Source organism: Brevibacillus sp. 1238 (assembly GCF_029892995.1).
Classification (GTDB): domain Bacteria; phylum Bacillota; class Bacilli; order Brevibacillales; family Brevibacillaceae; genus Brevibacillus; species Brevibacillus parabrevis.
On record NZ_JARXWC010000011.1, the window covers coordinates 1 to 55,838 of the forward strand.

Here is a 55,838-nt window from a genome sequence, read left to right on the forward strand (position 1 = left end):
CGCTCGACTTGCATGTATTAGGCACGCCGCCAGCGTTCGTCCTGAGCCAGGATCAAACTCTCCAATAAAGTTTGTTACTGGTTCAAAGCTGGCAATCATTTAATGATAGACTCATCAACGCTTTCGCTGTTCAGTTTTCAAAGAGCATTTTTCGTTGTCGCCCAGAGACGACTTTTTTAATTTACCACAGATCCACTTATTAAATCAAGTGTTTTTTTCACTTTTTTCGCTGTCAGCATTTCCTTGCGCAGCAGCGACGTTTGTTAATATAGCATGTAGCAAAACCAGAAGTCAATAGTATTTAAAAACTTTTACCTGAGCAATATTACTCCTGACTCTCTGTCGCCATTTGCCCCCTCTGTGAAAACGACTTCTTGAATCAATTGCCTTTGCAGCATTTTATCAATAAGAAGAGGGACATCAATTTGTGCATCTACAATGGCCGGATGGTTCACAAGCTCCTCCAGGCGCCACGGACCTGCCTTTGATTCCATAACCTCCATCAAGAAAGTGACGGACTCTTTTACTTTGGACGTAATCCAAAACTCGATCGCGAGAACAAGCAGCTCGATGCGCTTTTCCAACGCTTCTCCATTAATGGACAACTCCTCATACAGTTTGAATACCGATGAGTCCATCTGTTTTACCTGGGACCACAGCGCAGCCTGCGGATGTTCCCCCGCTTCGTACACGATCAGCCTCGCCCACGAATGCAGCGATTGGATGAGCGCATGATGGGCATCCAAGATCAGTCCTTGCTGAAGAAACTCTTTTGTCTCGTGGAAAAAACGGAGGAGTTGGGAATACTCCCTACAGATAAACTTTTTTTGCAGCGCAACAGGCAGACGACTCAGCCGAATCTTCATCTGCTTCATATAACCGTCTTTGTCCCAGACAATATCCGCTCTCCAAAGCAACGCAGCCAGACGTTCATCCAGACCGCTAACCGCCCCTTTTTCAAGCTGCCAGGTACTAATCTGTTGCTCCATGACCACTCGTCCCTGAATGTGCAGACGGCGGATTTTTCCCTCTGCTTGCGGCTGGTTGACCACGACAAGATAAAAGGCGCCATCGCGAAACGGAACCAGCAGATCCGAAACAGGCAAAACCAGCACAGCTTGTACATCCGGGCGCTGCCGCAGCTTATTCAGATACGTTTGCTGACTCTCCTCTCGCTTCATTGCCATGTCGGTGTTCCTCCCTGCCCCTGGGTTGAACTTATGGATTCTACACGATTTGTCCGTTTCCTGCTTGTCAACAGACAAATCCTTTGTATGCTATACTGTATAGTAGGAGGAATGATGATGAAAAAAACTGAACGCCTGAGCAAAATCAAACGCATGCGCACATGGGGTAACTGGAGCATGGTGATCGGCATTTTGCTGATGTATACAGGGTACGCTTTTTTCGGAGGATATCTGGACTTTATACCTTTCCTTGGCAACCTGTTAAAAGGCTCTCACATCTTCATGACGCTGCTTTTGATCATCGGCTTTATTTTGACGATGGGCAGCACCGTCTTGTTTATGATCTCCGGCATGGTATCTACCTCTGCTCCTCAAGTAGAATGTCCTTCGTGCCAAAAAGTAACGAAAATGCTTGGGAAAGAAGATGCCTGTATGTTTTGCGGACAGCCTTTGCGTCTGGAAGACGGGCAGCCCCAGCAAAACCAGACATGATCGATTTCTCATTCGTTCGAGATGCAATAAGCCACCTGCACTTTCCCATTCGGGCAGCAGGTGGCTTCTTTTTTACTGAGCGGTTATAGCGTTTTTCAAGCCTTCCTCGATGGTCGGCCAAATCTCCGGCACTTCGAACCCTCGCCGCCACGAGGCGACTCCAGCCAAATCGTATTTCTTCACTAACTCCATCCGCTTTGCCATGGACGAGACGTCCTCCAACCACATCTTGTAGACATTCCCGTCTTTGGGATCGCGGTATTCCACATACTGCTGACCAGATGCTTTATCCAGGACCGGAGTCAGCTTTCGCTCCGCTATCCACTCCTGCGCTCTCGGCATGGACAGCGCCTTGGAGCTTACCTTGACTGTTCCGTCAGCCTGCTTGGCTTCTGTCCACAATCTTGTGTAAAAAGGAACACCCAAAAGCAGCTTTTCGTTCGGCACTTCTTCCAATACTCCTTGCAAGCCTGCTTCGACCCATGGCAATGACGCCACCGAGCCTGCTTTCGGGCTTGCCGCCCAATGCTCATCGTAGGTCATGACAGCCATGTAGTCGACGACTTCGGCCAATGCTTTGCGATCCAGAAACATCGACCACGTCTTGGCGTTGGACTTGATTGTCACATCGATGGAAACGGTTAGTCCTTGCTGATGCAAGTAAGGCGTCAGCTCGCGGACAAACTGGACGAGCCGCTCCTTGTCCTCATAATACACGTTTTCAAAGTCGATGTTGATGCCGTCCAAATCATACAAGTGGGCATAGTGGATCAACTGGACAATCAGCTTGTCTCGCTTGTCGTAGCTGCCGAGAACGGATTGGGTCCAGTCCGGGTTGAAGCCGTTCGTGACCAGCCCCCACACTTGGTAGCCGCGCTTATGCGCCCATTTTACATACGCCGAGTCCGCTCGGTTTATAAGCGTTCCTTCTGCATCTTTCAATTCAAACCAGGTAGGTGCGATCACATTGACGCCAGGCAGCGTCTCGATCTGGGCGACATTCGGATTTTTGCTGACGACGTGCTCCCAAACCATGTTCACCTTTTGCCCATCAGGCTTCCATGCGACTTGCTCGCCAGAAGACCCGGCATGCTGCAAGCTGACCTTTCGCTTTCCGGACATCTCAACGCTTTTCTCCGGAAGAAAGCCTGCAATCCCGGATGCTGTCAACACGCGGTAATAGCCTTCCTGTTCTCCGAGAACATCAACTGTATCCCCGGAGGATAGCTCGCTTACGATCGGTGTCCGGTGAGAGGCTCCAACACGGACGAGCTGCTTTTCCTCTCCATCGATCACATGCGCCTGCTCGATCTCGTACCCTTCCTGCTCTACAAGGAGCACGCCTGTATCGGCTTTTCGCTCGAAGGCAAACGGATACAGCTTGGTGAGCGGATCAAGCGGCACATAGCGCTTTCCTTCCACTTCCTTCACGGGCACCTGCAAATTGACTGGCTGCTTGTTCAGATGAGCTACGACTTCCCCGCTCTCCATCCGCAAAACTTTGTCCTTCGTCGTCACGATTACAGAACGGGTAGGCTCATCCCAAAAGATCGCCGGGTCGATTTTCTCTTTAATGAAATCAAAAGGAAGCAAGATTTGCTCCCCGTCGAGCAAGTAAGTGGCATCCATGCGCTTTCCTTCAAAGACGATGACATCTTTGGCGCCGTCGTACGGCTGCACATGTTCCGTTGACGCCCGCAGCACGAAAAACCAGTAAATGCTCCCAAAGATGGCGAGCAAGAAAAACATCAGCATGAAAAGTCTGCGCAGCGCTCTTCCCCTTCTGCGTCTGGGACGAGGTACTGTATTAAGCTGCATGCTCACGGTTATACCCTCCTCCCAACCAACGGGCTTTCGCCACGGTTCCGATCATCTGTATCATTCCTGCAATATTTCGATCATAGCCTTGGTTCAAACGATTCACAACCTTTTGTATACTGGAAAACGCAGGACGAGCCGTTCTCCCTCCAAAAAAAGACGTTTGAAACAGCCAAAACGTTACACATTTCAACAGAAAAACACCTTCTGCCTCAACTCTTCGACATTCGTTGAGGCAAAAGGTGTTCATCCACATAACTCAATTTAGGGTACTCTTTTGACAGGACTCGCAGACGCCATATACTTCCATCCGATGGCCGGTGACTTTGAACCCGATATCTCTCGCCGCAGCCTCTTCCGCCTCCCGCAAGTACGGGAAATGGAAGTCCCGGATCGCCCCACAGCTAGAGCAGATCGCGTGGTAATGGTCTTCTTCCACATTGGCATCGAAGCGGCTGGAAGCATCCCCGTAGGTCAGCTCAATTACCAAACCCGCATCTTTAAAAACCCTGAGGTTGTTGTAAATCGTCGCGACGCTCATATTGGGGAATTTGCCTTCGAGAGCTTTGTATATTTCGTCAGCCGTCGGGTGAGTCATCGTCTCCAGCAAATAGGTTAAGATTGCATGGCGTTGAGGTGTCATCCGAACCCCGGTGTTTTTGAGGATTTCTACAGCTTTTTCTACACGCTGTGCCATATTGTCACACCCCACAGTCTTCGCAAGACAAAAGATCAATCAACTCTGTTTGTCATTGATTAGAATTACTTTAAATAAGTGTACGTCTATTCGGCGAAAACTGTCAATATCCATTCCGCCGAATTGCGGAGAAAGAAATGGAAATCAAGCTTTTGCTGCCTTTTTCGCTTCGGTCAAAGCGTATTTGCACATGGATTGCAGTTGGCATTGATCGCATTTCGGATTGCGCGCCGTGCACACTCTTCTCCCGTGCCAAATCAGCCAATGATGCGCATCCGACCATTTTTCGCGCGGAATCTTCTTCATCAGCTGACGCTCTACTTCGTCCACATTGTCGCTCTTGGCAAGGCCCAGGCGATTCCCGACACGAAACACATGGGTATCGACCGCAATCGCCGGGACACCGTACGCATTGGAGAGCACGACGTTGGCCGTTTTTCTACCTACTCCCGGCAACGCCTCCAGCTCGGCGTGCGTTCGCGGCACCTCTCCATTGTACTTTTCGTACAAGATTCTACAGGTCTCCAAAATGTTTTTACTCTTATTCTTGTACAAGCCCAGCCCTCTTATATGCTCTTCCATTTCTTCCTGCGTCAGATGCAAATAGTGTTCCGGCTGGTTCAGCTGTTTGAACATCGGTTCTGTAATTTCATTCACCCGCTTATCCGTGCATTGCGCCGAAAGAATCGTAGCGATCAAAAGCTCAAACGGGGTTGTATAATTCAACTCGCAGTGTGCATCCGGGTACATCTGCTGAAGTGTGTCCAGAATGTCTGCAACGGGTACTTTGCGTTGTGCCATAAATATATCCCCCTTTTTCCTACATTATACCGATCTTGAACAGCTCGGCAATCGTCGCAAGCCATGGAAAGCAGTTCGTGACCTGATGTACAATAAGCTTGGAATCATTTAACAGGGGGCGATATGAATGAAAGTTTTCCTGACAGGAGCTACCGGCTTTGTCGGCAAAGGCGTGCTGGATCGTCTGATTGCAGAAGGCTACGATACCGTTTGCTTGTCCCGGCCAGGTCGGGCAGATTCAAAAGGCAAACTGCTCCCTGAGGTGACTGGCCCTGGAAGCGTGACGGAAGTGGCTGGGGATATACTGGACGCTGAATCGCTGAAAACAGCCATGGCAGGCTGCGACGCCGTCATTCACCTGGTCGGAATTATTCGCGAGCAGCCGGGAAAAGGAATCACTTTTTCGCGGATTCACGTCGACGGCACGCGCAACGTACTGGAAGCAGCCAAACTGCATGGCGTAAAACGCTTCGTCCACATGAGCGCACTCGGTTCGCGAGAAAACGCCACGAGCCAGTACCATCTTACGAAATACAAAGCGGAGCAACTTGTCAAAGCAAGCGGCATCCCTTACGTCATTTTTCAGCCATCGGTCATTTTCGGGCCTGGCGACGAGTTTGTAAACATGCTGGCCGATCTTGTTCGCATGCCAGTCACTCCTGTGCTCGGAAACGGCTCTTACCTGTTGCAGCCTGTAGCGCGAAAAACAGTAGCGGACGTCTTTGTCCAAGCCTTGAACCATCGCGAGGCAACCAATCAGACGTACGAAACAGGCGGGCCTGCTCCCGTCTCCTACGAACAAATTCTCGATACGATCGGCGAGGTGCTCGGCAAGCAAAAAGTGCGCAAAATCCACATCCCGCTCGCCTTCATGAAACCAGTCATCAACGCAATGGAGGGCTTCTCCTTTTTTCCGATAACCAACACCCAGCTGACGATGCTGCTCGAAGGCAATGCCTGCCGGGACGCCGAACGGCTGTACGACACCTTTTCCACAGAAAAAATCGCCTTTCGCCCAGGAATCTCCACCTATCTTTCATAACGATCCGCCAAAAAGAAAAAGCCCCTGAAAAATCAGGGACTTTTGTTTATTCATGCAGTGTTTTCTCCACAGAACCCGTCTCTTTGTTCACGTGACGGGCGACGACGAACAGATAGTCAGACAGGCGGTTGAGATATTTGACCACCGACGGATTCACCTGTTCCTGCTGGGCAACGTGGACGGCTTTTCGCTCTGCGCGTCTCACCATCGTGCGGGCGACATGGAAGGCAGCAGCAGCGGGATGTCCTCCCGGCAAAATAAAGTTCGTGAGCGGCGGCAGACTGGCATCCAACTGGTCAATCTGCCCCTCCAGGAACGTAACATCATCCTCTGCAATCGGCCAGCCGACCTTTTTCCCTTCCGGCGTGGCAAGTTCTGCCCCTACGTGGAACAGCTTGGTTTGAATGATGTGGAAAACATCCTGCAGCTCTTGCCACGCATCGGACACAGGCAACAAGGACAAGGCAAGCCCGATCTGGGAGTTGGCCTCGTCGCACGTTCCATACGCCTCGACGCGATCTGCAAACTTGGGCACGCGCACTCCCGCTACCAATGAAGTTTCGCCTTTGTCTCCCGATTTCGTATAAATCTTCATTCCGATCCCCGCCTTCATTGGTTTTTGTCTGGAACAAGTAAGCTACACAGACTCACAAACGACAATCAGCTCCGTACTGCTCGCATCAAAAGGCGCTCTGGCAAACGTTCCGTACCGTTTGGTCACTTTCAGTCCGTTCAACCGCAACAAGTGATGAAATTCGGACGGATAAATGTAGCGCAAGGCAAAACGTCCCTTCAGCCGCTCGGTTACCACTCCGTTTGCATCTGTGCGCTCGTAGATGCGGGTCACTTCGCACAACTGCTGGAAGTGATCGTAGCGGGTGTAGTCCCACATCGACAGTTCTTCTCCCGAAGGCAACATCTGTGTGCCGCGCAGGGACATCTTTTCATTTTCTTCGTAAAAATGATTGATCTTCGGTACAAAGACGTTCATGACGAGCTTGCCGCCTGGCGCCAAATGCTTGCGAATACAGGCAAGCGCCTTCATCTGTTCCTGAACGTGCAAGAGATGTAAAAACGAGCGAAACGGGATCATGATCAGCGAAAAGGTTTCCCCCAGTTCGAAGTTGCGCATATCTCCCTGCAACAGCTTCAATCCGGCGCTGACGCCTTGCGCATCTGCTTTTTCCTGCGCTTTCGCCAGCATCTCTTGCGACAGGTCGATCCCCGTAACCTCGATTCCGGCCTGAGCCAGCGGGATTGCAATCCTTCCCGTCCCACAGGCCAGATCGAGCACTTTTCCGCCAGCTTGCTTCGCTTCTTCCAAATAAAACTCAACATCGCCAGCAAGTCCGCGCTGCATCAGGTCATAGTAATCAGCCCATTGATACATATTGCTCATGCCGCCCTCCTATGCTTGCATGTCCTCGGAAGCCAGGTAAGCCATGACGAGCTTCGCTGTATTGTCGAGCGCTTCTGTATGCGTGCGCTCATGGGAGTGGGAGGCGTCCACGCCAGGACCGATCAAGCCGTGAACAATGTCGTATCCGGCCCTGAGCGCCGCGCTCGCGTCTGATCCGTAGAACGGATAAATGTCTACCGCGTAATTCAGTCCATTTTGCTGCGCCAAACGTGTCAAGTGGCTGCGCAATCCGTAATGGTACGGCCCGGAGGAATCCTTCGCGCAAATCGAGACGCAATATTCATCGGTCGTCTGTCCGTCGCCGATCGCGCCCATGTCAACCGCCAAATACTCGACGACGTTGGCTGGAATGCTGGAATTGCCGCCATAACCGATTTCTTCGTTGTTGCTGATGAAAAAGTGGGTTGTATACGGCAGTTGTTGGCCCGTCTCGCGAAGCGCTTTCAACACGCCCAACAGAACGGCAACGCTTGCCTTGTCGTCGATGTGACGCGATTTGATAAAGCCGCTGTCTGTTACCGTCACGCGCGGATCGAACGAAACAAAATCGCCAACCGAAATGCCCAACGCCTGTACTTGCTCGCGGTTTGTCACTTTCTCGTCCAGACGAACTTCCATGTTGGAGTCGGTTCTTTCTGCCTTGCCTGCTTCACGGCCATAGACGTGAACAGATGCTTTCGTAGACAAAATCGTCCCGGTCACCAGGCGGCCACTCGCTGTTTCCACTGTGCAGTGCTCGCCTTCCACGGCATTGAACTCAAAACCGCCGATCAACGTCAGCTTGAGGCGTCCGTTGCTTTTGATTTCTTTGACCATGGCTCCCAGCGTATCGACGTGCGCCGTCAGCAAACGCGCCTTGTCATCACGCGCCCCCGGCACGGTAGCGACAATCGCTCCCTTGTTCGTCCGTTTGTACTCCACGCCAAGCTGCTCCAGTTCCCCAGCGACCCACGCCATTACTTTTTCTGTGTTGCCAGACGGACTCGGGATATTCGCCAATTGGCAAAAAGCTTGAACGACATACTCGGTAGACACACCCATGAGAAAATCCTCCTTTTATGTACTATGACTATGTATTAAACGCCGATTTTAGCTTTGCAGCTCTTCCTTGATAAACTGGAGCACTTCCTGTACGTGCCCTTTTACTTTCACTTTCGGCCACACCTTGGCGATGTTGCCTTCCTTGTCGATCACAAAAGTGCTCCGCTCAATTCCCATGTACTCGCGGCCGTACATTTTTTTCAGCACCCAAACGCCGTACGCCTCCGCAACTTCATGCTCCGGATCGGCCAAAAGCACAAACGGCAGCTCGTGCTTCGCAATAAACTTGTCGTGCGACTTCACGGAATCCGGGCTGATTCCGAGCACGACAGTGTCCAGCTCCGCGAACATCGGGTGATAGTCTCGAAAATCGCACGCTTCGGTCGTGCAGCCCGGCGTCATGTCTTTTGGATAAAAATAAAGCACGACATTTTTTCCGCGGTATTGCGAAAGCGAAATCGTCTGTTCATTGTTTGCCTGCAAAGTAAATAAAGGCGCGGCTTGTCCGGTTTCGATCATGCTCATCCCCCCGTAAAAATCACTGGTTTCATTTTACCACAAGCTTACAGGTACTTCATCCGCATATACGTTGCGCTTTCTAGCAGAAAACGATAGAATTAATTAAGAAAAATAAAAAAATGGCCTAGTCAGTTGGATGGTGAGAATTGGCATGAAAGAGTTTTTTGAAGTAACGGATCCAGAAGCGCTTAAATCCCTTGCCATAGCAGAACGGGTTAAGATTCTAGAACTCTTCGAGGATTTGGAGCCGCGTACGGCCAAACAAATCGCTACGGAACTAGGCGAAAATGCTGCACGTCTTCACTACCACGTGAAGGAACTTGTGCGTGTTGGTTTGCTCGAACAGGTAGATACCCGCGTCAAAGGTTCCATCGTGGAGAAATACTACGAGCCAGTCGCCAAGGTGATTCAGGTTAAGCTTCAGCTTATGATTGAAGAAAATGCACAGCAATTGAGTGACGTCATGTTCACTCCGTTTCGCACCACAGAAAAGGATCTCATGAGGACACTCAATCGTTTCGTTGCAAGCGATCAGGATGTTCGCAAGGAATACCAGAATACTTTTGCTTTCAACCTGACTGAATTTTATTTGAGCCAGGAAGAACGCAATCAGTTGGTGGACGACATCAGCGACCTGTTGCAAAAGTACAAAGGCTTCAAAAACGAGCAAGGCCGCCGCAAGTTCAAGTTTTTCGATGTCTTGTTTCCGCTGACGCCTGCTGAGCCGACAGACGATTCGGAAGAGCAGTTTGAGGAGCAAGACGACCAGAACAAGCCGCTGTAAAGCTGTAAAAAGGAAATCGACCAACACCAGGAAAACCATCAAGAGAGATGGTTTTTCTTTTTTTATTCCAAAGGAGGGGCAGCCATGCGCACGATTTTGTTTGATTTTGACGGTACAGTCGCCGATACGCTCCCACTCATTTTCACGGCCTTTCGCTCTACTTTTCAGCGCTTTTTGCAAGAGCACTACTCCGATGCGCAAATCGTAGCGATGTTTGGTCCAACCGAAACTGGCATTTTGCAAAACAAGCTGCCCGCCCATGAACACGAAGCCGCTCTCGATCATTTTTTCCATGTGTACACGCTTGAGCACGCTCAGGTGCAAAATCCTCCGCAGCTTGCAAAGATGCTTGAACAGTTGCATTCTGCGGGCATTCAGATGGGAGTCGTGACGGGAAAAGGGCGCAGAAGTGCAGATATATCGCTGCGCGAGTGGGGATTGGAAAAGTATTTTTCTGTCGTGATCACAGGCGATGAGGTGACCGAGCCGAAGCCGCATCCGGAAGGCATTTTCACAGCGCTGAAACAGCTGGGAGCTACAGCCGAGAATGCGATTTTTGTGGGCGACAGCGACGCAGACATTATCGCGGGACGCGCCGCAGGGCTGACTACGGTCGGCGTTGACTGGCTGCTTGTCACCCAGAAGGCCGGGAGCTTCGATCCTGAGCCGGACTATCGCTTTTCTGACGCGCAGGCGTTTGTTGACTGGGTGCTTGGCCGCTGATTGATTCGGGTTGCCTAACCTGCTATTACTTCGTTAATAGACAGTCTTGCATGGCTGAGATTTTTTCATATACGGATTTTGACCGCATAATACGAAGGGGCTGCCTCAAAAGTCGATTGCTCGACGAAGAGACGCCCCCTTGTCATTTTATTGATTTATATTGTTTCGGATTCGTTGCAAAACTTCTTCGGAATCGAGTTGAACGTGAGGAGAAAGCTCCAGAAACTGAGCAGCGCGTTGATCGAGCCACAAGCTTTCCTCCCCTTTGTTATCAGTAGCAACAAAAACAAATCCGCCTGCATAACTAAAGTACATAATGTTGACATTGTCACCAAGATCGTTTTTTATTTTTTCATGAAGGTCAAACAATTCAGGGCCGGTTTTTTCACCACCTGCCATGATTGGCTCCGTATCTGTTGCTATAGCGATACCTTTTACTTCATCACCTTCCATAATAAACGAAAGCTTCTCATCATGCGCAGTCAATAACTCATGAACGTTCGAACCTTTGTATTTGCTGATTTTATCCGCTTCTGACAACAAAGCTCCTGGAATTGAGAAGTCTGACAGCGTAAAATTATTGCTCGATTCGTTCAAAGATTTGTTCTCTTGATTCCGGGCTTGTTCCATTTTCTTGTATGCATTTAGTGCTTCCTTATTCCCTTGATTGGATGCACCAGCCCAAGTAGCCAATGATATTCCAGCAACTATAACTGCACCGAACAATGTCCAAACATATCTCTTCATACAACTGCCCTCCTTAAATTATTCTGACTCAAAACCATACAATGAGCCAATCTATTCTTGTCTTGAGCTATCCAAGAAAGAGTCATAAGTCATAGTAAAATGTTGACCATCCCATGGGTCCATGTACATTACATACTTCGTGGAGTCGTTTCTATAACCATCAATAAAAATACAAAATATTCACTTTTATGTATATACTTTTTACTCGAATGATAAATTACGTTAATGGAAATACTTTACAACTTGCCCGCACACGCTGACTTCTGTGGATACAAAAAGGAGTGCTCCGTTACGTACGGGGAGCACTCCCTTTTTTGTTTTGTTTATTAAATGAAACCTTAGTACGAGCGGCCAAACCAAACTGTATGCTTCGCCTCTTTGCCGCAGCAAATGCAGACCGATTTTTGTGCAGGCGGTTCAAACGGAATGTTGCGGGACGTGAACTTCGTCTCTTCCTTGACCTTGGACTCACACGCATCGTCTCCGCACCAGCCTGCGAGCACCCAGCCGCTTGGCGTGTTTTCGTTCTCACATTTTTCGATGTGCGCGGACAGCTGCGCGAGCGTATCGATTCCGAGATGCGAATGGGCTTCCCGGAAGGCCAGCGCTTTTTGGAACATATTTTGCTGGATGTCTTCGAGCAATTGGGCAATCGTCTGCGCAATGCCTTCCAGTGGCACGGTTATTTTCTCTCCGGTATCGCGGCGGGCGAGAATCGCCTGGCCGTTTTCCACGTCGCGCGGTCCAAGCTCCAGACGCAGCGGCACACCGCGCATCTCCCATTCGTTGAACTTCCAGCCCGGAGTTTCCTCGCGCAAGTCTGCCCGGACGCGAACGCCTGCCGCTTTGATCTCGTCGAATAGCGGATCGAATGCAACCATGACCTGATCGCGCAGCTTCATCGGTCCGACTGGGATCATGATGACCTGAGTCGGTGCCATCCGCGGCGGCAAAGCCAAGCCGCGGTCGTCGCCGTGCACCATGATCATCGCGCCGATCAAGCGGGTAGAGCTGCCCCATGAAGTCGTATGCACGTATTTGAACTGATTGTCGCGATCCAGGAACTTGATCTCAAAGCCGCGCGCAAACTTGTCGCCCAAGTAGTGGGAGGTTCCGGCCTGCACCGCTTTGCCATCCTTCATCATCGCCTCGATGGAGTACGTGTCGACTGCTCCTGCAAAGCGCTCGCTTGGCGTTTTTTGCCCTTTCCATACCGGAATCGCCAGCTCCTGCTCCACAACCTCGCGATAAATCTCCAGCATTTGCATGGTCTCCTGGCGCGCTTCTTCCTCGTTCGCATGGGCGGTATGGCCTTCCTGCCACAAAAATTCTGAAGTACGCAAGAATGGCATGGTGCGCTTTTCCCAGCGGAACACGTTTGCCCACTGGTTAATCAGAATCGGCAAGTCGCGGTAGCTCTGAATCCACTGCGCGTACATATGTCCGATGATCGTCTCCGAAGTCGGGCGCAGGGCAAGCTTTTCCTCCAGCTGCTCTCCTCCCGCTTCCGTCACCCAAGGCAGCTCTGGGTTGAAGCCCTCGATGTGCTCTTTTTCTTTTTGGAAAAAGGACTCGGGAATCAGCATTGGGAAGTAGGCGTTGCGGTGTCCCGTCTCTTTGAATCTTTTGTCCATCGCCTCCTGGATGCGCTCCCACAGCTCGAAGCCATCCGGTTTGAAGACGATGCAGCCGCGCACTGGCGTGTAATCCATCAAATCCGCTTTTTTGATCGCGTCGATGTACCAGCGCGAGAAATCTTCCGACTGCGGTGTAATTTCTTTTACGAACGCTTTGTCCTCTTTCATCCTTCTACGCTCCTTTTTTCTTACATGAAAATGCAAAAAATCCCCCATCCCAAAAAAGGGACGGAGGATTCACTTCCGCGGTACCACCCTGATTGACCATGGCACAAGCCATAAGTCCACTCAACAACCCGATAACGGCGGGCAACCGGACCAGCTCGTCGCTGGCGGCTTCAGGATGGGGTGCAGGTACGCCTCGTATCAGCCTTCCAGACTAGGGCCGACTCTCTGGAACCAGGATATAACTGCGGGTCCTTTCATAGCCTTTTCGCTAAACTGCTTTTTGTTAGGGAATATCTTAGCAAGTCGCGCAGCCGTTGTCAATTTGTGGTTCTGAGGGCAATGCGCGCACCCAGCTTGGCGTAGACCGGATACGCGACCAGTGCGAGCACGACCCCTTTGAACAGGTTGAACGGAACGATACCGACCATGACCAGGGACCAGACGCTGGTTGCGTTGAACATGGCCAACAGCTCTGCCATCGGCATCTGATAAAGAGCGGCGTATGCCGGGAGCAGGACGTACGCATTGGCAACAGCCATGACGATCGTCATCAGCAACGTTCCAAGCGCGAGGCCCGATAAAAAACCTTTTTTCCCTTGACCGCTGCGTTGCAGAAGGACGGCTGGCAAAATAAAGCTGGCGCCCGCCACGACGTTGGCAAGCTCTCCGATCAACAATCCGTCTGTATTTTTAAAGAGCATGTGCAATGTATTTTTCAAAACTTCAATGATAATGCCCGCTACAGGGCCGTACATGAGTCCGCCGATCAGCGCTGGCAACGTACTGAAATCAAGCTTCAAAAAGCTCGGCATCAGCGGAACGGGAACCTCCAAATACTGCAAGATAAAAGCAACGGCTGCCAGCATCGGAATCGTCACGATCCGCTGGGTTGCTCTGCGCGATGTGTGCAGGGCTGTTTCTTTCATGTGTACCATCTCCTCGTTTTTTCTCCTTCTGAGGAATGGCAACAGCGGTCTTGCCCACACGTGCCAAAATGTCTACGCTTTTGCAAACACAAAAATACCCTGAGAATAATTCTCAGGGCAGCTTACAGGCGTATGACAAAGCATGTGCAATAAATACAGGTTCAAGAAACAACGAGGCGGCTCATCATGCATGCCTCATCGCATCTGTCCTGCCAGCACAGGCAAACAAGCACGTGTGTGGTAAACGTACTGTCGTCATCCTTCTCCCATCCAGACTGTACTGTCGGCTCTGGAATCTCACCAGATCCTGCACTCCGTCGCTGTCAACAGCTCGGGAGGCTCGCGGGCTTGACGTGCTGATTGCACCATCACCGCCGGTCGGGAATTTCACCCTGCCCTGAAGGAATTGTGTAGTTGTATACAGCATATTATACTGCGCTTTTTCGATTTGACAATAGACGAAACTGTTAAATCGACATTTTATCTTTATTTTCCAATTGATTTAGTTGGATATATTTTTAAAAAAATGGGGCTTCTCAGCCTAAAGTCGCCACGTGCTATAGGTAGTTACCTGGACCAAAAAGAAATAGACCGCCCTTGAGTTGACTGCTCCTCGGCGGTCTATTCTTCACCAAATTTTGAGCCGTCCCCTTTGAGGGAAGCCTCGTTTGTACAGACCAGACCGTTCCGGTAGCCGCCGGACGGTCTTTTTTTCTTTCAAGCTCGTTACCTCTAATATTACCGTAACCGTTCCCAAATAAAAATCCATAATCCTGCTCCTGCCTACCAAATCGCACCAAAAGTAGCTTCTGCCACTACGACCCTGCTCCCCGATACTTGGTGACGCCCCAGTTCCAGACGAGCAAGCCGATGCCAAAGAAGATGACCGCGACTACCGGAGTAAGTGCTGCGTACGTATACCACACTTCTTTTCGCAAAAAGTAAGCCGCCGGGTAAATCCCGACAAAAGCAAACGGCAACACGTAAGTCAGCACGAAGCGAATCGCTTTGTTGTACACATCCACGGGGTAACGCCCGTACTGCTGGATGTTGTAAATCATCGGGGCAATTCCTGTCCGGGAATCGGAGAAAAAGCTGACGGCGGCAATCGCCGTGTACACCCCGCCGTAAATCAGGGCGCCGCTGATCACAAGCCCGATGAAGATGAACAGGTCGTACCAGTAAAACGTCAAATCGAGCTGAAAAGCAGCATAGCCCATGATGATCAGCCCTGTGATGACGCCGAAAATCCGGTCCGGTGCGATCGACTCCAGACAGACCTGTGCCAGATTGTGGATCGGCCTGGTCAAGATGCGGTCCATTTCGCCCCGGATAATATAGCGTTCGTTGAAGTCCCAAAACCCGAAAAACATCGAGAATAAGGCATACGGCACCAAAAAGAAACCGTAAATGAAAATGATTTCGTCCCGCGTCCATTCCTTCATCAACGGCACATGCGTGAAGACGACGATGATGAACACCAGATTGATCAGCTCGGAAATCAAGTTGGACACAAAATCCCCGAGAAAGTCAGCCCGATAGGCAAGTCTCGTCTTGAAATACTGGCCCAGGTAGTCGGCGAAAATACCGAAAATGTGCTTGACGTTTTGCATATGCTACCCCCCTTGCACGACCAGCCGATTTCGGGCCATGCGCCACAAAATCAGAATCGGAACCAGAATAACAACCATCCAGATCGCCTGGAAGCCGATCAACTCCCAGGAACGCCCCGGAGTAATCGCCCCTGTAAAAATCAGGCTCGGATAGTAGTTGACGGCCTGGAATGGCAAAAAGCCCATAACCGTTTGCGCCCAGCCCGGGAAAAAGCTGATCGGCAGCACCAGGCCCGACATCAAATCAACGACGACACGCTTCGCCCGCATCATCCCGTCGTTGCGGAACAGGAAAAAGGTGAACAGCCCCGTCAGCAGGTTGATTTGCGTGTTGATCAAAAAGGCAAACATGAGACTGATCAAATACAATCCCCAGCCAGTCGCTGTCGCGGGAAAATGAAACGGGATAATCAAGCTGATGAGAAAAATTCCTGGCCCTGCGAAAAACAGGAAGCGGAATATCCCTTCCCCAAATGCTTGCGCTGTCTTGACCGACAAGTAATTGTAAGGGCGGATCATCTCGATCGCGACCTTACCCTCCCGTACGTCCTGGGCAATTTCCGTATCGATGTTGTTGAAGTAAAAGGCGCGCGACATCCAGGCAATCGCGACGTAGGAAGTCATTTGCTCGACCGACAGGCCGCCAAGCTGCTGCTGGCCGCCGTAGATTGCGCCCCACAAAAAGTAGTACGCTCCGATGTTGATCGCGTAAATAATGATCCCGCTGTAGTAATTCACCCGGTAAGCGAGCATGGTCAAAAAGCGCATGCGGATCAGTTCCATGTAGAGCTTATGCATGGCCCCGCACCCCTGTATCCACCTGGTAAATGTTGCGGACAATATCTTCTGTGCTCGTCTCCATGATTTTTACGTCGCTGACCTCGAACGTCGACATGACCGTTGACAGGACAAACGGCAGCATTTCCTGGCTCTGCGGCACTTTCACACTGATTGTATATTCGTTTACCTGGGAAATTTCGCACGGCATCTCGCCAAGCGTCTTGCGCAGCTCGTCGGCGGGTGTGCGCTTTTTCATCTGGAAAGACACCTCTGTGCCATTGCCCCACTTTTCCTTCAGGTCACTGAGCAGGCCGTCAAAAATCAGCTTGCCTTTGTCCATGACCAGCACCCGCTTACAGAGCGCTTCAATATCGGAAACGTCGTGGGTCGTGAGCAGGATGGTCATGTTTTCCGTTTCGTTCAGATTGCGCAAAAACTCGCGAATTTTTTGCTTCACCAAGACGTCCAGCCCAACTGTCGGCTCATCGAGGAACAACAGGCGCGGCTTGTGAATCAATGACGCCGCTACCTCGCAGCGCATCCGTTGACCCAGACTCAGCTTGCGCACTGGCTGGCTGACAAACGGGTTGATCTCCAGCTCCTCAATCAAGCGGTCTAGCCACTTATCTCCCTCTGGCCCGTCGACTTTGTAGACGCTTTTCAGCAACCGGAACGACTCCATGGGCGACAAATCCCACCAGAGCTGCGAACGCTGTCCGAATACGACACCGATGGAGCGCACGTATTCCTCGCGCTGTTTGAACGGAACGTAGCCGTTGATGACGATCTCGCCCTCGCTTGGCGTCAAAATGCCCGTCAGCATTTTGATCGTCGTCGATTTCCCGGCGCCATTTTCCCCAATCAAAGCGAACATTTCCCCTTCTTCCACGGTAAAAGAAAGGTCATTCACTGCCTTGACGGTCTTATACTCGCGACTAAACAAATCACGAAAAGCACCCCCGAGACCCGCTCTGGCCTGGTGAATGCGAAACTCCTTTTGCAGGTTCTTCACTTGAATCATGGATAACCATCCTTTTTTTAGTGGAAAAACGCCTTGACGTTTTTCATGCAAAGAGATGTGACCACTTGCGGCTGGCAAAACGGTCATGAACAACTGTTAGTGTATATGAGCGCATGAAAATGTGCAAAAGGCAAACTGTAACAAACTGTCAGCGCAAATTCACGACAATGCCCGTCTTGTCGTCCGACTTTTTGAAGCGGGCGTAGCGGATGCATTCGGGATCGTTGTTTTCCAGTGCGATCAGCTCATCCGTGTAACGTTGCAGCCCTTTGTGGACGATTGGCAATACCGTTTCTTCCCACCCCGGTCCTTTTCCGCCTGTTGGTCGTGGCATGAACAGACCGTCTGTCGCCAAAACAAGCGCCTTCAATCCGATCCGATTGATCCGTCCATACTCTATGAAATCCGCACAAGCCGCATCTCCGTTCAAAACGCCATATCCTCCTGATTCGTTCGCCTGATAGCGGTTATGAATCAGGATGTCCTTACATCGCTCGTGCAGCTCGGCTCGGGTAGACAGCCCCTCGCGAATCCCGTCTTCCCACCGGGCAATGGCGTTTTGCTCCAGCAGCGAAACTTGCGGAAACGTCAAAGGCCGCACCGTATCGTCTTCATAGACCGCAAAAATCATGCAATCGCCAGTCTGGGCATACTCGATGTGCTGCTCTTTCACCCGAACGACTGCACATGCCGCTCCCCACAATGCTTCTTTTTGCTTCCAGTCAATCTCGCTCTCGCGCATCAATTCCCGCAGCTTTTCGTTGACAAACGTCAGGTAATCGGACAGCACAGCGTCAGGCGGCATGATTTCCAGCTTCCTTTTCACCAGCTCGGCTGCAATCGCTCCTCCTGTCTGCCCGAATCGGTTTTCGTACGGAACGAGCGACGAGACGCCGTCGATCACCGCGTACACCTGATCGGCCTGCGAGATCACATAGGCGTCCTCATTGGTATTGCCGGTTCCTTTGATGGAGATGCACTCAAGTTTCATGGTGGATTACCGCCTTTTACGTGAAGTGATTTGCTTGAAAATTGTATCATTTTTCCTTTTCCCCAGCTATAGCTCCCCATCCATATCCAGGTGACTTTTGCTGTGTTAAGATAATGAAGGACTTTTTTGAAAAGAAAAGAGGGAAAATCGCATGAAACGTGAACGATCCGCGCAACTGCACGAACAAGCCATGGATGTTATTCTCGGCGGGGTAAACAGCCCTTCCCGTTCTTTCAAGGCCGTAGGCGGGGGAGCGCCCGTTACGATGGAGCGTGCCCAGGGCGCGTATTTCTGGGACGTGGACGGCAATCGATATATTGACTACTTGGCGGCGTATGGCCCGATTATTACCGGACATGCTCACCCGCACGTCACAAAAGCCATTACGGAAGCGGCGGCCAACGGAACGTTGTACGGTACGCCAACTCCTTGGGAAGTCACTTTTGCGAACATGATCCGCGAAGCGATTCCATCCATGGAGCGCATCCGCTTCAACAACTCCGGTACGGAATCCGTCATGACGTGCATTCGCGTGGCACGCGCCTACACCGGACGCGTGAAAATCATCAAATTTGCGGGCTGCTACCACGGTCACTCCGATCTCGTGCTGGTTGCGGCAGGCTCCGGCCCTTCCACACTCGGCATCCCTGACAGTGCGGGTATTCCGCAAAGCATCGCCAGCGAAGTGATCACGGTTCCATTCAATGACGTTGCAGCGTTCGCCGAAGCGATGGGCAAATGGGGCAACGAAACGGCTTGCGTCCTGGTCGAACCAATCGTCGGCAACTTCGGTATCGTCACGCCGGAGCCAGGCTTTTTGGAGGAAGTGAACCGCATCACGCACGAGGCAGGCGCGCTCGTTGTGTACGACGAGGTCATCACCGCATTCCGCTTCTGCTACGGCGGTGCGCAAAACTTGCTGGGCGTAACGCCTGACCTGACCGCGCTCGGAAAAATCATCGGTGGCGGCTTGCCAATCGGAGCATATGGCGGACGCCGCGAGATTATGGAGCAAGTCGCGCCGCTCGGTCCTGCCTACCAAGCGGGCACAATGGCGGGCAATCCCGCATCGATCCGCGCCGGAATCGCATGTCTGGAAGTGCTGAAACAGCCTGGCGTGTACGATGAATTTGAGCGACTCGGCGCGCTGCTGGAAAAAGGCATCCGCGATGCAGCGAGCAAGCACGACGTCACTATCCAGCTCAACCGCGTCAAAGGGGCCATGGCTGTGTACTTTACAGACGAGCCTGTTCGCGATTACGATGCAGCGCAAAAAGCAGACGGCGAGCTGTTCGCCCGCATGTTCCGCCTTTTGCTGGATGAAGGCATTTGCCTCGCTCCTTCCAAGTACGAGGCGTGGTTCATCACCACCGCGCACACGGAAGATGACATCCGGCAAACAATCTCGGCTGTCGACCGCGCCTTCGCACAGTTGAACGCGTAGTGTAGCTTAGCTGCGTACGTGAGCCTGACGCCGAGACAAGCATTGCCAAGCCCGGTTTCCTGCCTTTTGGAGATACTAACGATTGCAGTGAGTATCATCGCGAGGAGGAGATCTAGGTGTCAAAAGGCGAAAAAACGTACCCGCAAGCTCCGGAAAAGACGCTGGATTCCAAAGAGAGCAGCAAAATGCTGGAGGTCGTCGGCTTCCAAAACCCGCGCAAAACCGAGCATCACAAAACGCAAAACCACGATCGGTAAACGGCGAAAAGACAGACACATTCTTCACGGATGTGTCTGTTTTTTTATGTGAGGAAAAGCTGGCTTCACATATAGCAAGAGTCAATCTGCACATATAAGCAGGTGGTGATATTGTCAAGAATGGTCAGAGATTGTACAATAAAATTAATGAAACTGCCCTGACACTTATTCGTATACATGGATATGGGACAAAATGTGTAAGGAACTGCTATTGTGTTTCTTCATGCAGATAAAAAGGAGTGATTGTTCAATGTTTTTTCACCCGATGGATTTTCTGATACTCATTGCATTCGGACTGTCTCTCTGGGCTCAATTCCGAGTAAAAGGCACCTTCAACCGCTATGCCGAGGTCCCTACTTCTTCCGGTTTGACCGGGGCTGAAGCGGCGAGACGGATGCTCGATGCAAACGGTTTGACCAACGTTCCCGTCGAACATATTCCAGGTACGCTGACTGACCACTACGATCCGATGTCCCGTGTGGTTCGCCTGTCCGATCCTGTATACTTTGGCAACTCCATCGCTTCGCTGTCTGTTGCTTGTCACGAAGTCGGCCATGCGATCCAGCATAAAGTTTCTTATCCGATGCTCGTAGCGCGCCACCGCATTTTCCCGGTTGTCAATCTCGTATCGGGTGTTGCGCCGCTTTTGTTGCTCGCCGGTTTCTTCTTCCATATGTCCGGTCTTTTGCTCCTGGGGATCATTTTCTTCTCCGGTGCCGTTGCCTTCCAGCTCATCACGTTGCCAGTCGAGTTCAACGCCAGCAGCCGTGCCAAAGAGCTGATGGTGCGAATGGGCTTTATCCGCAACGAAGAAGAACGCGGGGCAAGCAGAGTGCTCGGTGCTGCCGCCCTCACTTACGTCGCCGCCGCTCTGATCTCTGTACTCGAACTCGCGAAGTACATCATGATCTTCCGAAGCTCGGACGACTAATCGCATCGCTTTTAACAAAGCCAAAACCAATACAAGCTTAGTACAAGGTACAGTCTCTTCCCTACCGGGAGACTGTACCTTTTTGCGTAGACTTACGATACAATGGGACGGGAGGTTTTGCACATGCGCATCGGGATTATCGGATTAGGAAGTATGGGGCAAATGCTGGTGAAGTCTTTTTGCAAAAGCGCAGTGATTTCCCCTGAACACATCGTCGTTTTCAACCGCACGCGGGCAAAAGCGGACGCGCTGCAAGCCCGTTTTGGAGTAGCTGTCGCGGATAGCGCCCAAGCGATTTGCGAGCAGGCCAGCCTGATTTTCATCTGTACGAAGCCGCTGGACATCCTGCCTGTTCTGGAAAAGCTGACGATTCCTCGCGAGAAGCACATCGTCTCTGTCGCTGCCGGAGTCAGCATCTCCGACCTGGAGAGCGTTCATGCCGGGCCAATCAGCAAAGTGATTCCTACCGTGACGTCATCCGAGCTGCACGGCGTTTCGTTGTATACGGCAAGCGACAGGGTGAGTTCAGAGGAACGAAGCCGCTTGCTCACCCTGCTGTCCGCAATCGGCGAAGTGCAGGAAGTGACAGAGACGAATATCGAAACAGCCACAATTTTGAGCAGCAGCGCACCCGGACTGATAGCCGGGATACTCGATTCGTTTGCACAAGCAGCGGTCCGCAAGACGCCGGAGCTTGATATTGCGACAGCCAGAACCATTCTCGTGGAAACGATGCTCGGCACCGCTTTGCTTTTGAAAAACGAACAGCTTGGCTTCGACCAGCTAATCGAGCGCGTTGCGACAAAAGGCGGAATCACCGAAGAAGGGCTGCGCGTGCTCGCCAAAACATTGCCGGGCGGCTTCGACGAGCTGTTTGCCATGACCGAATCGAAACACGCTGCCTTGAAAGAGCTTGTGCAAAAGCAGGTCGGAAAACAAATGGATGAAAAGGAGTAATCAGACATGATCATAGGTTGGATTGGCTTGGGCAACATGGGCGTACCGATGGCAAGCAACTTGCTGTCCACAGGCTACGCTGTCCGCGTCTGGAACCGCTCACCCGAAAAAGCGGCTCCGCTCGTTGCGCTCGGCGCGAAGCAAACCGAATCACTCGCGCAACTGGTCGATGAATGCGATGTGTTGTTCACCATGGTAAGTGATGACGAGGCTGTGAAAGCCATTTATACAGGAACAGACGGCTTGCTATCTGCCCGCGTTTCCGGCAAGCTCGCGATCGACATGAGCACGATTGCACCAGAGACTTCCCGCTTTTTGGCGGAGCAAAGCAAAAAAGCCGGACTGCGTTTTCTCGACGCTCCCGTCTCTGGCAGTGTCGGTCCGGCGAAGGAAGCGCAACTGGTCATCATGGTCGGCGGCGAGAAAGCGGATTATGACGTAGCGAAGCCGATGCTGGACAAGCTCGGCAAAGCAGCTGTTTACCTCGGGTCGCATGGAGCGGGAACGTCTGCCAAGCTGGCGATCAACCTGCTGCTCGGCATCACGGTACAAGGAGTAGCGGAAACGTTGCTGTTCGCCCGCTCGCTTGGCATCGACACCGAGCAAATGCTGGAGATTATCTCGCAAAGCGCAGTAGAAACCCCGCTGATTCGCGGCAAAGCTGCCTCGATTCTCGCAGACGACTTCCCTGCCGCTTTTGCCTTGAAGCATATGGCAAAAGATTTGCGGCTTGCCCGCGAGGCTGGCGTAGCTACTCCTTTGGCGGAATCCGCGCAGGCCACCTATCGCCACGCCCTGGAGGAAGGGTTGGGCGAACTCGATTTGATGGCGATTTTGCGCCATCTGAAGGGCGCGACTCCGACCAGCAAATAGCTTTTTAAAAAGCAAAAGAAACCTCACCATGTGTGGGGTTTCTCGACAATCTGGGACCGGATTTCCGGTCTTTTTTTCTGCCTTATTGCTGCGATTTCAGCCACGCATTGAGCTGCTTAGCCGAAGCCACAGCCTGCACATCCGCGAGAATATCCCCCGGCTTGTTGCCCTCGCCAATGATGTAGCCCGCATACGGCATTCCCACAAAAGAAAAGACGTACTGAAACTGCTGGATCAGCGGCAGCCCTTTGATCCTCGGCTGGTCGCCGCCCGTCGTGATGACATAAGCCTGTTTGCGCCCGAGCGATTCCTTGAAGGCGTAACGTTTGTCCCGCAGGCTTTGCGACCAGCGATCCACGTAATTTTTCATGTAGCCGGACATGCCGTACCAGTAGATCGGGGTGGAAAAGATCAAAAAATCGTGGGCCAAAACGGCTTCCGTCACTTCGTCGTAATCATCTGCTACCGCCGTGAAGCCACCTTCCACATGCCGCTGATCGTGGATCGGCAAAATGTTTTTCTCCCGCAGGTGAATGCTTGTGTGCGGGATTCCTTCCAGCGCGATATTCGTCAGCTGCTCGGTATTGCCACCCTCTCTTGAGCTACCATGCAAAACGAGAATGTTCATGCGGCTCACTCCACTCCTAGTTTTCTTACCTGTCATTGTATCAAAAAACCCTCCGGCAATCGCCAGAGGGTTGCATGTTTTAGACAGTTTGCTTGCGCGCACTTGCGAGTTGCTTTTGCCGCAAACGCCAAACGAAAAAGGCTGCGCCTGCCAAAAGCACTGCGGAGAGCAAATAAACCGCTCTCGGGCCAAGCCACTGCGCCAGCGCCCCCATCAACAGCGAGGAAAGTCCAAACACCAGCGCATCGATGGTCCCTTTTGCTGACAGAACGTACGGCAGCATCGGCGTCTCTGTCTCCTGCTGCAAAATTGTCTGCTTGCTCACCAGGGCTATCTCCAAAAACGGCCCCAGCGCAAAGGAAAAGAGCAAGGCAGCCAGCGGATACGTCGTACTGCCAAACAGCAAGGTCATCGCAGCAGCCCCGCCAACACCTGCCAGCAGCCAGCGATACAGCTGGCGATTCATCTTGTCCGCGTACTTCAGCAGCAGCGTGCCCCCCAAAATGGAGCCGAGCAGGTAGCCTGCATTGATGTAGCCCCACCACTCTTCTCCTCGGCCCAACGCTTCCAGCACGTACGGCAACAAAATAGCCGCAATCCAGACCGCTCCCGAGACGCCCATGACGACATCCAGTGCGACGAGCTGCCGCAAGAGCGGCACATCGCGAATCGCTTTCCAGCCTGTCAGCCAATTTTCCTGCGGCGGTTCGACAACCGTCATGTCTGGAGCAGCTTTTTCCGGCTTGACCGCGAGCATTGCCAAAGATGCCAACACATAAGCCGCTACCGTTCCCCACAAAACCGCACTTGCTCCGAGGAACGCCACGAGCAGTCCACCCGCTGCCCAACCGGCAAAATGAACCGTCTGATCGGAAGTCGCAAGCAAGCCGTTCGCCCTGATCAGCTGCTCGCGTTCCACAAGCTGCGGCACCAACGCATTGCGTGCGGGATTGGCCCAGCCATCCATAAAGGCAATCAGCCCGCCCAATCCGAACAGCAGCCAGATCGCCTGACCGTTGGTGCCTGCTGTCCTGTCGACAAGCACAGCCGCTGCCGCAAGCAAGCACGTCTTCAGCGCTTGCGACAGCACCAGCATGGACGGAAGCGACAGTCTGCGAAAAAGCAACGGCGCTGTCAAGCCGCTGACCGATTGCGCCGACAAAATGACCACCGGAACAAACGCCGTGTACATGACAGAACCGGATACGGCGTAAATGACCGAAATGAACGCCACAATATAAAAAACATCCCCCAGATTGGCCAATGTCTGACCCGCCCAGAGGAATAGAAAACGTCTATGCCACACGATGCACAACCTCCTGTCGGTTCAGGACATATTTCCATCGCCCTGACGGAATATGCGATTATTCCTGCCGACCGATCATCACAATGGAGGTGCACCTCTTTTCATCCAATATGTTTTAGTCTATTCCAGAATCTGTAGATTGTACAGTTTTGTTGCGGAAAAAGCTGTAGTACACCCAGCCTGCATTGATGAACAAAAAAGCACTCGTCATAAAAAACACGCCGTTGATGCTTACGTAGCCAGCCATAAAACCGCCGATCATCGGCCCGAGCATGCTTCCGATGCTGACGAAGCTGTTGTTGTAACCGTAGACGCGACTGACCATATGAGATGGCGTGGCCCGCCGCAAAAGCGCATTGACTGACGGGAGCAAGCCTCCCAGCGACAAGCCGAGCAAAAACCTTAGCACGACCAGTTGCCACACGGTCCAGACAAGCCCCTGCGGAATAAACAGGATCGCTGCTCCAAGCAAGGCGAACAGCAGCACCTTTTGCGAGCCAAAGCGATCACCCAAGCGCCCGAGCTGCGGAGAAGCAAACACATTGGCAATCCCCATCGCCGCCTGGACGATTCCGGCCCACAGCGCGACTTTTGCTCCTTCTGATTGGACCAACTGCGATATGTAGATCGGCAATACAGGCACGATGCTGAACAAGGCAAACTGGATCATCACGGTTACAAAAAAGAGCGCCGGCAGCTCTTTGGACGAAAAGATCATTTGAAAATCTTCCTTCAGGCTGGACCGGTCCTTTTTTTCAGGTGGAACGAAGCTCTCTTTTACCGTAAACGTAATGACCAAAGTCGCCAGCAACAGCAGACTGCCTGTAATCAGGAAGATCATGCGAAAGCCGATTTGATTCGCCAGCACTCCGCCAAAAAGCGGTCCCATAATCGTCCCTGCCGTGATAAACGATTGCAAAAGCCCTTGCGCCCAGCCGATGCGCTCTTTCGGAACGGAAGAGGCAACCAGCGCCGTACTGGCCGGGATGATTCCTCCCACCAGTCCGTTGATCAGCCGCAGCGCCAACAGTTGCCACAAACTGCCTGCAAAGCCTGTCAACGCTACCGTGATCGACATGAAGTAGCCGGATCGCAAAATCATGATCTTGCGTCCGTGCTTGTCAGCCAAGTTCCCCCAAATGGGAGAAACGAGTCCGGCGGTCAAAAAATTGGCCCCGAAAATAATTCCCGCCCATGCTGTCACCTGATGCGGATCGTCAATTCCGAAATCTTGCTGAATGTACAGCGGCAAAAAAGGCATGATCATACTCATCGCCACCATGACGACAAACAGCGATCCGCATAACACGTATAGATTGCGGCGCCATATTTCCATCAGATTCCCTCCATTCCCCCTCGATCAATCCCCAAATCCTGGACGCTCCACAGGCCATAGTACACGCCTTTTTGTTCCAGCAACTCCTCATGCTTGCCCTGTTCCACAATTTGTCCCTCGCGCATGACGATGATTTTGTCTGCATGGGTGATCGTGGACAGGCGATGCGCCACAATGAGCGTCGTGCGCCCTCTGGTCAGGCGATTCAACGATTCCTGGATCATATGCTCCGACTCCAGATCGAGAGCAGAGGTCGCTTCATCCAAAATCAATATTCCCGGATCGCGCAAAAACACCCGGGCGATAGCGACCCGCTGCTTTTGTCCCCCCGACAGCTTCACGCCCCGCTCGCCCAGCTCTGTATCGTATCCTTCTGGCAGCTCGCTGATAAAATCGTGGGCATTGGCGGCGCGGGCAGCTTCCTGAACCATATGTTCATCCGCTTCCGGATTCCCCATCAAAATATTGGCTTTTGCCGATTCGCTAAACAAAATGTTGTCTTGCTGCACCAGTCCGATATGATAGCGCAAATTTTGCTGCTTCAAGTCGCGGACATCGACTCCATCGATGGTAATCCGCCCTTCCGTCACGTCCCAGAAGCGCGGCAAAAGGCTGATCAAAGACGATTTCCCGCCACCGGACATTCCGACGATGGCGACCGTCTCGCCAGGTTGAATCGTCAGATTGACGTCGCGCAAAACAAGCGGCCCTTCTTCCCGGTAACGAAACGATACATGCTCAAAGCGAATTTCTCCGCGGATGCGTCCCGTCGCCGGATCAACAGGCAGCTCGCGAGCGTTTGGACTATCCTCAATATCGTACGATTCATCCATGAACTCGAACATCCTGTCCATCGAGGCAATCGCTTGCGTCAGCACCGTGCTGGAGTTGACCAAGCGTCGCAACGGGGTATACAAGCGTTCCAAATAAGCGTAAAAAGCCACCAGTGTCCCTACGCTCATGCTTCCGCCGATCACCTGGTAGCCTGCATAGGCGATCACGAGCAACGGCGCGATATCCGTGACGGTATTGACGACAGAAACCGTCCGGGCATTCCAGCGGGTATGCTCCAGCGCTTTGTCCAAAAACTGGTTGTTTTCCTTCGCGAAGCCTTTGCTTTCGTGACTTTCCAGAGCAAAGCTGCGGATCAGCGCCATCCCGTTCACTCGTTCATACAAATACCCCTGGAGCCGCGCCAAAGCAGCAGAGCGTTCCCGCGTCAGCTGTCTCAGTTTTTTGTAAAAAAATTTGACAGAGAGACTGTACAGCGGAAAAACGACGATCGCTACAAATGTCAGCTCCACATCCATGGAAAACATGATCAAAAGCGTCAGTACGATCGTAATCAGATCGAGCCACAGGTTCATCAAGCCTGTTTCCACGAAGCTTTTCGTCGATTCCACGTCGTTAATAACCCGGGAAATGACCTCACCCGTCTTCGTGTTGTTGTAGTAACGCATCGACAACCGCTGCAAATGGGCGTACAGCTGGTTGCGGATATCAAACAAAATGCGGCTGGACACCCACTGCGCGAAATATTGGCGGATATACTCGACAGGCGCCCGTACGACCGTAAACATCAAGAACGTCCCAAGCATCAGCCAAAACAATTGTGTCAGCTTATCCTCGCGGGGCATCGAGCTGGGGAGCAGGTCGTCAATGACGTATTTGATCAGGAGCGGCAAGGCAAGCGGAATGGAAAACTTGATGATACCTATCAATATAGTGCCCAAAATTTGTTTCCAATAGGGCATGACATATGCCAAATAGCGGCGTATGCTCAACCAGCATACCTCCTTCCCATAGCAAACTTGGCTGTACCCGATATGTTCAGGCACAGCCAAATTGGTACGATCTTCTTCGCCATTTCCAACTTTCTGACACTACAAGGAAATCCCTCCCCCGAATAACGGGAAAGGGATTATTCCTCATCGTCTCGCACTAAAAGATACCGCTCGTACCAGCGTTGCACGAAGCCGTTCTGAAAAGGGCCGCGGCGCGCGCTTACCCAATCCAGTACCTCTCGCAACGCAGTCTGTACCTTTTCCACGACAAACGGAGGGTAGTTCATCTGTTTGCTGTGCAACAGAAACTCCTCTTCATCGAGAATCGAATACGTCATGTCGGGAAACACCTTTACATCGAGATCATAGTCTATGTAGCTGAGCAGCTGTCCCTTCATGCTGAAGGGCGAACCAATGTTGCAATAATAGTAAATGCCGTCGTCGCGAATCATGGCAATGGTATTGAACCATTGGCCCCGACCAAATGTGCAAATGGCCGGTTCACGCGTACGCCACTCCCGCCCGTCTGCTTCTGTCACCTTGACCCGATCGTTTCCCCCAATCACCACCGCATCACTGGTATGAATCAACGTGGATTTGTCCCAAATGCGGTGCAGCGAATGATCATGTTTATAACTTTCAATGCGGATATTGGAGCCCGGAGTTGGTGACATGACTCTCCCCTTTCTTCTCTTCTCTTTTGAATGGGGACAAGCCTCCTTTAGGAAGAGAGCTTTTTGGAAAGTGTAACAAATTTTTGTACTTCGTAGCCAAGCGAAAGGTAAAACGGAAGGATCTCCGGATTTGCCTGATTGACCATGATCAGGACGTTATTGACGCCTCGCTGTTTGAAGCGCTTTTCGATGGCAGCCACGAGTTCGCGGCCGATACCGGAACCTTGCATCTCGGGAAGAACAGCCAGCCGGTAAAAATAGGCTCGTGCTCCGTCGATCGTGCCGACCACGACCCCAACAACTTTGCCGTCTTTTTCCGCAACCATAACCAAATCGCTGTCCCATGCCAACTGTTGGGCCAAATCGTTCAACGACACCGTGTCCGATTGGTCCAAGCCCGTCTGTTGCCAGATACTTGTGATAGCCGAATAGTCACCGAGTCGAAACGGACGAATCAGCATACGTTGCCTCCTTCGTAACCTTCTTCCTCTATTGTACAACACATGGACAACTTTGTCTTGTGTAGTGAGACGTCAAAGTCGCCAACTCCTTGTCACCGCTCCTAAAAATCAACTAGGTCAAAAGAGAGATACCGCCATCAACGATCAAGGTTTGTCCGCGCACCATCCAAGCCTTGTCGGAAACGAGGAACATCACGGCATTCGCCAGATCTTCCGGCTCGACAATCCGGCCTGCCGGCGTGCGTTCTGCGGAGCTGCCCAGCAGTTCTTCGCGGTTCGGGAAGTGTTTGAGCGCATCTGTATCCACAGCGCCGCCAGATACTGCGTTGACTACGATGTTATGCGGAGCAAGCTCCACTGCCAAATAGCGCGTGATCGCTTCTACAGCTGCTTTGGACACGCCGACTGCCGTATAGTTGTCCAAAACGCGAATCGAGCCGAGGCTGGACAGGCTGACGATCTTTCCGCCGTTGCCACCCTTGATCATTAGTTTTGCCGCTTCTTGCGCGCAGAACAACAAGGCTTTACTGTTAATTTCCATCGTCCAGTCCCAATGGCTTTCTTCCAGCTCCATCAGCGGGCGCAAAACCCCGGAAGCTGCATTGTTGATAAACACATCGAGACGGCCAAATTCCTGGTCAATCTCTGCGAACAGTTCCTTGATTTTTGCCACGTCGCCAACATTGGCTTTCACCAGGTGCACGCGCGCTCCTTTTGCTTCCAGCTCGGCTGCCGCTTCTCTCGCAGCAGTCCGGTTGCGCAAGTAGTTCAAAACCAGGTCGTACCCTTGCTCAGCCAGTTGCAATGCAATTGCTTTTCCGATACCGCGCGTTCCGCCGGTAACCAATGCTACTTTTTTTGTATTCATAATCAGAAATGCCTCCTACTCACCAACTATTAATAGCAGGTACTAATCAATCAAAATCACATTTTTCATTATACAACTCCCCTTCCGCTTTTGCTACCGGAAGCCAAAATCTCGTCTGACTCATTCCTCGCTGAAAAAGCCATACTAAGCACGCGCAAAAACAGAGGGCAGGCATAAGATCAAGGGAGGAATCAAACGATGTACATAGGACGCGACCTGTCCGAATTGACGATGGTCCCGCTTTCCCAGTGGGAAATCAACGAGCTTTTGTACTTTCACGATACCTTTTCCCAGCTCGCCGCATACTTGAGCGCAGAAGGGGCTTCCCTGCATATGAAGGTCATCCGCGAATTGGAATCACGCGGGCCAGTAGGCGGCGACAGCGGTGCCTGGGATCACGCCTCCAAACCGATTTACGATTGATGTTTGATGCTTGAAAAGGAACGGGCAATAGCAAAAAGCCCGGCGGCAAGAGAGCGAATCACTCCTGCGCCGGGCTTTTTCCCTATATCTTGAATTTGCCAATCTGATCTTGCAAATCTTCTGCCAACCGCTCCAACGACATCGCGGAAGAAGCGATCTCTTCCATCGAAGCCAGTTGTTCCTCGGCTGCTGCGGAAACGCTTTGCGTCCCATCGGAAGCTTGCATGGTGACATCGGAAATATGATTGATCAATTCGACCACCAGTTGCGTCTGTTCGGATATATCGTGCGACGCTTGCGAGACATGTTCGATTTTGTCCGCCACATCTTCCACCGCAGACTGGATTAGTTCAAATGACTTCCCGGCCTCATTCACTTTGCCGATTCCTTCGGTTACTTCGCGTTTGCTCTGCTCCATCACATCGACGGCATGGTCGGTCTCTTGCTGGATCGCTTTGATCAGATGGCTGATTTGCTCCGCCGAAGCAGATGACTGCTCAGCCAGCTTTCTTACTTCGTCAGCGACGACAGCGAATCCGCGACCAGACTCTCCGGCGCGTGCGGCTTCGATGGCTGCATTCAGCGCGAGCAAATTGGTCTGGTTGGCAATCGCCGTAATGACATCTACGATTTTGCCGATTTCCTGCGAGCGTACCCCCAGGCTGTCCACCACTTTTGCCAGGCTGAGAATCGACTCGTTGGAAGCGTTCATTTGCTGAACCGCCGACTGTACGGAGCGATTGCCTTCTGCTGCGATGCTTGCTGTCTCTTTGGCTGTGTCGGACACCTCATGCGTATAGCTGGCAATCTGGGCGATTCGCTGCGACATCTGCCCGACTGCATCGGTGCTTTTTTGTGTATGCGATACTTGCTGTTCTGTTCCCGTCGCCATATCCTGCATCGTCGTGGCAATCTGCTCTGTCGCCTTGCTCGTCTGGTCAGCGCTTGCCGACAGCTCCTCTGCGGAGGCTGCGAGCTGCTGAACGGAATCATTCACAGAGAACAAGAGAGAGCGCAGCGATTCCGCCATATGGTTGAACGTTTTGGCCAAAACGCCCAACTCGTCGTCGCTTTTCACTTCCACCTGCTGGGTGACGTCTCCCTCGCTCATTTTTTTCGCGGCTGCTGTCAGTTGTTGCAACGGGCGAAGCAAGGAGCGCAAAATGCCAAACACAAGCCCTGCCCCAATCACAATCGTGATCGCAATTACCAGCATTGTCCGGTAAAAAATCGGGCTGGCCGCATCCGCTGCTTCCGTCCTGTACATGACGCCCATCAGCTTCCATCCCGATTGATCATTGGTGACAAAAGCTGCTTTGGCTTCCTTGTTCTCATCTGTGAAGTCAAACGTCCCTGCCGCTTTGGCGTACAGATCGCCAATCCAAGGCGCTGTCATGTCTGAGCCAGGTGTTCCTGTCGGATGGATCAACAGCTTGTGGTTGGCATCGAGGATGGTCATATAGCCATTCGTTCCGATTTTCGCCTGCTTCACCGTTTCGTTCAGGGCGGTCAGCTGAATATCGATCCCGAGCACGCCGGAGCGGTCAGGCAAAGCTTTGGCTACACCCACGATCACATTGCCCGTAAATGCGTCGATATACGGGTCGGTAATAATCGATTTGTCAGGCGTCTTCATCGCTGCTTGATACCACGGACGCTGGCGCGGATCATAGCCGTCGGGAAGCTTGGCGCCAGTCGCTGTCAGCATGTTCCCTGTTTCATCTCCGACGTACGCTTCCCCAATATCCGGGTGCAGCTTGAGGAAAGTTTGCAGCTTCTTATGCAGTTCGTCTCTCGCCTGATCCACCAGGTCAGCTTTTGTCAAATCGGACACGATGAATTGCAGGTCTCTGGATTGGGCTTCCATTGTACGGTCAATCAGCTCGTCCACCAAGCGCACATTTTCCGATGCTGTCGTCAGCAGTTGCTCTTCAAGACGATCCTTTGCGCTCTGGTACGAAAGCAGACCAAGAGCGAGTACAGGTATAATCAAAATAAGGGAGAACGAAGCAATCAGCTTGGCTCTGACAGTCAATCTTGGCATTTTCATCCGCATTTCCACACCTTTTCGCATAGTCTCGTTGTCAGATATACTTACCCATTATAGCAAGCATTTTAAACCAAAAATCGCCCGCAACTTTATTTTTTATTATATTTTATTATTTTCAGAATTAACTTTCTTTAGAATTTAGGTAAAAAGTGCTTTACAGCAAGAAAAAAATGCCATATTCTAAGGTTACGTTTTACACCACTACTACTCGAAGGAAGGAGGATGCAACATGATGATGAATGTATGGGATTTTGCATATGATTTCGCTGATCGTCTTATCGTTGCAAAAACTGCATATAGAAGCGCCTCCTGGTCCGACGAATTGTAGATGCATTCGTATCTTCAACATTCTCTTTCGTCAATTACCAGACCATGGGCGTAGTAGCTTGTGGTCTTTCCTTTTCTTCGTGCGCCCAAAAGACCGCAGGCATCAGCCCGTGGTCTTTTTCTTGGCGACAAACATCCAATTTTTACCAATGAGAGGAGGTGATTTGGTATGGTACTGAATTTCTTGTTTTTCACCATCAAGATCGAACGCAATCACGTTCAACCAGAACAACGCCTGGCTGCCTATGCGCGCACACGTTATTTGGAAGAACGCGCTGAGGCTCACGCCTTTGAAGCAGCCCAACACGTTAGCCGCATCTAATTTCGTCTTCGCATTCCAAACCAGGAGGGATTTCAATGAAAAATAAACAAAGACGTCAGATGATGAGATTTACAGGAGTCAAAGCGATAGATGGCGACTAACTGCACGATTTATCAGGGATGGGAGGTGGATTTTCATGCACATTCCAATGATTTTCTTCACGATTATTATCGAGAAGCGGAAATTGACCCCAGAACAGCGCGAGGCGCAATATTTGCAACAACAAGCAATCGCTGAGTGGGAACAACGGAAACATCAGATCGCAATGCAGTTTCCGGAATTTCTGTACAGATAATCGACAACGACAGTCCATGAAAATAACGAGACGGCCATTGCATGGTCGTCCGAATGAAAAAAGCTGCCGAGTTTATCTCGACAGCTTTTTGGCTTCCTGTCCTACTTGCTTTTTTGTCCGAGCAATTCCCTGATTTTGTGATGGGCCATCGGAAACGTGTACGTGTCCAGCTCACTCCAAGCCGCAAACCTGGCATGAGCGGGCAGCTTGTCTCCGTCAATCCAGTCACAGGACCAAACCTGCATATTCCACTGCAAATGCGAAAAGATGTGCTGCACGGCACCGAGCGGTTCCAGCACTTCGATATCGATTCCGAATCGTTCGCTGATTCCGCTGGCGAGCGCCTCTGCTTTGGCACTGTCTTTTTGCTGCTCCGTCTCCACCATGGGAAACTCCCACAGGCCAGCCAGCAGCCCTTGCTCCGGCCGTTTGTTAATCAGCACCTTGCCATCGCGAACCACGATTGCCACCTGCAAATCGACAGGGCGCGGAGGTTTTGCCTTCCCTTTGATCGGCAGTTCCTCCTGTACCCCTTCCTTGCGGGCCATGCAGTAATCGAACACAGGACAGGTCAAGCATTGCGGCGAGCGCGGCACACAGACCATCGCGCCCAGCTCCATCAAAGCCTGGGTGAAATCACCTGCTCGCCCTTCCGGAATGACTTGGCGCACGAGATGCTCAATCTTGATCCGGGTGGCGGGCTTGGCAATATCATCCGACAGGTACAGCAAGCGGGAAAAGACGCGCATGACGTTTCCGTCGACAGCCGGCTCCGGCTTTCCGTAGGCAATGCTTAAAATCGCACCCGCTGTATACGGCCCCACGCCTTTCAGCGTGGCGATCTCTTCAGGCGTGTCAGGCACGACGCCGCCATAGCGAACGGTTACCTCGCGAGCAGCAGCCTGCAAATTGCGAGCGCGGGAGTAATAGCCAAGTCCTTCCCACGCTTTGAGCACTTCTTCTTCTGGTGCATTTGCCAAATCCGACACCGTCGGAAATTTCTCCATGAAATTCGCATAATAAGGTTTAACGGTTTCTACCCGCGTCTGCTGAAGCATGATTTCCGACACCCAGACACGATACGGGTCACGGTTGATCCGCCACGGCAAATCCCGCTTTTGCGAGTCGTACCAGGCCAACAAATCCTGGGCGAAACCGAACACATGAAACTCTTCGGGAAGAGTGTACTGCAAGCTGTTGTCTTTTTTTCTTGCCATGTCTTTCTTGTCTGCTCCTTTTATTTTGGATACTCGGCGGGGCGAAACGCCCAGACGTGCAGCTTGGCCGCTCCGCCCGTTATACAGTCGCAAAACTGCTGATCCGCCAAACGGTGTGCTTTGATTTGTTCATATTCGTGTACAGTGGAAACGTCAAAAGTTTCCACAAACAATCCCGGCTGATCAAGCCCCTCGAAGGAGCGATATTCGCGTGCTCCCCATGCTGCAAGCCGCGAAGCCATGGATGCAAGCAGTCGCAAAGCCTGCTCCCGTTTTTCCGGTTGCAGCTTGTATTCGATAAAGACAGTTAACATACGACTTGTCCCTCCTTGATCTATTCATCATACCCTTTTTGCAAAAGCGGGAACAAGCTCACAATTTTTTTCAGCAGAGGGGGGAATTATGTCATCTCTCACGCTATAATAAACATAACAACAGCCTGGAAGAAAAGGAGGAAGACAACGATTCCATGGATACAGCCACTCACTTTGCCATGGGCTTCGGATTGGCCGGGCTCGCCTACCTCGATCCTGTCGTAGCTTCTTCTCCATCGCTTGCAGCCGCCGTGATGATCGGTACGGTCATCGGCTCGCAAGCACCTGATCTGGATGGGTTGGTTCGCCTTCGCGGCACTGCGGCCTACATTCGCAATCATCGAGGCGTTTCCCACTCTGTACCTGCCCTGTTTCTCTGGTCGGGAGCCATTTTTGTTCTCATACAGGCCCTGATGCCGCAAGCCTCCTGGCTCCATTTGCTGGGCTGGATCTTTTTGGCCGTCTGCCTGCACGTTTTTGTCGACTTGTTCAATTCCTATGGCACAAAGGGCTTGTATCCGTTTCGCGATAAGTGGGTTGCCCTGAACGCCATTTTCATTTTTGATCCGTTCATTTTTGCCGCTCATCTCGTCGGCTTCATGCTCTGGGCAGCGGGCGCGCACCCTGGCCGATCCTTTTTGCTGATTTACCTGGTGATTGCGGGCTACTACTATTGGCGCTGCCAGGTGCAAAAGCGGACGACAGAGCAAGTTCGCGCGCGAATCGGCAAGCCGGGCATGTACACGATCATTCCTACCCTGTCCTGGACATTCTGGACTTTTGTTGCCAAAACGGAGCAGCACTGGTATGTAGGCGAGGTGAACTCCGGCGATGTCAGTATTTTGGACACATTTGCCATCAAACCCGAGAGCGAAGTCGTTGCCGCTGCCAAACAAGATTCCAAGGTGCAATCGTTCCTCGCCTTCACCCACCACGTCCACGTGGAAACAAAGGAACAGCCCTTCGGCTATGAAGTCAAATGGATCGACTTGCGCTATCGCTCCCGCTTCCAAGGAAAAAGCCATTACATGTTCGTCGCCGTTGTCCATCTCGATCCTCAACTGAACATCCGCGATTCTTTCGTCGGCTGGATTCACCGCGGGGAAGAGCAGCTTGCCAAAAAGCTCGATTCCAAGCGACAGCTGGGATAATCGCACACCGCACAGCAACTGAATACTGAATCAAAACCGCTCTTGAGAATGGAGCGGTTTTTTTATATCTGAATCTGACCTGCTCGATTAAGCCAAAACTGCACCTTTTTCCCAAGTCAAAAACCGACTACGATCAGGCTACATCGAAAAACAGAACTGTCTGACTGGGGGATTACCAATGATACCTGTCCGCTATTCCAAACGCACCATTACTGATCAGGAGCAGATCGCTTCGTTTTTGCACACAGCAAAAGTCGGCCACCTCGGAATGTCCGACGAGCGCGAGCCGTATATCATTCCGCTCAATTTTGCCTGGTGGAACGGCTGTATTTACTTTCACGGCGCAGACTCTGGGCGAAAGATCGAGATGATCAACGAAAACAACCGCGTCTGTTTCAGCGTTTGCGAAGAGCACGGCACGATCGCTTCGCCTGTTCCGGCGCATATTGATACCGCTTATATGAGCGTGTTTTTGTCGGGTACGATCGAGCGCGTGCAGGAGCCGGCTGAAATGCGCGATGCGATGCAAGCGATGATCGACAAATACGTGCCAGGCTACTTTTCCGATCCGCTGCCTTTGCAGCACGTGCTGAAGTATCGCTCGTCCATGGGCAGCGTAACCGCTATTTTTCGCATCACCCCGGATACGCTCACGGCCAAAGGCAATCCAGGCTCGGAAGAAAACCAATTTTATCCGGGTAGAAAAGTAGAAATGGATGTGTAACAAAAACGACACGCCCCTTCCTTGGGAACGTGTCGTTTTCATTCGTCTGTCCGCAACGTATTTAGCGGTTGTACGGGGCAAACATGCCTGTCGAGATGGCGATGCGGTTCCAGCTGTTGATCGTGTTGATCGCCATGATCAGCGACGTGTACTGATTCTCGTCAAAATGCTCTCTTACTTGCTGGTAAAGGGCGTCGGGAACGCCGTCTTTCGTAATCAGCGTCACTGCCTCGGTCAAGGCGAGAGCCGCACGCTCGGCATCCGTATAAACAGCGGACTCGCGCCAAACGCTGAGCAAATAAATGCGTTGCTCTGTCTCGCCGAGTTTGCGCGCGTCTTGCGTATGCATATCCATGCAAAAGGCGCATCCGTTTATTTGCGACGCACGAATTTTGATCAGCTCGATCAGCTTTTTGTCGAGGCCGCTTTCGTTCACGAATTTTTCCAGTTGCAGCATGGCTTGGTACGCTTGCGGGTTTGCCTGGCGATAGTTGAATCTTGTTTGCATGTTCATCTTTCCTCTCCACTCGAATGTGATCTTTCAACCTCAAAGACGAGTGGCTTTCCGGTTTTGTGACCGATTGGAAAAATTACTTTTGCAAATGCGCCAATTTGTCCGGGTTGACGACCATGAACAGTCGTTCGATCCGGTCTTCCGCTTGATTCAGGCTGATTTGAAGCGTCATTTTCACTTGGCCTTCGGAAATGACGACGATGCCATCCTGGCCGTTGATGGAGCGAATCTCCATGTGCGAATGATCCGCCCAGCGCGGCCAGACACCTTTCCAGAACGAGGCCACGCGGCGATTGGTGAAAATCGGGCGCAGCGCAGCCCTGGCTTTTCCGCCCCCGTCGCTGACAAGCATGGCATCCTGCGTCAAAAGCTGTACCAATGCACTCGCGTCTGCTTTGGAAATCGCATGCATCAGCTGTTCAATCAGCTTTTTGGCTGGGGCGGGTACTGCTGTGACTTGCAGGCCTGGCTCTTTCAGCCTTTGCTGTGCGCGGCTGTACAGCTTGCGGCAGCTCGCCTCTGTTTTTTCCAGCAGGTCAGCGATCGTTCGGTACTCAAAGTCGAGGGCTGCGCGCAGCACGTAGACGGCCCGCTCCGCCGGAGACAGCCGATCGAGCAAGACAAGCAAGCTGTAGGATACGTGCTCCTGCGCGATCACGGTTCGCAACGGGTCATTCTCGCCGCCGTCGTCAAACAGCGGTTCGGGCAGCCATTCTCCTACGTACTGTTCGCGTTTCCAGCGCGCTGATTTCAACGTGTCCAGGCAACGGTTTGTCACGGCTTTGCACAAATAGCTTTTGACGTGTTGAATATCGTTGATGTCAACGCCCGCAAGCGCAACAAACGTTTCCTGGACAATGTCCTCGGCCTCCGCGACAGAGCCTGTCATCTGGTAGGCGAGGGTAAACAGTAATCCTTTGTATTGGAGATAAACTTCTGCGATCCCCACGCTCATTATTTGGCTTCACCAAACTGCCAAATCGTATGGCTCAGGCTGCCGTAACGAAAACTCATGTGCAGTCGCTTGGCGGTGCGCTCGTCATCTGCTGCTCCCATCACGTAAAGGAGCGGCACAAAATGTTCGCTGCCATAGGCAGGAACCGCTTTTTCCGCGTGCGGCGCAAGCTCGCGATAGCGGGCCAAATCGTCCACTTTCCATCCGCTCAAGGACTGATGCAGCCATTCTTCAAACTCCAAGGCCCACTCGAAAGCGCGTCCTTGCGCTTCACGCATGTCGATGTATGAAAAGTTATGAACGGTTCCACCCGAGCCAATAATCAGGACGTCTTTTTCCCGCAGCGGGCTGAGCGCTTTGCCGATCATGTATTGCTGCGCAACAGTCAGATTCGGATTGACGGACAGGGCAACTACCGGGATATCCGCGTCCGGGAAAATATGGCGCAAAACTACCCAATGCCCATGATCCAGGCCTCGTGTCGTATTTACCGTGACAGGCACGCCTGCATCACGCAGCAATTGAACCGTCTCATCGGCAATCTGTTGGTCGCCTTTTGCCGGATATTGAATTTCGTACAGTTCTTGCGGAAACCCGCCGAAATCGTGGATGGTCGGGAATGTCTCCATCGTGCCGACCATCTGGTCAAATGCTTCCCAGTGCGCAGAGAACATGACGATAGCGCGCGGACGGCGCGGAAGCAGGCTGGAAATCTGATGCATGGCTTGTGTATAGGAATTGTTTTCGATAGCAAGCAGCGGAGCGCCATGTGCAACGAAAAAAGATGGCATCATGAGAAACACTCTCCTCTATAGTTTTTAAATAAGGTTACTTTTAGTAAGTATTATAACTGATATTTGTTCTCATGGCTATCCTTTGCGGAAAATAAGTTTTCTTGTTTCCTTGATTCTGCGATTCTGCAGCCGTTCGGGGCAGATGGCTTGAATTGGCTCGTGTTATGGACAGCTTACACTTTTCCGGCGAATGATAAAAGCTTGCTCGGAGTGATGCTTTGTAGTCTGCGTCATCGGTACTTCAGGTGTGGCGAGGAAAGAGACGAATCGCTGTAGCTTCTTGGGATACCCGCTGGGGGCTTGGACTGCACGGCTCCGGGGAAAAAGCGAAACCGCGTCAAAAGCAGCGGACTCAGGGAAGCGGACGCACGTTGACGCTTAAAATCGTGTTTCGCTTTTTCCTCGGAACCTCGGTCGGTATCCCAAAGAGCTTTCGCGCATTTCGTCTCTTTCCTCGTCAGCGGATGGTTGTGGTCGGCGCGAGTTTCAAGGAAAAATGCCCATGCAAAAAGGCTTGCTTGGGGTAATGCTTTGTAGATTACGTCATCGGTACTTGAGGCGTGGCGAGGAAAGAGACGAATCGCTGTAGCTTCTTGGGATACCCCCTGTAGGCTTAGACTGCACGGCTCCGGGGAAAAAGCGAAACCGCGTCAAAAGCAGCTCGCTCACAGATGCAGATTCACGTTGACGCTTAAAACCGTGTTTCGCTTTTTCCTCGGAACCTCGGTCGGTATCCCAAAGAGCTTTCGCGGATTTCGTCTCTTTCCTCGTCAGCGGCTGGTTGTGGTCATCGGGAGCTTCAAGGAAAAATGCCAATGCCAAAAAGCTTGCTTGGGCTGACATTTTGTAGTCTGCATCATCGATACTTTAGGTGGTGGTGATCGGGGATTTCAAAAAAGTACAGAGACATGAGTAAGAGTCTTCTTCAAGACGGTGCTTCATGCAATTTGTTCACGAAAAACTTGTTCAATTTCTGCCCTGGATTTCCCCCCCTTGAGCAACCTCCAAAAAACAATATCCGACCAAAGCGTACCGTCGGCCGAGGAAACAGGAGAAACAAGCGAAAGGGCTTTGGGACTCCTACCGAGGCGGAGACGGAACCCAAAATAAAAAGCTTGCCGCCCACAATCGAGCAACAAGCTTTTATCATTGCAAAAAACAAGCTTACTTCGCAGCAGCAAAACGCTTGCTTACTTCATCCCAGTTCACTACGTTCCAGAACGCGCCGATGTAGTCAGGGCGTTTGTTTTGGTAGCGCAGGTAGTAAGCATGCTCCCATACGTCCAGGCCGAGGATAGGTGTTTTGCCTTCCATGATCGGGCTGTCTTGGTTAGGAGTGGAAGAGATCGCTACTTTGCCGCCTTCAGCAGTCAGCCAAGCCCAGCCGGAACCGAAGCGAGTAGTTGCTGCTTTTGCAAATTCAGCTTTGAAGTTGTCGAAGCTGCCGAAAGCCGCGTTGATTGCGTCAGCCAGTTCACCAGTTGGTGCGCCGCCGCCGTTCGGGCTCAGGATTTCCCAGAAAAGAGTGTGGTTAGCATGTCCACCGCCATTGTTGCGTACAGCTGTGCGGATGGATTCAGGCAGAGCGTCCAGGTTGCTGATCAGCTCTTCCACGCTTTTTTCTTGCAAGTCTGCATGAGCTTCCAAAGCTGCATTCAGGTTGTTAACGTAAGTAGCATGGTGGCGTCCGTGGTGGATTTCCATGGTTTGCGCGTCGATATGAGGCTCCAGTGCGTCATGTGCATAAGGCAATGCTGGAAGTTGATGTGCCATTATAACATTCCTCCTCAAAAATATGTATGGTTCAAGCTACGAGCTTATTATACTACAAGACAACCACTTTTACAACAAATCAGTATGCAAAGTATATTAATCTATCAGCCATTTTCAGAGATTTCCAGCTTGCATTCAAAAAAGAGAGTGCTAGACTTGTTTTATTGCATACATACTTAGAAAATCAGGTGATCATGAATGGAACTGGACTTATTAACGGTAGTGTTTCTCGCTTTCTTCGGATTCGTCGCAGCCTTCATCGACAGTACAGTTGGCGGCGGCGGATTGATTTCCTTGCCCGCTCTGCTCGGTCTGGGCATGCCTCCCTATCTCGCGCTCGGCACGAACAAGCTCGCCGGCACGATTTCCTCGGCAACCAGCTCATTCACTTTTATCCGCTCGGGAAAATACGACAAGAAGCTGATGCTCATTCTCTTCCCCGTCTCGCTCGTCGGTGCCTTTTTCGGAGCCAAGACGGTGCTGTTCGTTCCCCAAGAAATGTTGAAAGTATTGGTCATCGTCATGATGGCGCTGATTTTCGTCTACACCTTGTTCAATAAACGGTTCGGTCAAGACTCCAACTACAAAGGGATGACCAAGTTTACGCTTGGGCTAGGCATTCCTTTTACTTTTTTGATCGGTTTCTACGACGGCTTCTTCGGCCCGGGAACGGGTTCTTTTTTCGTGTTTTTGATGGTGCTTCTGTTCGGTTATGACTTCGTAATTGCAGCAGGCAACGGCCGGATCTTGAATTTGGCCAGCAACCTCTCCGCGCTGTTTGTTTTCCTAGTAGAAGGCAAGGTCATTTTCCTGACAGGTCTGGTCATGGGGATTGCGATGCTGCTCGGTGCCAGCATCGGTGCGAAAGTCGCCATCAAAACCGGCGTTCGCTACGTCCGCCCGCTGTTTTTGATCGTCTCGATCACCTTGATTACGAAAATGATTTACGAGCTGATTTTTACCCCCTAACAACAAAGACGACCAGCCGGATGATCGCACAGGTGATCCGACTGGTCTTTTTTACGAAGCGCCAAAATAAAAAGCCTGGCCAAAGCCAAGCTCCCCCTACTCGTCTTTTCCTTTTCGTTGCTTCATGCGCAATATGATGCCGTCGATGAGAAGACCTATGCCCGCTCCATAAAAAGGGGCTGCGAATCGGGTCCCTTCCCCCATAGGCAGATCTTTCAAATACACGATCAATACACCCACAATAAAACCGATCATCGTGTAGCGTAGACGGGTCGGTCCCATAACGACACCCCCTTCGCACTACTTCCCGAATTTATTTGGCATTTTCATATTTTTCATCGTGCGGCTCATTTGCTTCAGCTGTTTTTGGTTGAGATTCATTCCCATAGAACGGGCCATGGCTTGCAGCTGTTTGTCGTCCATCTGCATGTTGGACATCTGTTTTTTCAAATAATAAGTGCCTCCGGCAAAACCGCCCACGAGGCCGAGTAACAATGTAACGATCGGGATTACCCAGTTGTACCAAGCCATCAATACATTACCATCCTCTATACGTAATTAAGAACTCTTTCATTGTACCATAGATGGGCTTTCTGTACATTGCAACGCGCGAAAATGATGAGACTGCCCCAAGCCATGTCGGCCTTTCCAAGCATATTCTAAGAACAAGAGGTGATGCATAAATGGCTCCTATCCTGATTGTGGACGCCGGGCACGGGGGAGTCGATCCTGGCGGCGGAAACAATGCGCAGTTTCTTGAAAAGAATATGACCTTGCAAATTTCCTTGTACCAGTTCAACCGCTTCAAGGAACTGAACATTCCAGTCGCGATAACGCGGACCAGCGATACTACGCTTTCAAGCGATGCACGGACTGCCCTGGTGCGAAACAGCGGCGCCCGTTACTGCATCTCCAACCATATCAATGCAGGGGGCGGCAGAGGCTCTGAAGTCATTTACTCGATTTATGGGTCAGCCGTATTTCCCCGCATGATCCAGGAAGAGCTTGAAGCAGAGGGAATGCCGAACCGCCGGATTTTCACCCGTACGCTCCCCAACAACCCGAACCGCGACTACTACTACATGCACAGGGAAACAGGAAGCGTGGAGACGGTCATTATTGAGTACGGCTTTGCAGACAATCCACTGGACGCAGATACGCTCGCCAAGGACTGGAAAAAACTCGCCGAGGGGGTTGTCCGCGCTTTTTGCGAATATGCCAAACTGCCCTACCGCCCTCCAGTAGCTCCTACACCTACTCCCGCGCCAACACCGACACCGACGCCCACACCTGCGCCTACTCCCACCCCGACGCCTGCGCCTACCGCTTCCCCCAATCCCGGAGATGGAGGTGGAGGAACAGTGCCCGACTGGAAACAGGAAGGGATCGACTGGATGTTTGACCAAGGCTTGTTGACCAACGAAGACTGGCGCAATCAAGCTGACAAGCCTTTGCCGCTTTGGGCCGAGGCCATCATATTGAAGCGCCTGTATGAGCAATTGAAAAAATAAGATTTGGAGGTAGTGCCCCGTGGGCTTCGATCTCGGTTTAATCATCGCCTTTGCCCTGGCCGGAACCGCTACCTTGTCCGATGTGCTTCGCATCCCGAAAAAGCTGCGCAGTTGGGTAGCCGTTGTCTTGATTGTCGGGCTGTACATGGCCAATCAATGGCTGTACTATCCCGGATTTGACTGGAAAACAGCGCTAATGGAAGGCGTAACAGCGGGCTTGGCCAGTGTAGGCATTCACTCTTCCGCCAAAAACACGATCGAGCAAGTAAGCAACAGCAAAAACAAGAAAAACGATTCTCAATCTGCCGTATAACGCGTCAGCGGCGTATCCGACAGACCTGAATAATTTTTTCTCGCCGGCACACTCAAGACATCGTCCTCCGGGAAGCGATAGGCGGTCAGCATTCCGCCGAAAACGCAGCCCTGGTCGATATTGATTGTGCCGTTTTTGCGTTTCGGTTCCGGGTGCGGATCGTGTCCCCAGACGATCGTCGGACTTGAGACTCTGCGTTCTTTTGCCCACTCTCTGCGAATAGGGCGGCCATCAGGCCCAGTCCCGGCCACATCGCCGTATCGGCAAAACGTATGCACCGCAGGAGATTCCATGCCAATATAGTCATCCCTGATCCCGGCGTGAACAGCTACAGCAGCCAGCTTGTCATGACGGCGGATCATCATGTGCGACGGCGAGGAAAAAAGCAGCCGCCGACTTTGCTCCCGCAGCAAAGAAGCTTTTTTCGGCCCAAATTCATGCTGATAAAGCTTCAGCTCCTCTTCCACTTTTTCGTCGCCGTGCGCCAAGGTAACCGGCCTGCCATCCAGCCAGCGGGCGATCTTCCAGCCGTGATTGCTGTCTACCATCTCTGCCAGCCCAGCCGTGACGTGGAGGTGGAAAAATTGCAACATCCTGATCGAATGCGGTCCGCGGCTTGTTATATCTCCGAGGGAAAGGAGCTTTCGGCCCTTTGGATGTCGGTAGGCACCGTCTTTGCTTTGCTCGTACCCGAGCCGCTGGATCAGCTCCATAAACTCGTCGTAACAGCCGTGAACGTCTCCGATGATATCCACGCCGTTGTCGGCCGAAAGCACCTTGGAGCGTGTCTGAGGTTTATGCCTCATAGCGCGTTCCCTCCTTTCCCAATCTGTTACTTACTATCTTTACCATAACGGCAAAAAAAACTCAAAAAAGCCCCTCATCATGAGGAGCTTTTTTACGGCAAAATCAACCGAGATCGTGCGTATGAACGTAAATCGCCGCCTGCGTCCGGTCCTCTACATTCAACTTGGCAAGAATGTTGCTGACGTGCGTTTTGACCGTTTTGATGCCGATAATCAGCTCATCGGCGATTTCCTGATTCGACTTGCCCTGACCGATCAGCTTCAGCACTTCCAGCTCACGCGGTGTCAACTGTTCGTGCGGATGCGATTCCTGGCCGTGCCGGAAACGGGCCATGATTTTCCCTGCCACTCGCGACTCCAGTACAGGTTCTCCGGCCGCTGCCGAACGGATGGCCTTCGCGATCTCCGCCGCCCGCGAAGTTTTCAGCAAGTAGCTGAAAGCCCCCGCTTCAATAACCGGATATACCTTCTCGTCATCAATGAAGCTGGTGAGAACGATGACCTTGCTGGCCGGACATGCTTCGCGAATGCGTCTGGTCGCTTCCACGCCACCAATGCCTTCCATGACCAAATCCATGAGGACAACATCCGGCCGCAGCTCGACAGCCATCCGCACACCTTCTTCACCACTGCCCGCTTCTGCCACAACCTCGATATCATCCTCTGTTGACAGGTAAGCCGCCAGTCCCATCCGTACCATCTCATGATCATCTACCAGTAATACGCGAATCACAGCATTTTCACCCTTCCCGTTCCGGCTGTAGCATCAGGGGAATCCGCACCTCTATTTGCGTTCCCTTGCCGACCGCTGAATAAATCTCCATCGAGCCGCCTACTTCTGCCACTCGCTCCTGCATACTGCGCAGTCCGTATGACGTCATCTTTTCCCCATCCGGGTCAAAGCCGACACCATCATCTGTCACCCGCAATCGCACCTGCTCCTGCAAAGTGAACAGCTTGACCGCGATCAGGCTGGCCTTGGCGTGTCGCAGCGTATTGGACAAAGACTCTTGCAAAATGCGAAACAAGTGGTCTTCGATGCCGCTTGGCAGCCCTTCGACGTCTTCAATCTCCCACGTCAGTTCCATTGTATTTTTACGAGTCAGCTCTTCTAAAAGTTCCATCATCGCTTCTTTCAGCGATTTGTTTTGCAGCGTGGCCGGGCGCAGATGCAACAGTAACGCCCTCATCTCAGCCTGAGCCGCTGCTGCCATCTCCTCGACCAGCTCGATTTGCTGGGCTGCCCGTTGCGGATTTTTCTCCACCAGCCGCTTCATCGCCGCTGTCGTCATCGCGATGGCAAACAACTGCTGACTGACTGCATCATGCAGTTCCCTTGCCAAACGCTGGCGCTCCTCTGTCACGGCTGCCTGTTTGACTTGCTCCGCCAAAGCAGCGTTATGGTTGGAAAGTCGCTGCAAAGACGCGACCTGCTCCTCCCACTGCGAAGCCAGGCGGTTCAACTGCCACCCCAGTTCGCCGACCTCGTCGACGCCCAGATCGGGCACACGGTAGGACAGCATTCCCCGTCCCAGCTTCATGGCTGCTTCCCACAGCACGCCAAGCCGTTTTTTCAACAAATTCCCGAAGATATAGGAAATAATCAGGGCAACCAGCACACCGACAGGAAGCGATATGACAAAAGCGACCAGCTGGACCAACCCGTCAGGCTGTGTGGGCAAGGCCAAGCCCAAGTAATCCTGCATCCACAAGACGACTCTCGGGTCACTGATCAGCCTGCTGTATGCGCGATGAACCTCCGGCATGTCTTTCCAGGAAAAATAGAGCCAAAAAAAGCAAACAAACGAAACCGTAACTGCACTTGCGGCGAGCAGGACGCCGTAGCGCACATATTGCCACTGAATACTCGCTAATCGCTGTCGACGCATCCGCCAGTACCTCCTAGATGTACTTGACTTTTATATCGCCGACAAGCAGCGAGATATGCAAATTCACTTTTTGAGCCGCCTCCTCGTATTGCTCGGAACGAATCATCACACTCCGGTTGATCCCTCCCTGGCGGTGGCTCAATACTTCCAGGTCGCCCAGACTCAGCTCGGCGTTCACAGAAACCGGAAGATCGACAGGGACATAAACGGTGACATCCCCTACCCATCCTTCCACAATAAGAGCGGCCTCGTCCTGCATCAAAACCGCGCGGGACAGATCAATCACCACATCCCCGATCCCGTGCCATACATGCAAGGTGCTCAACTCAAAACGCCCGGAAGTCAGATGATAATCGCCAATCAACGAACTGCGAGAATCTTTGGGCAAAATTCGTTCACGCCCAGTTTCCTCTTCCTTCTCAAGCAGCTTGCTGCGGGAAGGCTTCCACTTGCTCAAGCTGTCCAGCCATTGTGCAGCGTCATGCCGAATGCCGTTGTGTGTATGAACAGGCTGATCCTCGCTAGTCATAGCCGGACCAGAAGGCTCTTCCCGTTGTTCCGGAAACGGGGGAAAGGAAGCCCGGTTCCCGCCCCCTCTCGTTTTGCCGCGAATCAATCGGAAGCCAAAATAAATCAACAGGATGGGAACTGCCAGTTGGAACAAGTCATCCACACCGATACCGAACCACATGTCCAGAGCAATAATGATTCCCAAACTGAACAGAATGCCGCCGCCAATCCGTTTGTTCTGACCCCAGAGGCGAACGCCGAAGTAGACGAGCACCATCGGCCACAGATCAAACAGACCGAACGAAATGATATGCAAACTGTCTAATAAAAGGCCGATGCCTGTCAAAATGATCAGGACGCCAGCCAACATTGTGTGCAAGCGGGACAGTTTCACAAAAGTCTCCTCTCTTACGCCCCATGCCGATCTTTTTCACTTTGTCTGTTTCGACACGTATAAATGAATGCAGGTGGGATATTCAGCAAGGTGAAGTCTGTCTCTACCCAAGGAAAACGCGCCTGCAGCTCAGCCTGGAGTTGTAGCGAATATTGGAATGTAATGAACAGGCCGCCTGGTTTTAATACGTTTTGTACTTCATCCAGAATGGCTGCTCGCAACTCTTGTGGGAAATTGGCAAACGGCAGGCCGGAAATGATGACATCTGCCTTGCCAAGCTCCATCTCCTGCAAATATTGTCCGAGTCTCGTCGCTTCCTCCCTGACAGGAAGATCAGGAAAGCGTGATTGAAGGATGGATCGAAACTGGCTGTCACGCTCCACAAGCACATAGTCGGTATCCGGATTGATATTTTGATAAATGGTTTGGGTAAAAGCTCCTGTGCCAGGTCCCAGCTCCAGAATAACATCCGTTGAAGCCCAATTGACGCTGCTCAACATTCGCTCACATAAAAACCGCGAACTCGGGATCACGCTGCCGACACGCCCAGGCTCAGCGATGAACCTTCGCAAAAAGACCATGAAGTCTGCCAAGAATCGTACCTCCTAGGGGAAAAGCAGCCTGCTATACAGGCTGCCTGATTGACACACTCTATTCTACAACCAATCCCCCAGTTCCTGTCCAATCAAGATTGTTCCGGCTGGGCGGACACTGGTTTTTTCTGTTGAAGCGATGCCTTGATGTTTGCCAGTTCTGTATCCAGATCGTCTTTTTCCAACTCAGAAAGCGCGTTCTCCCAAGCGAGGTTTGTCTGGCGCCATTGACCGCTCATTTGCGCTTCGGCTTCCATGCGCAGCACTTTTTCCTCCATGCGAGCAAAGCCGCGGCCTGCGGACTGATTTCCGATTCCCACTACGGCATGATTCACTTGCTTTTGTGTACGAGCTACCTGTGCCCGAGCCATCAGCGTGAATTTTTTCGCACGCATTTTATAGAACTCTTCCTTCAGCTCAGCCAGCTTCTCGCGCATTTGCGTAGCTGCCTCGGATGCTGCCAAGTACAGTGTCTCATACTCTGCTGCACGCGCCTCGTATTGCTTTTTGTCTGCAAGTGCACGGCGAGCAAGTTCATCTTCCCCTTCTGTCAGAGCGAGCTTCACTTGACGATCGCGTTTGTCGATCAGTGTGTTCGCTTCATCCAGTTGTTGGCGGAATTTCTTTTCCAGTGCTACCTGACGGGCGACAGCCACTTCGACTTGTCCGATTTCCACTTCCATATCTCGCATGTATTGATTCAGCATCACTACCGGATCTTCCATGGAATCCAAAGCGTCATTCACCGAAGCTACTGTCAGGTCACGCAAACGTTTAAAAATACTCATGTTTATTTCCTCCTCATCATATCACATCGTGTTATTTCATCCAAAAGCTCTCGCGACTTGAGCAACTCTATGGCTGGCGACGGGTCACATCTTTTTCCCAGGCGTCCAGCGCGTCTTCTTTCAATACTTTTTGGGCCCACTGACGCTCCCAGGCAGGTGGCGCTTCTTTGGGGACATGACTGGGGCGCAGTAAGCGATACCCCAGATAAATCACACCAATGGCCAGTAAGCCGTGGAACAGCAGATGGAGCTTGCCAATCAGCATCAGGAACCCGAAGAGGAAGATCACGATTCCCCAGAAACGCGAACCGGATTGTCCCATAATCTTTCGAGCGCCGTACAGCATGATGACCCCGGGAATCAAAATCCCGATCAGGTCACCGAAGTCGATTCCGATTTGATCCAGCAGAACCAACCCGCCGATTAGCAAGAGAACCAGCCCGAGCAAAACCTTTCCAGACCGTTCACTCATTGCTCGCTTACCTCCTATTCTCTTGTGCATGTGGTGCTTGCTAACTTATGCCCTTATTGTAGCCCCCCGGATAGGCTTTCCATAACGGGCGTGCGGTTGGTTTTTCCCTCCGTCCTTGGACGGAGAGCACTTCCTGCCATAATCGGACGAGCCTGTTTTCGCCCCATTCCAACCGCTCTTGCAATGTCGAAACAAAACGTTACACCTTTAGACAGGATTTTGTGACAAAAATATGAACAAGCAGTCAAAAAAAAGGAAAAATCGGACAAGCAGCGAATCTTCGTAGAGTGCGTGTAAAAAAACATCGAAAAATAGCCGAATTCCGCATGTCGGAAACGGGGGAACCAGTTTTTTGGGGTGAATAGTTGCGTTAGGCAACTTAGGGCGTCCTTTCGACCGAACCCTTCAGCTAACTTCGTAGGCTCACGAAAGGAGCAGTTTCTTTTGCGCAAGGTGGTACTATCTTTATTTATGGCTGGATTGCTTGCTATGGGAGCGGGCGCTGCACATGCGGCGGAGAACACGACACTCGAAGAGGTTGTCGATGATCTGTACGGCGTTCCTTACAAATCTTCAGGCACATCCAAAAAAGGCTTTGACTGCTCCGGTTTCACACGCTACGTATTTGACGCGTTAGGTGTAGACCTGCCGCACAATTCTGCCTCTCAATATGAGTACGGTACAGAAGTTGCACGGAAAGACTTGCAACCAGGAGATCTTGTGTTCTTTAATACAAACGGACGAAGCATCTCTCACGTGGGCATCTACATCGGGGACGGCACATTCGTGCATTCGGAATCCGGCCGCGGAGTCGTCAACACCAAGTTGAACGACCCGTACTACTGGAGCAAGCGTTTTGTTGGTGCCAAGCGCATCAGCTCGCCTGTTCTGGAAGCAAAGGCGGACACTCCGAAAAAGGAAAACGCGGTGCAAGCTGCATCGTTGCCGGAAAATCAACCAAAAAAGAAGTAGTTCGGCAAAAACATAAGAGCCAGGGACAATCGTCTCTGGCTTTTTCTGACGAAATTTAGTACCAGGTCTAAATAGGTGCCCTTACTTATAAGGAAATAAGCATGAATGAAGGGATACTTGTTCCTATTCTGTGAAAGCATGTTATGATAGACAAGGCTGATTCTTTTTTGCCATGATACTTGTTCACTTATTAATAGAAGTAACTGGGGGTAATTCCGGTGAAAGATCACATTTTAATCGTTGACGACAATCAGGAGATTATTGAACTGCTTGAAGATATTTTGGAAAACGAAGGCTTTCAGGTCTCCTCTGCGGAAAATGGCGAGGATGCACTTGCCCTGCTCAGCCAGGGAGAGCGGCCTAATCTCATTCTGCTCGATATCATGATGCCTAACATGAGCGGCTACGAGCTGTGCTCGCAAATCCGTCGCGAATGGGACTTGCCTATTTTGTTTCTCAGCGCCAAAAGCAAGGCCGTAGACAAAGTAGTCGGTTTTGAAATCGGGGCCGATGATTACATTACGAAGCCGTTTGACACGGAAGAACTGCTCGCCCGCATACGCGCCCATCTGCGCCGCTACGAGCGCATCCGCAAGCATACCGAGGAGCAGCCGGAAAAAGACGCCTCCGGTTCCCCGATCACGGTTTTGAAGTTCAAGGATTTGGAAATCCATAAAGAAACGTATTCCGTCTACGTCAACAACCAAAAGATCGAGTTGTCCACGAAAGAGTTTCAACTGCTGACTTTTCTCGCTGAAAATGCGGGTATCGTCTTCACGCGGGAACAAATTTACGACCGCGTCTGGGGCTATGGCTACGGCTCGCTCAATACGGTGACGGTACACATCAAAAACTTGCGCGAGAAGCTGGAAACAGAGCGGCAATTCATCAAAACTCAGTGGGGGACGGGCTACGTATTCATCGGGGAGAAGCTTTAGATGAGCCTCCGCAAAAAACTGTTTCTTTCTTTTATCGCGTTGATTACGCTCAACATCTTGCTGTTCAAGTTCGTTTTTCAGGACATCATCATCGACCAGTTGAAAAACGACCGTCACAACCAGTACCAGGCAGAAAAGGATGCGGCAGAAAAGGTCCGGGTCAACCAACTGCTGCGCTCCAGCAACTTCAAGGACCCGATCGAGCGCCAGGAGCTGGAGAAGCAGTTGCCAGAAGACGTCATGTACCGGATGGTCGTGAAGGACGCGAGCGGCAACACGATTTACCACAGGCCGTCAAAAGCCTACTCCTTGAAGCTGTCCCTCCCTTCCACCACGAAAAGCGACCTGAAAGTCGTGGCAGAATACCATTTTCAGCAAGAGCCTCCCCGTGAAGGCGAGATTGTCATCTATTTCTACACGGACGATTACGACATTATGGGCACAACCGGAGTCTCGATGATGCTCTGGTTTATTTACGGAAGCCTCGTGCTGGTCGGCTTGCTGTTGCTCACTCTGTTCGTCCGCTGGATTTTGCGTCCGGTTAGCGAACTGGCCCGTGTCACGCAGGAAATTCGCGAAGGCAAGCGGCTGGTGACGTTTACGTATCGCTCCCATGACGAGTTCGGACAGCTGTTTCGCTACTTTGGCGACATGGTCGATGAGCTGCGTTTTTCCGAAGAACGGCAATCGGAGATGATCGCTTCGATCGCCCACGATTTCCGCACGCCGCTGACTACGATCAAAGGGTACGCCTCCTATATCGGCTCTGGCCGCGTCACGGATTTGATGCGCATCCAGAAGCAAATGGGCAAGATCGAAGTCAAGACGAGCGATCTGGAAAAGCTGCTGGACGAGCTGCAAGACTTTACCGTGCAAAGCACAGAGGTGCGGCTCAACATTAGCCGCATTCACGTAAAAGGCTTTTTGAAGGGAATTATCGAGGACTACCTGGCGCGGGTGAAAGAAGCCGGATTGACTTTTCACTGGAAACTGCGCGTCTCCAATGAGCTGCACATCGAGGCCGATGAAACCAAGCTGCGCCGCGTCATGGAAAACTTGATCAACAATGCGATTCACTACAACAAACCGAATGGCTCGATTTTGATTACATGCGATCAGCGAGAAGGTCACGTGCTGTTCTCCGTGATCGACAAAGGGGAAGGAATTGCTGCCGAAGATTTGCCGAAAGTCTTCAACAAGTTTTACCGCGCGGAGAAATCCCGCAACCGCAACAACGGCGGCACAGGGCTCGGACTGACGATCTGCCAGAGCATCGTGCGCCGCCATGGCGGAGAACTCACGGTAAACAGCGAACAGGGAATAGGAAGCAGCTTCTCCTTCACCATTCCCTTTTTCCACGGATAGTTTATTTAGATTTATTGTCAGTTAATTTATTCTTTATATTTCTCTGTTAAAGTATTTCTTGTAAGCATGTTGCTTTCAGTGATAAATAACCCCCAGTTCGGTATCTGACACATCACGGCGAAACCGTAGTGAAAAGATGCCTCTTTTTTTTTGCCCTAATCCCGTTTTTCCAGGCGCATGGGCAGTCCGTTTTTCGGACGCAGCGTAACCAGCGGCTCTGGCTCCACTACCTGTCCAGGCTCCGCAAGCCGCAAGCGATATCGCTGCGCAATCGTCGCAAGCAACAATGCCGCTTCCATCAGGGCGAAGTTGTTTCCGATACAAACCCTTGGCCCGCCCCCAAACGGAAAGTAGGCATACGCAGGGTTGCGTTTCAGCAAGTCGCTGGCGAACCGCTCCGGGATAAACTCATCCGGCTTGTCGTAATACCGTTCCAGACGGTGCATGACAAACTGGCTCATCATCAGCGTCTCCCCCGGCTGATAGGTGTGTTCCCCGATCTTCACTTCTTCGACAACTTCCCGATTGATCGTCCAGGCGGCTGGATACAGCCTCAATGTTTCCGAAACGATAAGGCTCGTATAGGTCAGTTTGGGCAAATCCTCCACTGTAGGCAGTCTGCCTTCCAGCACGGTTGCCAGTTCTTCATGCAGCTTCTGCTCGACGTGCGGATGCGTAGCGAGCAAATAAAACACCCACGACATCGTGTTGGCAGTCGTCTCGTGACCTGCCACGAAAATCGTCATGACTTCGTCTCTGACTTGCTCGTCCGTCATTCCTTGACCGTCGTCCTCGTCCCTCGCAGCGAGCAGCATTCCCAACAAATCGTCTTGCTGAGCTTCCGGATTTTTTCGCCTTGATTCGATCAAAGAATAGATCGCTTCGTCAAGCGTCTCATTCGATTCCAAAAATTGTCGATTGCTTCTTGTCGGAACCGACAGCGGAATGTCGATAAAGGAAGCGGCTTTATTCGCCACATATTTCAGTCCGACGTCGATAGCATGGCCAATTTTGTCAGCGCCCTCCTTGATGCTTTTGCCAAACATCGTCTCCGTAATGATCGCCAACGTTACTTTCATCATGTCGTTGTGAATGTCGCGGACTTCTCCCATCTTCCAATCGTCCATCAGCTCGACCGCATGTCTCACCATCACCTGACCGTATCCGGCGATGCGCTCCCGATGAAAAGCCGGCTGCATCAGGCGCCTTTGCCGCAAATGCTTTTTGCCTTCGCTGGTCAAAATCCCGTCGCCCACTACGGCTTTGGCGATCTGCAAGCCTTTGCCCTTCTTGAAGTGATCTTGCTTGGTAACGAGCACTTCTTTGATCTGATCGGGATTGGTCAGCAAGTAAACATGGCGCTTCGGACCAAAGCGAAAATGAACGACCTCGCCATGCTCGGCGACTGCTTCGCGGATGAACTGGAGCGGGTTTTTGCGAAAAGCGAGCAAGTTCCCGGAAATCGGCAAACCTCTTGGTCCTGTGATTGTCACACCCATCTGAATCCCCCTCATGTGCTTTGACTAGGTTATGGATAGTATCCGGCACGAAAAGGAGTTTATGCGAAAAAAAGCCACCCGAAGCAATCAGGTGGCAAATCAGGTATAGCTATTAGCGTGCAACAGGCTGCTCCGTACGCAGCAGACGAAAAGCGATCAGCCGCTCCCTCACCTTGATCCCGATCACGGCGGCGAGTACAGCTTTGATCACGCCTACAACCAAAAACGGCGTAGCGCCGAACGCAACCGCTTTGTCCCAAGGGATATCCAGAACGAACTTGAGCTGGACGGTTCCAAAAGCGAGTGTCACGAACATGCCGATGACGTTGGCAATAACGGCGCTTTTCAGAGTGAAGCCCATCTTTTCCAAATACCAGCCCGTCACAAAAGCAGTCGCAATGAATCCGAAAATGTATCCGCCAGTCTTGCCGACCAATACTTGCACGCCACCGCTCGCTTCCGTAAAGACAGGCAGGCCGACTGCTCCGAGCAGTACGTAAATCAAAAGCGCAAGTGTGCCGTAGCGGCTGCCCAGAATCGTCGCCGTCAAACCGACAGCCAGCGTCTGTGCCGTGATCGGAATGAGCGGCAAAGGAATCGTCACCTGCGACAGCACCGCTGTGACAGCAGCAAAAATGGCGGACAACAGGAGCCATCTCAAACGTTCGTTTCTCATGCGTAGTATCCTCCAATGTTAACTAAAAATATAATAAGGTTAACAAAATGATAATACGCACGAAGAAAAATGTAAATCCCCTATGTTTGATCGACATGTCGTTGCAGACCCGCAAGCGATTGAATCGTGTGCTCGATCAGCTCGCGCAGGTCGTCAATGTTGCCTTCGTCGATCTTGCGGTGAAAATCCAGGGTGATGTGGTTCGTTACTACCGTTGGCGGCCATTCGATCCGATGCTCCGGCAGTTTGGCGGACAGTGTTTGCGTAATGTAGGGGCGCTGACCCCAGATTTCATTGAGCAACGTGGTGATTTTGTTCGCTTCGCTCGGAATGTCGTCCGGATTTGGCAGCTGCAAATGAAAATGAATGCAGATCGTGCAGCCGACATGCTCCACGAGCGGCTGTTCCAGCTGTTCCGAGGCGATGTCGCCGAGACTCGTGCGCAACTGCATTTGCGCCCGCACGGCTTTTTCGCCTGCCGCTTGTTCGGCCAGCTTGAACTCAATCTGGAACAGCCGCTGGAAAGTAGCCATATCCATGACATCTGATCGTCCGGTAATGGTGATCGCTCCGTCAAAATCGCGGTCGTACACCGCTCCTTCCAGCACCACCCGGATGTTGTCAAAGATGAGTGGATGAAACACGAAGCATCCTCCTTTCCTTTTCCTAGCTTGATTGATATATCCTCGAACGGCTCTTCGTATCTAGCATGCCTGCTTTCTTGCGCTTTTGCAAGCGAGAGACGACTTCGCCATAGCGAAAAGCAACCCGGGAATGTTACCATGGAAAGGAACCAACGTCAGAGGTGACCCACATGTTTCTCATTGGAATTTTAGTCGTCGTTGCGATTTTCGGTGAACTCTTTCACAGATTAAACCCTTGGAAAAAGCCCGAGCCGGCCTATGACGAGCTGGTCGCCCAAATCAAAACAGCCGACTGGTACAGAGAGCTTGCCAGCGACGAGGCTTGCCGCCGTGTGCTGGAGAACGATCCGCACGTCCAAGCCTATTATGCCAGCACTTACGAAGCCCAGCGCCTTTTGACACAGGAGGGCTTTCAACTGGGCCTGATCGACTACGTCAAGGAACAGGCCGCCAGCACCTCGCCCAAATCGCACTGAACGGCAAAGCGCCGCTGCCAGGAGAGCAGCGGTTTTTTTGTATGTAATTTTATCGAAACGTTGGGATTGGCAGGCAGGAAAAAACCATTGCCTGAGCAGTCCTGCCTGTCCTTTACTTGCTTTTGATTAAGAGGAATTTAATGACAATCGAGACAAAAAGCTTTCTTGAAAAGAAAAAGGTATACCTCCCTGGCTGCCGCCTCGTGGTATACCTGTTCTATCCTGTATTCATCTGCTT

The 55,838-nt window shown here is 51.8% G+C and carries 63 protein-coding genes, 1 rRNA gene and 2 riboswitches (1 of these 66 running past the window's edge); of the genes, 21 read left to right on the plus strand and 43 right to left on the minus strand.

The features are described from left to right. Positions 1-68, minus strand: a 16S ribosomal RNA gene (locus M2298_RS21075); the annotation flags it as partial. Between the two features lie 243 nt (positions 69-311). Continuing rightward, positions 312-1,187, minus strand: coding sequence for a hypothetical protein (locus M2298_RS21080; protein WP_122966121.1), 876 nt, complete (start codon positions 1,185-1,187; stop codon positions 312-314). A 117-nt stretch (positions 1,188-1,304) separates the two neighbouring features. Here M2298_RS21080 and M2298_RS21085 point away from each other — a divergent pair, with 117 nt between their 5' ends. Then, on the plus strand, positions 1,305-1,679 hold the full coding sequence (locus M2298_RS21085) for a YgzB family protein (protein WP_005827746.1): 375 nt from the start codon (positions 1,305-1,307) through the stop codon (positions 1,677-1,679). Positions 1,680-1,751: 72 nt separating this feature from the next. On the opposite strand, the gene M2298_RS21090 is transcribed toward M2298_RS21085, so the two are convergent. The 3 genes from M2298_RS21090 to nth form a co-directional block, all read right to left on the minus strand. Next, positions 1,752-3,497 carry a glycosyl hydrolase family 18 protein gene (locus tag M2298_RS21090; protein WP_280649099.1) on the minus strand — a complete coding sequence of 582 codons (1,746 nt, stop codon included), beginning with the start codon at positions 3,495-3,497 and terminating at the stop codon, positions 1,752-1,754. 259 nt (positions 3,498-3,756) lie between these two features. Further along, entirely contained in the window at positions 3,757-4,194 is a 438-nt protein-coding gene (gene perR, locus M2298_RS21095; protein ID WP_063228727.1) for a peroxide-responsive transcriptional repressor PerR, read from the minus strand. A gap of 144 nt (positions 4,195-4,338) precedes the next feature. Further along, complete coding sequence (gene nth / locus M2298_RS21100; RefSeq protein ID WP_122966122.1) at positions 4,339-4,995, minus strand: endonuclease III; 657 nt, start codon at positions 4,993-4,995, stop codon at positions 4,339-4,341. A 127-nt stretch (positions 4,996-5,122) separates the two neighbouring features. On the opposite strand from nth, the gene M2298_RS21105 reads away from it, so the two are divergent. Then, positions 5,123-6,037 (plus strand): complex I NDUFA9 subunit family protein, encoded by a 915-nt coding sequence (locus M2298_RS21105; RefSeq protein WP_122966123.1) that lies wholly within the window; start codon positions 5,123-5,125, stop codon positions 6,035-6,037. Positions 6,038-6,083: 46 nt separating this feature from the next. Here the strand turns inward: M2298_RS21105 and M2298_RS21110 are convergent, their stop codons facing one another. The 4 genes from M2298_RS21110 to bcp are packed head-to-tail and all read right to left on the minus strand — an operon-like array spanning position 6,084 to position 9,017. Next, positions 6,084-6,632, minus strand: coding sequence for a cob(I)yrinic acid a,c-diamide adenosyltransferase (locus tag M2298_RS21110; RefSeq protein ID WP_173597071.1), 549 nt, complete (start codon positions 6,630-6,632; stop codon positions 6,084-6,086). A 42-nt stretch (positions 6,633-6,674) separates the two neighbouring features. Then, positions 6,675-7,436: a class I SAM-dependent methyltransferase gene (locus tag M2298_RS21115; protein WP_122966125.1), complete on the minus strand. Its 762-nt coding sequence runs from the start codon at positions 7,434-7,436 to the stop codon at positions 6,675-6,677. Positions 7,437-7,445: 9 nt separating this feature from the next. Next, positions 7,446-8,498, minus strand: a complete 1,053-nt coding sequence (locus tag M2298_RS21120) for a M42 family metallopeptidase (protein ID WP_173597073.1) — start codon at positions 8,496-8,498, stop codon at positions 7,446-7,448. Positions 8,499-8,546: 48 nt separating this feature from the next. Further along, complete coding sequence (bcp, locus tag M2298_RS21125) at positions 8,547-9,017, minus strand: thioredoxin-dependent thiol peroxidase (protein ID WP_122966127.1); 471 nt, start codon at positions 9,015-9,017, stop codon at positions 8,547-8,549. A 151-nt stretch (positions 9,018-9,168) separates the two neighbouring features. On the opposite strand from bcp, the gene M2298_RS21130 reads away from it, so the two are divergent. Both M2298_RS21130 and M2298_RS21135 read left to right on the plus strand, forming a co-directional pair. Continuing rightward, positions 9,169-9,801, plus strand: a complete 633-nt coding sequence (locus M2298_RS21130; RefSeq protein WP_063228734.1) for an ArsR/SmtB family transcription factor — start codon at positions 9,169-9,171, stop codon at positions 9,799-9,801. Positions 9,802-9,885: 84 nt separating this feature from the next. Continuing rightward, on the plus strand, positions 9,886-10,524 hold the full coding sequence (locus M2298_RS21135) for an HAD family hydrolase (RefSeq protein WP_122966128.1): 639 nt from the start codon (positions 9,886-9,888) through the stop codon (positions 10,522-10,524). A gap of 147 nt (positions 10,525-10,671) precedes the next feature. On the opposite strand, the gene M2298_RS21140 is transcribed toward M2298_RS21135, so the two are convergent. From M2298_RS21140 to M2298_RS21170, 7 genes are all read right to left on the minus strand, one after another. Then, positions 10,672-11,271, minus strand: a complete 600-nt coding sequence (locus tag M2298_RS21140; RefSeq protein WP_280649054.1) for a hypothetical protein — start codon at positions 11,269-11,271, stop codon at positions 10,672-10,674. A 338-nt stretch (positions 11,272-11,609) separates the two neighbouring features. Continuing rightward, complete coding sequence (proS, locus tag M2298_RS21145) at positions 11,610-13,076, minus strand: proline--tRNA ligase (protein WP_280649055.1); 1,467 nt, start codon at positions 13,074-13,076, stop codon at positions 11,610-11,612. Positions 13,077-13,393: 317 nt separating this feature from the next. Next, positions 13,394-14,002, minus strand: coding sequence for an ECF transporter S component (locus tag M2298_RS21150; protein ID WP_122966131.1), 609 nt, complete (start codon positions 14,000-14,002; stop codon positions 13,394-13,396). A gap of 254 nt (positions 14,003-14,256) precedes the next feature. Continuing rightward, positions 14,257-14,411: riboswitch (FMN riboswitch) on the minus strand. Positions 14,412-14,817: 406 nt separating this feature from the next. Beyond that, positions 14,818-15,615, minus strand: coding sequence for an ABC transporter permease (locus tag M2298_RS21155; protein WP_122966132.1), 798 nt, complete (start codon positions 15,613-15,615; stop codon positions 14,818-14,820). A 3-nt stretch (positions 15,616-15,618) separates the two neighbouring features. After that, positions 15,619-16,413 (minus strand): ABC transporter permease, encoded by a 795-nt coding sequence (locus M2298_RS21160; protein WP_063228740.1) that lies wholly within the window; start codon positions 16,411-16,413, stop codon positions 15,619-15,621. Beyond that, positions 16,406-17,416, minus strand: coding sequence for an ABC transporter ATP-binding protein (locus M2298_RS21165; RefSeq protein WP_122966133.1), 1,011 nt, complete (start codon positions 17,414-17,416; stop codon positions 16,406-16,408). The genes M2298_RS21160 and M2298_RS21165 overlap by 8 nt, the downstream gene beginning before the upstream one ends. Positions 17,417-17,564: 148 nt before the next feature. After that, positions 17,565-18,407 (minus strand): protein phosphatase 2C domain-containing protein, encoded by an 843-nt coding sequence (locus M2298_RS21170; protein ID WP_280649056.1) that lies wholly within the window; start codon positions 18,405-18,407, stop codon positions 17,565-17,567. Between the two features lie 151 nt (positions 18,408-18,558). Between M2298_RS21170 and M2298_RS21175 the strand changes: the two genes are divergently transcribed. The 5 genes from M2298_RS21175 to M2298_RS21195 all read left to right on the plus strand — a co-directional run bounded on the left by M2298_RS21175 (position 18,559) and on the right by M2298_RS21195 (position 22,869). Beyond that, entirely contained in the window at positions 18,559-19,851 is a 1,293-nt protein-coding gene (locus M2298_RS21175; RefSeq protein ID WP_280649057.1) for a glutamate-1-semialdehyde 2,1-aminomutase, read from the plus strand. Positions 19,852-19,967: 116 nt separating this feature from the next. Beyond that, a complete protein-coding gene (locus tag M2298_RS21180; protein WP_167470371.1) occupies positions 19,968-20,108 on the plus strand; it encodes a hypothetical protein in 141 nt (46 codons plus the stop codon). A 250-nt stretch (positions 20,109-20,358) separates the two neighbouring features. Beyond that, a complete protein-coding gene (locus M2298_RS21185) occupies positions 20,359-21,039 on the plus strand; it encodes a zinc metallopeptidase (RefSeq protein ID WP_063228744.1) in 681 nt (226 codons plus the stop codon). A gap of 123 nt (positions 21,040-21,162) precedes the next feature. After that, positions 21,163-21,996, plus strand: a complete 834-nt coding sequence (locus tag M2298_RS21190; RefSeq protein ID WP_280649058.1) for a pyrroline-5-carboxylate reductase dimerization domain-containing protein — start codon at positions 21,163-21,165, stop codon at positions 21,994-21,996. Between the two features lie 6 nt (positions 21,997-22,002). Beyond that, on the plus strand, positions 22,003-22,869 hold the full coding sequence (locus M2298_RS21195) for an NAD(P)-dependent oxidoreductase (RefSeq protein ID WP_122966137.1): 867 nt from the start codon (positions 22,003-22,005) through the stop codon (positions 22,867-22,869). Between the two features lie 82 nt (positions 22,870-22,951). On the opposite strand, the gene M2298_RS21200 is transcribed toward M2298_RS21195, so the two are convergent. From M2298_RS21200 to fabL, 7 genes are all read right to left on the minus strand, one after another. Continuing rightward, entirely contained in the window at positions 22,952-23,497 is a 546-nt protein-coding gene (locus tag M2298_RS21200) for a flavodoxin family protein (protein ID WP_122966138.1), read from the minus strand. A gap of 79 nt (positions 23,498-23,576) precedes the next feature. Next, positions 23,577-24,803, minus strand: coding sequence for an MFS transporter (locus M2298_RS21205; RefSeq protein ID WP_242772539.1), 1,227 nt, complete (start codon positions 24,801-24,803; stop codon positions 23,577-23,579). 115 nt (positions 24,804-24,918) lie between these two features. Continuing rightward, complete coding sequence (locus M2298_RS21210) at positions 24,919-26,139, minus strand: MFS transporter (RefSeq protein WP_122966140.1); 1,221 nt, start codon at positions 26,137-26,139, stop codon at positions 24,919-24,921. Then, the gene (locus M2298_RS21215) at positions 26,139-27,923 is read right to left on the minus strand and encodes an ABC transporter ATP-binding protein (protein WP_280649060.1); all 1,785 of its coding nucleotides are present in this window, start codon (positions 27,921-27,923) and stop codon (positions 26,139-26,141) included. The genes M2298_RS21210 and M2298_RS21215 overlap by 1 nt, the downstream gene beginning before the upstream one ends. 137 nt (positions 27,924-28,060) lie before the next feature. Beyond that, on the minus strand, positions 28,061-28,597 hold the full coding sequence (locus tag M2298_RS21220) for a DUF402 domain-containing protein (RefSeq protein WP_005827695.1): 537 nt from the start codon (positions 28,595-28,597) through the stop codon (positions 28,061-28,063). A gap of 47 nt (positions 28,598-28,644) precedes the next feature. Next, entirely contained in the window at positions 28,645-29,058 is a 414-nt protein-coding gene (locus M2298_RS21225) for a GNAT family N-acetyltransferase (protein WP_063228750.1), read from the minus strand. A 112-nt stretch (positions 29,059-29,170) separates the two neighbouring features. After that, positions 29,171-29,926 (minus strand): enoyl-[acyl-carrier-protein] reductase FabL, encoded by a 756-nt coding sequence (gene fabL / locus M2298_RS21230; RefSeq protein WP_063228751.1) that lies wholly within the window; start codon positions 29,924-29,926, stop codon positions 29,171-29,173. A 198-nt stretch (positions 29,927-30,124) separates the two neighbouring features. Between fabL and M2298_RS21235 the strand changes: the two genes are divergently transcribed. Then, complete coding sequence (locus M2298_RS21235; protein ID WP_280649061.1) at positions 30,125-30,349, plus strand: hypothetical protein; 225 nt, start codon at positions 30,125-30,127, stop codon at positions 30,347-30,349. 82 nt (positions 30,350-30,431) lie between these two features. Here the strand turns inward: M2298_RS21235 and M2298_RS21240 are convergent, their stop codons facing one another. Next, a complete protein-coding gene (locus M2298_RS21240) occupies positions 30,432-32,399 on the minus strand; it encodes a methyl-accepting chemotaxis protein (RefSeq protein ID WP_280649062.1) in 1,968 nt (655 codons plus the stop codon). A gap of 496 nt (positions 32,400-32,895) precedes the next feature. On the opposite strand from M2298_RS21240, the gene M2298_RS21245 reads away from it, so the two are divergent. Beyond that, positions 32,896-33,048 carry a hypothetical protein gene (locus M2298_RS21245; protein ID WP_167470372.1) on the plus strand — a complete coding sequence of 51 codons (153 nt, stop codon included), beginning with the start codon at positions 32,896-32,898 and terminating at the stop codon, positions 33,046-33,048. 136 nt (positions 33,049-33,184) lie between these two features. Further along, positions 33,185-33,343 carry a YrzI family small protein gene (locus tag M2298_RS21250; protein WP_122966144.1) on the plus strand — a complete coding sequence of 53 codons (159 nt, stop codon included), beginning with the start codon at positions 33,185-33,187 and terminating at the stop codon, positions 33,341-33,343. A gap of 101 nt (positions 33,344-33,444) precedes the next feature. On the opposite strand, the gene mutY is transcribed toward M2298_RS21250, so the two are convergent. Continuing rightward, complete coding sequence (gene mutY / locus M2298_RS21255) at positions 33,445-34,560, minus strand: A/G-specific adenine glycosylase (RefSeq protein ID WP_122966145.1); 1,116 nt, start codon at positions 34,558-34,560, stop codon at positions 33,445-33,447. 20 nt (positions 34,561-34,580) lie between these two features. Continuing rightward, positions 34,581-34,874, minus strand: a complete 294-nt coding sequence (locus tag M2298_RS21260) for a hypothetical protein (RefSeq protein ID WP_122966146.1) — start codon at positions 34,872-34,874, stop codon at positions 34,581-34,583. Positions 34,875-35,029: 155 nt separating this feature from the next. Here M2298_RS21260 and M2298_RS21265 point away from each other — a divergent pair, with 155 nt between their 5' ends. Both M2298_RS21265 and M2298_RS21270 read left to right on the plus strand, forming a co-directional pair. Continuing rightward, positions 35,030-36,025: a metal-dependent hydrolase gene (locus tag M2298_RS21265; protein ID WP_122966147.1), complete on the plus strand. Its 996-nt coding sequence runs from the start codon at positions 35,030-35,032 to the stop codon at positions 36,023-36,025. Positions 36,026-36,203: 178 nt separating this feature from the next. After that, positions 36,204-36,749, plus strand: coding sequence for a pyridoxamine 5'-phosphate oxidase family protein (locus tag M2298_RS21270; protein ID WP_280649063.1), 546 nt, complete (start codon positions 36,204-36,206; stop codon positions 36,747-36,749). Between the two features lie 61 nt (positions 36,750-36,810). Here M2298_RS21270 and M2298_RS21275 read toward each other — a convergent pair whose 3' ends face one another. The 4 genes from M2298_RS21275 to M2298_RS21290 form a co-directional block, all read right to left on the minus strand. Then, on the minus strand, positions 36,811-37,257 hold the full coding sequence (locus M2298_RS21275; protein WP_274875355.1) for a carboxymuconolactone decarboxylase family protein: 447 nt from the start codon (positions 37,255-37,257) through the stop codon (positions 36,811-36,813). Between the two features lie 82 nt (positions 37,258-37,339). After that, positions 37,340-38,218, minus strand: a complete 879-nt coding sequence (locus tag M2298_RS21280; protein WP_280649064.1) for an RNA polymerase sigma-70 factor — start codon at positions 38,216-38,218, stop codon at positions 37,340-37,342. Further along, complete coding sequence (locus M2298_RS21285; RefSeq protein WP_280649065.1) at positions 38,218-39,012, minus strand: dioxygenase family protein; 795 nt, start codon at positions 39,010-39,012, stop codon at positions 38,218-38,220. Before M2298_RS21285 ends, M2298_RS21280 begins: the two co-directional genes overlap by 1 nt. 1,164 nt (positions 39,013-40,176) lie before the next feature. Next, positions 40,177-40,785: a superoxide dismutase gene (locus M2298_RS21290; protein ID WP_063228762.1), complete on the minus strand. Its 609-nt coding sequence runs from the start codon at positions 40,783-40,785 to the stop codon at positions 40,177-40,179. 198 nt (positions 40,786-40,983) lie between these two features. Here M2298_RS21290 and M2298_RS21295 point away from each other — a divergent pair, with 198 nt between their 5' ends. After that, positions 40,984-41,754: a TSUP family transporter gene (locus M2298_RS21295; protein WP_122966153.1), complete on the plus strand. Its 771-nt coding sequence runs from the start codon at positions 40,984-40,986 to the stop codon at positions 41,752-41,754. A 96-nt stretch (positions 41,755-41,850) separates the two neighbouring features. Here M2298_RS21295 and M2298_RS21300 read toward each other — a convergent pair whose 3' ends face one another. Both M2298_RS21300 and M2298_RS21305 read right to left on the minus strand, forming a co-directional pair. Further along, complete coding sequence (locus M2298_RS21300; RefSeq protein WP_122966154.1) at positions 41,851-42,036, minus strand: hypothetical protein; 186 nt, start codon at positions 42,034-42,036, stop codon at positions 41,851-41,853. Between the two features lie 18 nt (positions 42,037-42,054). Next, positions 42,055-42,285, minus strand: coding sequence for a YneF family protein (locus tag M2298_RS21305; protein ID WP_063228765.1), 231 nt, complete (start codon positions 42,283-42,285; stop codon positions 42,055-42,057). A gap of 152 nt (positions 42,286-42,437) precedes the next feature. Between M2298_RS21305 and M2298_RS21310 the strand changes: the two genes are divergently transcribed. Then, positions 42,438-43,265, plus strand: a complete 828-nt coding sequence (locus M2298_RS21310) for an N-acetylmuramoyl-L-alanine amidase family protein (protein ID WP_280649066.1) — start codon at positions 42,438-42,440, stop codon at positions 43,263-43,265. A 19-nt stretch (positions 43,266-43,284) separates the two neighbouring features. Then, positions 43,285-43,578, plus strand: coding sequence for a hypothetical protein (locus M2298_RS21315; RefSeq protein ID WP_122966156.1), 294 nt, complete (start codon positions 43,285-43,287; stop codon positions 43,576-43,578). On the opposite strand, the gene prpE is transcribed toward M2298_RS21315, so the two are convergent. The 7 genes from prpE to M2298_RS21350 all read right to left on the minus strand — a co-directional run bounded on the left by prpE (position 43,563) and on the right by M2298_RS21350 (position 49,030). Further along, positions 43,563-44,384 carry a bis(5'-nucleosyl)-tetraphosphatase PrpE gene (prpE, locus tag M2298_RS21320; protein ID WP_122966157.1) on the minus strand — a complete coding sequence of 274 codons (822 nt, stop codon included), beginning with the start codon at positions 44,382-44,384 and terminating at the stop codon, positions 43,563-43,565. The two genes, M2298_RS21315 and prpE, sit on opposite strands and share 16 nt — an antisense overlap. A 103-nt stretch (positions 44,385-44,487) precedes the next feature. Beyond that, positions 44,488-45,117, minus strand: coding sequence for a response regulator (locus tag M2298_RS21325; protein WP_063228769.1), 630 nt, complete (start codon positions 45,115-45,117; stop codon positions 44,488-44,490). 7 nt (positions 45,118-45,124) lie between these two features. Next, a complete protein-coding gene (locus tag M2298_RS21330; RefSeq protein ID WP_122966158.1) occupies positions 45,125-46,273 on the minus strand; it encodes a HAMP domain-containing sensor histidine kinase in 1,149 nt (382 codons plus the stop codon). Between the two features lie 13 nt (positions 46,274-46,286). Then, positions 46,287-47,177, minus strand: a complete 891-nt coding sequence (gene liaF / locus M2298_RS21335) for a cell wall-active antibiotics response protein LiaF (protein WP_122966159.1) — start codon at positions 47,175-47,177, stop codon at positions 46,287-46,289. 14 nt (positions 47,178-47,191) lie between these two features. Next, entirely contained in the window at positions 47,192-47,770 is a 579-nt protein-coding gene (locus M2298_RS21340) for a class I SAM-dependent methyltransferase (RefSeq protein WP_173597081.1), read from the minus strand. Between the two features lie 92 nt (positions 47,771-47,862). After that, positions 47,863-48,558, minus strand: a complete 696-nt coding sequence (locus M2298_RS21345; RefSeq protein WP_063228773.1) for a PspA/IM30 family protein — start codon at positions 48,556-48,558, stop codon at positions 47,863-47,865. Positions 48,559-48,625: 67 nt separating this feature from the next. Next, positions 48,626-49,030, minus strand: coding sequence for a LiaF transmembrane domain-containing protein (locus M2298_RS21350; RefSeq protein WP_173597082.1), 405 nt, complete (start codon positions 49,028-49,030; stop codon positions 48,626-48,628). A gap of 303 nt (positions 49,031-49,333) precedes the next feature. Continuing rightward, a riboswitch (cyclic di-AMP (ydaO/yuaA leader) is annotated at positions 49,334-49,470 on the plus strand. A 4-nt stretch (positions 49,471-49,474) separates the two neighbouring features. Between M2298_RS21350 and M2298_RS21355 the strand changes: the two genes are divergently transcribed. The 3 genes from M2298_RS21355 (at position 49,475) to M2298_RS21365 (ending at position 52,305) form a co-directional block, all read left to right on the plus strand. Next, positions 49,475-50,002: a C40 family peptidase gene (locus M2298_RS21355; protein WP_122966162.1), complete on the plus strand. Its 528-nt coding sequence runs from the start codon at positions 49,475-49,477 to the stop codon at positions 50,000-50,002. Between the two features lie 218 nt (positions 50,003-50,220). Further along, on the plus strand, positions 50,221-50,940 hold the full coding sequence (locus tag M2298_RS21360) for a response regulator transcription factor (protein WP_173597083.1): 720 nt from the start codon (positions 50,221-50,223) through the stop codon (positions 50,938-50,940). Next, positions 50,941-52,305 (plus strand): sensor histidine kinase, encoded by a 1,365-nt coding sequence (locus M2298_RS21365; RefSeq protein ID WP_122966164.1) that lies wholly within the window; start codon positions 50,941-50,943, stop codon positions 52,303-52,305. A gap of 155 nt (positions 52,306-52,460) precedes the next feature. Here the strand turns inward: M2298_RS21365 and M2298_RS21370 are convergent, their stop codons facing one another. The 3 genes from M2298_RS21370 to M2298_RS21380 form a co-directional block, all read right to left on the minus strand. Next, entirely contained in the window at positions 52,461-53,804 is a 1,344-nt protein-coding gene (locus M2298_RS21370) for a cytochrome P450 (protein ID WP_122966165.1), read from the minus strand. Between the two features lie 112 nt (positions 53,805-53,916). After that, complete coding sequence (locus M2298_RS21375; RefSeq protein WP_242772554.1) at positions 53,917-54,480, minus strand: biotin transporter BioY; 564 nt, start codon at positions 54,478-54,480, stop codon at positions 53,917-53,919. Between the two features lie 80 nt (positions 54,481-54,560). Continuing rightward, positions 54,561-55,124, minus strand: a complete 564-nt coding sequence (locus tag M2298_RS21380; RefSeq protein ID WP_173597085.1) for a hypothetical protein — start codon at positions 55,122-55,124, stop codon at positions 54,561-54,563. A gap of 170 nt (positions 55,125-55,294) precedes the next feature. Here M2298_RS21380 and M2298_RS21385 point away from each other — a divergent pair, with 170 nt between their 5' ends. Continuing rightward, complete coding sequence (locus M2298_RS21385; protein WP_280649068.1) at positions 55,295-55,600, plus strand: hypothetical protein; 306 nt, start codon at positions 55,295-55,297, stop codon at positions 55,598-55,600. Positions 55,601-55,836: 236 nt separating this feature from the next. Here M2298_RS21385 and yhfH read toward each other — a convergent pair whose 3' ends face one another. Then, positions 55,837-55,838 carry a 2-nt sliver of a protein YhfH gene (gene yhfH, locus M2298_RS21390; protein WP_083955695.1) on the minus strand. 160 nt of this gene lie beyond the right edge of the window, so a 2-nt sliver of its 162-nt coding sequence is all that appears in the window; the start codon falls outside the window, past its right edge; its stop codon straddles the right edge of the window (only 2 of its three bases are visible, at positions 55,837-55,838).

Coding starts and splice junctions, on each gene's coding strand:
- M2298_RS21080 (WP_122966121.1), bottom strand. CDS start 1,187: ATGGCAATGAAGCGAGAGGAGAGTCAGCAAACGTATCTGAATAAGCTG.
- M2298_RS21085 (WP_005827746.1), top strand. CDS start 1,305: ATGAAAAAAACTGAACGCCTGAGCAAAATCAAACGCATGCGCACATGG.
- M2298_RS21090 (WP_280649099.1), bottom strand. CDS start 3,497: ATGCAGCTTAATACAGTACCTCGTCCCAGACGCAGAAGGGGAAGAGCG.
- perR (WP_063228727.1), bottom strand. CDS start 4,194: ATGGCACAGCGTGTAGAAAAAGCTGTAGAAATCCTCAAAAACACCGGG.
- nth (WP_122966122.1), bottom strand. CDS start 4,995: ATGGCACAACGCAAAGTACCCGTTGCAGACATTCTGGACACACTTCAG.
- M2298_RS21105 (WP_122966123.1), top strand. CDS start 5,123: ATGAAAGTTTTCCTGACAGGAGCTACCGGCTTTGTCGGCAAAGGCGTG.
- M2298_RS21110 (WP_173597071.1), bottom strand. CDS start 6,632: ATGAAGATTTATACGAAATCGGGAGACAAAGGCGAAACTTCATTGGTA.
- M2298_RS21115 (WP_122966125.1), bottom strand. CDS start 7,436: ATGAGCAATATGTATCAATGGGCTGATTACTATGACCTGATGCAGCGC.
- M2298_RS21120 (WP_173597073.1), bottom strand. CDS start 8,498: ATGGGTGTGTCTACCGAGTATGTCGTTCAAGCTTTTTGCCAATTGGCG.
- bcp (WP_122966127.1), bottom strand. CDS start 9,017: ATGATCGAAACCGGACAAGCCGCGCCTTTATTTACTTTGCAGGCAAAC.
- M2298_RS21130 (WP_063228734.1), top strand. CDS start 9,169: ATGAAAGAGTTTTTTGAAGTAACGGATCCAGAAGCGCTTAAATCCCTT.
- M2298_RS21135 (WP_122966128.1), top strand. CDS start 9,886: ATGCGCACGATTTTGTTTGATTTTGACGGTACAGTCGCCGATACGCTC.
- M2298_RS21140 (WP_280649054.1), bottom strand. CDS start 11,271: ATGAAGAGATATGTTTGGACATTGTTCGGTGCAGTTATAGTTGCTGGA.
- proS (WP_280649055.1), bottom strand. CDS start 13,076: ATGAAAGAGGACAAAGCGTTCGTAAAAGAAATTACACCGCAGTCGGAA.
- M2298_RS21150 (WP_122966131.1), bottom strand. CDS start 14,002: ATGAAAGAAACAGCCCTGCACACATCGCGCAGAGCAACCCAGCGGATC.
- M2298_RS21155 (WP_122966132.1), bottom strand. CDS start 15,615: ATGCAAAACGTCAAGCACATTTTCGGTATTTTCGCCGACTACCTGGGC.
- M2298_RS21160 (WP_063228740.1), bottom strand. CDS start 16,413: ATGCATAAGCTCTACATGGAACTGATCCGCATGCGCTTTTTGACCATG.
- M2298_RS21165 (WP_122966133.1), bottom strand. CDS start 17,416: ATGATTCAAGTGAAGAACCTGCAAAAGGAGTTTCGCATTCACCAGGCC.
- M2298_RS21170 (WP_280649056.1), bottom strand. CDS start 18,407: ATGAAACTTGAGTGCATCTCCATCAAAGGAACCGGCAATACCAATGAG.
- M2298_RS21175 (WP_280649057.1), top strand. CDS start 18,559: ATGAAACGTGAACGATCCGCGCAACTGCACGAACAAGCCATGGATGTT.
- M2298_RS21185 (WP_063228744.1), top strand. CDS start 20,359: ATGTTTTTTCACCCGATGGATTTTCTGATACTCATTGCATTCGGACTG.
- M2298_RS21190 (WP_280649058.1), top strand. CDS start 21,163: ATGCGCATCGGGATTATCGGATTAGGAAGTATGGGGCAAATGCTGGTG.
- M2298_RS21195 (WP_122966137.1), top strand. CDS start 22,003: ATGATCATAGGTTGGATTGGCTTGGGCAACATGGGCGTACCGATGGCA.
- M2298_RS21200 (WP_122966138.1), bottom strand. CDS start 23,497: ATGAACATTCTCGTTTTGCATGGTAGCTCAAGAGAGGGTGGCAATACC.
- M2298_RS21210 (WP_122966140.1), bottom strand. CDS start 26,139: ATGGAAATATGGCGCCGCAATCTATACGTGTTATGCGGATCGCTGTTT.
- M2298_RS21220 (WP_005827695.1), bottom strand. CDS start 28,597: ATGTCACCAACTCCGGGCTCCAATATCCGCATTGAAAGTTATAAACAT.
- M2298_RS21225 (WP_063228750.1), bottom strand. CDS start 29,058: ATGCTGATTCGTCCGTTTCGACTCGGTGACTATTCGGCTATCACAAGT.
- fabL (WP_063228751.1), bottom strand. CDS start 29,926: ATGAATACAAAAAAAGTAGCATTGGTTACCGGCGGAACGCGCGGTATC.
- M2298_RS21235 (WP_280649061.1), top strand. CDS start 30,125: ATGTACATAGGACGCGACCTGTCCGAATTGACGATGGTCCCGCTTTCC.
- M2298_RS21240 (WP_280649062.1), bottom strand. CDS start 32,399: ATGAAAATGCCAAGATTGACTGTCAGAGCCAAGCTGATTGCTTCGTTC.
- M2298_RS21245 (WP_167470372.1), top strand. CDS start 32,896: ATGGTACTGAATTTCTTGTTTTTCACCATCAAGATCGAACGCAATCAC.
- M2298_RS21250 (WP_122966144.1), top strand. CDS start 33,185: ATGCACATTCCAATGATTTTCTTCACGATTATTATCGAGAAGCGGAAA.
- mutY (WP_122966145.1), bottom strand. CDS start 34,560: ATGGCAAGAAAAAAAGACAACAGCTTGCAGTACACTCTTCCCGAAGAG.
- M2298_RS21260 (WP_122966146.1), bottom strand. CDS start 34,874: ATGTTAACTGTCTTTATCGAATACAAGCTGCAACCGGAAAAACGGGAG.
- M2298_RS21265 (WP_122966147.1), top strand. CDS start 35,030: ATGGATACAGCCACTCACTTTGCCATGGGCTTCGGATTGGCCGGGCTC.
- M2298_RS21270 (WP_280649063.1), top strand. CDS start 36,204: ATGATACCTGTCCGCTATTCCAAACGCACCATTACTGATCAGGAGCAG.
- M2298_RS21275 (WP_274875355.1), bottom strand. CDS start 37,257: ATGCAAACAAGATTCAACTATCGCCAGGCAAACCCGCAAGCGTACCAA.
- M2298_RS21280 (WP_280649064.1), bottom strand. CDS start 38,218: ATGAGCGTGGGGATCGCAGAAGTTTATCTCCAATACAAAGGATTACTG.
- M2298_RS21285 (WP_280649065.1), bottom strand. CDS start 39,012: ATGATGCCATCTTTTTTCGTTGCACATGGCGCTCCGCTGCTTGCTATC.
- M2298_RS21290 (WP_063228762.1), bottom strand. CDS start 40,785: ATGGCACATCAACTTCCAGCATTGCCTTATGCACATGACGCACTGGAG.
- M2298_RS21295 (WP_122966153.1), top strand. CDS start 40,984: ATGGAACTGGACTTATTAACGGTAGTGTTTCTCGCTTTCTTCGGATTC.
- M2298_RS21300 (WP_122966154.1), bottom strand. CDS start 42,036: ATGGGACCGACCCGTCTACGCTACACGATGATCGGTTTTATTGTGGGT.
- M2298_RS21305 (WP_063228765.1), bottom strand. CDS start 42,285: ATGGCTTGGTACAACTGGGTAATCCCGATCGTTACATTGTTACTCGGC.
- M2298_RS21310 (WP_280649066.1), top strand. CDS start 42,438: ATGGCTCCTATCCTGATTGTGGACGCCGGGCACGGGGGAGTCGATCCT.
- prpE (WP_122966157.1), bottom strand. CDS start 44,384: ATGAGGCATAAACCTCAGACACGCTCCAAGGTGCTTTCGGCCGACAAC.
- M2298_RS21330 (WP_122966158.1), bottom strand. CDS start 46,273: ATGCGTCGACAGCGATTAGCGAGTATTCAGTGGCAATATGTGCGCTAC.
- M2298_RS21345 (WP_063228773.1), bottom strand. CDS start 48,558: ATGAGTATTTTTAAACGTTTGCGTGACCTGACAGTAGCTTCGGTGAAT.
- M2298_RS21350 (WP_173597082.1), bottom strand. CDS start 49,030: ATGAGTGAACGGTCTGGAAAGGTTTTGCTCGGGCTGGTTCTCTTGCTA.
- M2298_RS21365 (WP_122966164.1), top strand. CDS start 50,941: ATGAGCCTCCGCAAAAAACTGTTTCTTTCTTTTATCGCGTTGATTACG.
- M2298_RS21370 (WP_122966165.1), bottom strand. CDS start 53,804: ATGGGTGTGACAATCACAGGACCAAGAGGTTTGCCGATTTCCGGGAAC.
- M2298_RS21375 (WP_242772554.1), bottom strand. CDS start 54,480: ATGAGAAACGAACGTTTGAGATGGCTCCTGTTGTCCGCCATTTTTGCT.
- M2298_RS21385 (WP_280649068.1), top strand. CDS start 55,295: ATGTTTCTCATTGGAATTTTAGTCGTCGTTGCGATTTTCGGTGAACTC.